Annotated in this window: 59 protein-coding genes and 2 pseudogenes (1 of these 61 running past the window's edge); 42 read left to right on the top strand and 19 right to left on the bottom strand. The window is 65.3% G+C overall.

Annotated elements, in window-relative coordinates; all coding sequences use genetic code 11:
* The 3 genes in view from A5745_RS22285 to manA are tightly spaced (at most 8 nt apart) and all read left to right on the top strand, a layout consistent with a single transcriptional unit that may run on beyond the window.
* A protein-coding gene (locus A5745_RS22285) for a phosphomannomutase/phosphoglucomutase (RefSeq protein ID WP_076057695.1) crosses the window boundary here: on the top strand, positions 1-723 show its 3' portion. The gene continues 669 nt to the left of window position 1, outside the view; 723 of the gene's 1,392 nt are visible here — the last part of the coding sequence; its start codon lies beyond the left edge, outside the window; the stop codon is at positions 721-723.
* Positions 720-1,844: a TobH protein gene (locus A5745_RS22280; protein WP_076118965.1), complete on the top strand. Its 1,125-nt coding sequence runs from the start codon at positions 720-722 to the stop codon at positions 1,842-1,844. The genes A5745_RS22285 and A5745_RS22280 overlap by 4 nt, the downstream gene beginning before the upstream one ends.
* A gap of 8 nt (positions 1,845-1,852) precedes the next feature.
* Entirely contained in the window at positions 1,853-3,079 is a 1,227-nt protein-coding gene (gene manA, locus A5745_RS22275; protein ID WP_076118963.1) for a mannose-6-phosphate isomerase, class I, read from the top strand.
* On the opposite strand, the gene A5745_RS22270 is transcribed toward manA, so the two are convergent.
* Positions 3,080-4,498, bottom strand: a complete 1,419-nt coding sequence (locus A5745_RS22270) for an NAD(P)/FAD-dependent oxidoreductase (protein ID WP_139329750.1) — start codon at positions 4,496-4,498, stop codon at positions 3,080-3,082.
* A 91-nt stretch (positions 4,499-4,589) separates the two neighbouring features.
* On the opposite strand from A5745_RS22270, the gene A5745_RS22265 reads away from it, so the two are divergent.
* The 14 genes from A5745_RS22265 to A5745_RS22200 all read left to right on the top strand — a co-directional run bounded on the left by A5745_RS22265 (position 4,590) and on the right by A5745_RS22200 (position 21,215).
* Positions 4,590-6,086 carry an APC family permease gene (locus A5745_RS22265; RefSeq protein WP_076057699.1) on the top strand — a complete coding sequence of 499 codons (1,497 nt, stop codon included), beginning with the start codon at positions 4,590-4,592 and terminating at the stop codon, positions 6,084-6,086.
* A gap of 99 nt (positions 6,087-6,185) precedes the next feature.
* On the top strand, positions 6,186-7,466 hold the full coding sequence (locus A5745_RS22260) for an alkane 1-monooxygenase (RefSeq protein ID WP_076118959.1): 1,281 nt from the start codon (positions 6,186-6,188) through the stop codon (positions 7,464-7,466).
* Positions 7,463-7,636: a rubredoxin gene (locus tag A5745_RS22255; RefSeq protein ID WP_076057701.1), complete on the top strand. Its 174-nt coding sequence runs from the start codon at positions 7,463-7,465 to the stop codon at positions 7,634-7,636. The genes A5745_RS22260 and A5745_RS22255 overlap by 4 nt, the downstream gene beginning before the upstream one ends.
* A gap of 10 nt (positions 7,637-7,646) precedes the next feature.
* Positions 7,647-7,829 carry a rubredoxin gene (locus tag A5745_RS22250; protein ID WP_076057702.1) on the top strand — a complete coding sequence of 61 codons (183 nt, stop codon included), beginning with the start codon at positions 7,647-7,649 and terminating at the stop codon, positions 7,827-7,829.
* A gap of 26 nt (positions 7,830-7,855) precedes the next feature.
* Positions 7,856-8,452: a TetR family transcriptional regulator gene (locus A5745_RS22245; RefSeq protein WP_139329749.1), complete on the top strand. Its 597-nt coding sequence runs from the start codon at positions 7,856-7,858 to the stop codon at positions 8,450-8,452.
* A gap of 85 nt (positions 8,453-8,537) precedes the next feature.
* Positions 8,538-10,010, top strand: coding sequence for an adenosylhomocysteinase (ahcY, locus tag A5745_RS22240; protein WP_076057704.1), 1,473 nt, complete (start codon positions 8,538-8,540; stop codon positions 10,008-10,010).
* An 89-nt stretch (positions 10,011-10,099) separates the two neighbouring features.
* Complete coding sequence (locus A5745_RS22235; protein ID WP_076118957.1) at positions 10,100-10,732, top strand: dTMP kinase; 633 nt, start codon at positions 10,100-10,102, stop codon at positions 10,730-10,732.
* A 94-nt stretch (positions 10,733-10,826) separates the two neighbouring features.
* Positions 10,827-11,513 (top strand): two-component system response regulator MtrA, encoded by a 687-nt coding sequence (mtrA, locus tag A5745_RS22230; protein WP_007168097.1) that lies wholly within the window; start codon positions 10,827-10,829, stop codon positions 11,511-11,513.
* Positions 11,510-13,177, top strand: a complete 1,668-nt coding sequence (gene mtrB, locus A5745_RS22225) for an MtrAB system histidine kinase MtrB (protein ID WP_076057706.1) — start codon at positions 11,510-11,512, stop codon at positions 13,175-13,177. Before mtrA ends, mtrB begins: the two co-directional genes overlap by 4 nt.
* Positions 13,177-14,934, top strand: coding sequence for an MtrAB system accessory lipoprotein LpqB (lpqB, locus tag A5745_RS22220; protein WP_139329745.1), 1,758 nt, complete (start codon positions 13,177-13,179; stop codon positions 14,932-14,934). The genes mtrB and lpqB overlap by 1 nt, the downstream gene beginning before the upstream one ends.
* A gap of 37 nt (positions 14,935-14,971) precedes the next feature.
* Positions 14,972-15,610 (top strand): ComF family protein, encoded by a 639-nt coding sequence (locus tag A5745_RS22215; RefSeq protein ID WP_076057708.1) that lies wholly within the window; start codon positions 14,972-14,974, stop codon positions 15,608-15,610.
* A 349-nt stretch (positions 15,611-15,959) separates the two neighbouring features.
* A complete protein-coding gene (gene hpf, locus A5745_RS22210) occupies positions 15,960-16,673 on the top strand; it encodes a ribosome hibernation-promoting factor, HPF/YfiA family (RefSeq protein ID WP_371337082.1) in 714 nt (237 codons plus the stop codon).
* Between the two features lie 94 nt (positions 16,674-16,767).
* A complete protein-coding gene (gene secA / locus A5745_RS22205; RefSeq protein ID WP_076118951.1) occupies positions 16,768-19,617 on the top strand; it encodes a preprotein translocase subunit SecA in 2,850 nt (949 codons plus the stop codon).
* Between the two features lie 47 nt (positions 19,618-19,664).
* Positions 19,665-21,215, top strand: a complete 1,551-nt coding sequence (locus A5745_RS22200) for an HD domain-containing phosphohydrolase (protein WP_076057711.1) — start codon at positions 19,665-19,667, stop codon at positions 21,213-21,215.
* 24 nt (positions 21,216-21,239) lie between these two features.
* Here the strand turns inward: A5745_RS22200 and A5745_RS22195 are convergent, their stop codons facing one another.
* Positions 21,240-22,982: an ATP-binding cassette domain-containing protein gene (locus A5745_RS22195; protein ID WP_083663023.1), complete on the bottom strand. Its 1,743-nt coding sequence runs from the start codon at positions 22,980-22,982 to the stop codon at positions 21,240-21,242.
* A 243-nt stretch (positions 22,983-23,225) separates the two neighbouring features.
* Between A5745_RS22195 and mddA the strand changes: the two genes are divergently transcribed.
* Genes mddA through A5745_RS22180 form a run of 3 tightly spaced genes read left to right on the top strand, consistent with a single transcriptional unit; the run spans position 23,226 to position 25,691 of the window.
* The gene (gene mddA, locus A5745_RS22190; protein ID WP_205866275.1) at positions 23,226-23,993 is read left to right on the top strand and encodes a methanethiol S-methyltransferase; all 768 of its coding nucleotides are present in this window, start codon (positions 23,226-23,228) and stop codon (positions 23,991-23,993) included.
* A gap of 59 nt (positions 23,994-24,052) precedes the next feature.
* Positions 24,053-24,535, top strand: a complete 483-nt coding sequence (locus tag A5745_RS22185; RefSeq protein ID WP_076118947.1) for a cation:proton antiporter regulatory subunit — start codon at positions 24,053-24,055, stop codon at positions 24,533-24,535.
* A gap of 4 nt (positions 24,536-24,539) precedes the next feature.
* The gene (locus tag A5745_RS22180; RefSeq protein WP_076118945.1) at positions 24,540-25,691 is read left to right on the top strand and encodes a cation:proton antiporter; all 1,152 of its coding nucleotides are present in this window, start codon (positions 24,540-24,542) and stop codon (positions 25,689-25,691) included.
* Between the two features lie 12 nt (positions 25,692-25,703).
* On the opposite strand, the gene A5745_RS22175 is transcribed toward A5745_RS22180, so the two are convergent.
* The gene (locus A5745_RS22175; RefSeq protein WP_076118943.1) at positions 25,704-26,228 is read right to left on the bottom strand and encodes an Rv3235 family protein; all 525 of its coding nucleotides are present in this window, start codon (positions 26,226-26,228) and stop codon (positions 25,704-25,706) included.
* Between the two features lie 250 nt (positions 26,229-26,478).
* Between A5745_RS22175 and A5745_RS24895 the strand changes: the two genes are divergently transcribed.
* The 6 genes from A5745_RS24895 (at position 26,479) to A5745_RS22145 (ending at position 32,669) form a co-directional block, all read left to right on the top strand.
* Positions 26,479-27,885, top strand: a complete 1,407-nt coding sequence (locus A5745_RS24895) for a wax ester/triacylglycerol synthase family O-acyltransferase (protein ID WP_076119051.1) — start codon at positions 26,479-26,481, stop codon at positions 27,883-27,885.
* Positions 27,886-27,924: 39 nt separating this feature from the next.
* Positions 27,925-28,806 (top strand): polyphosphate kinase 2, encoded by an 882-nt coding sequence (ppk2, locus tag A5745_RS22165; protein ID WP_076118941.1) that lies wholly within the window; start codon positions 27,925-27,927, stop codon positions 28,804-28,806.
* Between the two features lie 17 nt (positions 28,807-28,823).
* A complete protein-coding gene (locus tag A5745_RS22160; RefSeq protein WP_371337081.1) occupies positions 28,824-29,345 on the top strand; it encodes a hypothetical protein in 522 nt (173 codons plus the stop codon).
* 89 nt (positions 29,346-29,434) lie between these two features.
* Positions 29,435-30,598 carry a ferredoxin reductase gene (locus A5745_RS22155; RefSeq protein ID WP_076118939.1) on the top strand — a complete coding sequence of 388 codons (1,164 nt, stop codon included), beginning with the start codon at positions 29,435-29,437 and terminating at the stop codon, positions 30,596-30,598.
* A gap of 91 nt (positions 30,599-30,689) precedes the next feature.
* Positions 30,690-31,988, top strand: coding sequence for a fatty acid desaturase (locus A5745_RS22150; protein WP_076119049.1), 1,299 nt, complete (start codon positions 30,690-30,692; stop codon positions 31,986-31,988).
* A gap of 144 nt (positions 31,989-32,132) precedes the next feature.
* Positions 32,133-32,669, top strand: coding sequence for a hypothetical protein (locus A5745_RS22145; RefSeq protein WP_076118937.1), 537 nt, complete (start codon positions 32,133-32,135; stop codon positions 32,667-32,669).
* 45 nt (positions 32,670-32,714) lie between these two features.
* On the opposite strand, the gene A5745_RS22140 is transcribed toward A5745_RS22145, so the two are convergent.
* On the bottom strand, positions 32,715-32,948 hold the full coding sequence (locus A5745_RS22140; protein WP_076118935.1) for a hypothetical protein: 234 nt from the start codon (positions 32,946-32,948) through the stop codon (positions 32,715-32,717).
* Positions 32,949-33,078: 130 nt separating this feature from the next.
* On the opposite strand from A5745_RS22140, the gene A5745_RS22135 reads away from it, so the two are divergent.
* On the top strand, positions 33,079-33,465 hold the full coding sequence (locus A5745_RS22135) for a hypothetical protein (RefSeq protein ID WP_076118933.1): 387 nt from the start codon (positions 33,079-33,081) through the stop codon (positions 33,463-33,465).
* A 9-nt stretch (positions 33,466-33,474) separates the two neighbouring features.
* Here A5745_RS22135 and A5745_RS22130 read toward each other — a convergent pair whose 3' ends face one another.
* Genes A5745_RS22130 through A5745_RS22115 form a run of 4 tightly spaced genes read right to left on the bottom strand, consistent with a single transcriptional unit; the run spans position 33,475 to position 37,205 of the window.
* Positions 33,475-33,981 (bottom strand): DUF302 domain-containing protein, encoded by a 507-nt coding sequence (locus A5745_RS22130; protein WP_076118931.1) that lies wholly within the window; start codon positions 33,979-33,981, stop codon positions 33,475-33,477.
* Positions 33,968-34,930: a nitrilase-related carbon-nitrogen hydrolase gene (locus tag A5745_RS22125; protein ID WP_076118929.1), complete on the bottom strand. Its 963-nt coding sequence runs from the start codon at positions 34,928-34,930 to the stop codon at positions 33,968-33,970. Before A5745_RS22125 ends, A5745_RS22130 begins: the two co-directional genes overlap by 14 nt.
* Positions 34,930-36,003 carry an NmrA family NAD(P)-binding protein gene (locus A5745_RS22120; protein ID WP_139329743.1) on the bottom strand — a complete coding sequence of 358 codons (1,074 nt, stop codon included), beginning with the start codon at positions 36,001-36,003 and terminating at the stop codon, positions 34,930-34,932. Before A5745_RS22120 ends, A5745_RS22125 begins: the two co-directional genes overlap by 1 nt.
* Positions 36,004-36,020: 17 nt before the next feature.
* Positions 36,021-37,205: a thiolase family protein gene (locus A5745_RS22115; protein ID WP_076118926.1), complete on the bottom strand. Its 1,185-nt coding sequence runs from the start codon at positions 37,203-37,205 to the stop codon at positions 36,021-36,023.
* 123 nt (positions 37,206-37,328) lie between these two features.
* On the opposite strand from A5745_RS22115, the gene A5745_RS22110 reads away from it, so the two are divergent.
* On the top strand, positions 37,329-37,802 hold the full coding sequence (locus tag A5745_RS22110; RefSeq protein WP_076118924.1) for a helix-turn-helix domain-containing protein: 474 nt from the start codon (positions 37,329-37,331) through the stop codon (positions 37,800-37,802).
* Here the strand turns inward: A5745_RS22110 and rsgA are convergent.
* A complete protein-coding gene (rsgA, locus tag A5745_RS22105) occupies positions 37,789-38,781 on the bottom strand; it encodes a ribosome small subunit-dependent GTPase A (RefSeq protein ID WP_076119047.1) in 993 nt (330 codons plus the stop codon). The genes A5745_RS22110 and rsgA overlap by 14 nt on opposite strands.
* Positions 38,778-40,064 (bottom strand): 3-phosphoshikimate 1-carboxyvinyltransferase, encoded by a 1,287-nt coding sequence (gene aroA / locus A5745_RS22100; protein ID WP_076118922.1) that lies wholly within the window; start codon positions 40,062-40,064, stop codon positions 38,778-38,780. Before aroA ends, rsgA begins: the two co-directional genes overlap by 4 nt.
* A 44-nt stretch (positions 40,065-40,108) precedes the next feature.
* Here aroA and A5745_RS22095 point away from each other — a divergent pair, with 44 nt between their 5' ends.
* The gene (locus A5745_RS22095) at positions 40,109-40,918 is read left to right on the top strand and encodes an SOS response-associated peptidase (RefSeq protein ID WP_076118920.1); all 810 of its coding nucleotides are present in this window, start codon (positions 40,109-40,111) and stop codon (positions 40,916-40,918) included.
* A gap of 7 nt (positions 40,919-40,925) precedes the next feature.
* Here A5745_RS22095 and A5745_RS22090 read toward each other — a convergent pair.
* Positions 40,926-41,240: pseudogene (locus A5745_RS22090) on the bottom strand (HNH endonuclease signature motif containing protein); the annotation flags it as partial.
* A gap of 69 nt (positions 41,241-41,309) precedes the next feature.
* On the opposite strand from A5745_RS22090, the gene A5745_RS22085 reads away from it, so the two are divergent.
* From A5745_RS22085 to A5745_RS22035, 11 genes are all read left to right on the top strand, one after another.
* Positions 41,310-41,495 (top strand): hypothetical protein, encoded by a 186-nt coding sequence (locus A5745_RS22085; protein WP_076118918.1) that lies wholly within the window; start codon positions 41,310-41,312, stop codon positions 41,493-41,495.
* Entirely contained in the window at positions 41,495-42,868 is a 1,374-nt protein-coding gene (locus A5745_RS22080; RefSeq protein ID WP_076118916.1) for a recombinase family protein, read from the top strand. Before A5745_RS22085 ends, A5745_RS22080 begins: the two co-directional genes overlap by 1 nt.
* Before the next feature lie 245 nt (positions 42,869-43,113).
* Complete coding sequence (locus A5745_RS24515) at positions 43,114-43,401, top strand: hypothetical protein (protein WP_139329742.1); 288 nt, start codon at positions 43,114-43,116, stop codon at positions 43,399-43,401.
* Between the two features lie 136 nt (positions 43,402-43,537).
* Complete coding sequence (locus A5745_RS22075; protein ID WP_139329741.1) at positions 43,538-44,077, top strand: hypothetical protein; 540 nt, start codon at positions 43,538-43,540, stop codon at positions 44,075-44,077.
* Positions 44,067-44,684, top strand: coding sequence for a hypothetical protein (locus A5745_RS22070; protein ID WP_139329740.1), 618 nt, complete (start codon positions 44,067-44,069; stop codon positions 44,682-44,684). Before A5745_RS22075 ends, A5745_RS22070 begins: the two co-directional genes overlap by 11 nt.
* Before the next feature lie 70 nt (positions 44,685-44,754).
* Complete coding sequence (locus A5745_RS22065; protein WP_076118909.1) at positions 44,755-45,732, top strand: AAA family ATPase; 978 nt, start codon at positions 44,755-44,757, stop codon at positions 45,730-45,732.
* A gap of 1,204 nt (positions 45,733-46,936) precedes the next feature.
* Entirely contained in the window at positions 46,937-47,422 is a 486-nt protein-coding gene (locus A5745_RS24510; protein ID WP_139329739.1) for a hypothetical protein, read from the top strand.
* A 23-nt stretch (positions 47,423-47,445) separates the two neighbouring features.
* Positions 47,446-47,892, top strand: coding sequence for a hypothetical protein (locus A5745_RS22055; RefSeq protein WP_139329738.1), 447 nt, complete (start codon positions 47,446-47,448; stop codon positions 47,890-47,892).
* A gap of 48 nt (positions 47,893-47,940) precedes the next feature.
* Complete coding sequence (locus A5745_RS22050; RefSeq protein WP_076118903.1) at positions 47,941-48,207, top strand: hypothetical protein; 267 nt, start codon at positions 47,941-47,943, stop codon at positions 48,205-48,207.
* Between the two features lie 347 nt (positions 48,208-48,554).
* Positions 48,555-48,977 carry a hypothetical protein gene (locus A5745_RS22040; RefSeq protein WP_076118899.1) on the top strand — a complete coding sequence of 141 codons (423 nt, stop codon included), beginning with the start codon at positions 48,555-48,557 and terminating at the stop codon, positions 48,975-48,977.
* Positions 48,959-49,834, top strand: coding sequence for an HK97 family phage prohead protease (locus A5745_RS22035; protein ID WP_083663021.1), 876 nt, complete (start codon positions 48,959-48,961; stop codon positions 49,832-49,834). The genes A5745_RS22040 and A5745_RS22035 overlap by 19 nt, the downstream gene beginning before the upstream one ends.
* 51 nt (positions 49,835-49,885) lie before the next feature.
* Here the strand turns inward: A5745_RS22035 and A5745_RS22030 are convergent, their stop codons facing one another.
* The 4 genes from A5745_RS22030 to A5745_RS22015 form a co-directional block, all read right to left on the bottom strand.
* Positions 49,886-50,089, bottom strand: a complete 204-nt coding sequence (locus tag A5745_RS22030) for a hypothetical protein (protein WP_076119045.1) — start codon at positions 50,087-50,089, stop codon at positions 49,886-49,888.
* A gap of 128 nt (positions 50,090-50,217) precedes the next feature.
* On the bottom strand, positions 50,218-50,502 hold the full coding sequence (locus tag A5745_RS22025) for a hypothetical protein (RefSeq protein WP_076118895.1): 285 nt from the start codon (positions 50,500-50,502) through the stop codon (positions 50,218-50,220).
* A complete protein-coding gene (locus A5745_RS22020) occupies positions 50,502-51,320 on the bottom strand; it encodes a hypothetical protein (protein WP_139329737.1) in 819 nt (272 codons plus the stop codon). Before A5745_RS22020 ends, A5745_RS22025 begins: the two co-directional genes overlap by 1 nt.
* 115 nt (positions 51,321-51,435) lie before the next feature.
* Positions 51,436-51,723 carry a hypothetical protein gene (locus tag A5745_RS22015; protein ID WP_076118892.1) on the bottom strand — a complete coding sequence of 96 codons (288 nt, stop codon included), beginning with the start codon at positions 51,721-51,723 and terminating at the stop codon, positions 51,436-51,438.
* A 207-nt stretch (positions 51,724-51,930) separates the two neighbouring features.
* Here A5745_RS22015 and A5745_RS22010 point away from each other — a divergent pair, with 207 nt between their 5' ends.
* Positions 51,931-53,502: a serine/threonine-protein kinase gene (locus tag A5745_RS22010; RefSeq protein WP_256385506.1), complete on the top strand. Its 1,572-nt coding sequence runs from the start codon at positions 51,931-51,933 to the stop codon at positions 53,500-53,502.
* 172 nt (positions 53,503-53,674) lie between these two features.
* Positions 53,675-54,580 (top strand): ETEC_3214 domain-containing protein, encoded by a 906-nt coding sequence (locus tag A5745_RS24505; RefSeq protein ID WP_139329736.1) that lies wholly within the window; start codon positions 53,675-53,677, stop codon positions 54,578-54,580.
* 2 nt (positions 54,581-54,582) lie between these two features.
* Here the strand turns inward: A5745_RS24505 and A5745_RS22005 are convergent, their stop codons facing one another.
* The 4 genes and pseudogenes from A5745_RS22005 to A5745_RS21990 all read right to left on the bottom strand — a co-directional run.
* Positions 54,583-55,470 carry a hypothetical protein gene (locus A5745_RS22005; protein ID WP_076118888.1) on the bottom strand — a complete coding sequence of 296 codons (888 nt, stop codon included), beginning with the start codon at positions 55,468-55,470 and terminating at the stop codon, positions 54,583-54,585.
* Positions 55,471-55,623: 153 nt separating this feature from the next.
* Positions 55,624-56,478, bottom strand: a complete 855-nt coding sequence (locus A5745_RS22000) for a hypothetical protein (protein WP_139329735.1) — start codon at positions 56,476-56,478, stop codon at positions 55,624-55,626.
* Positions 56,479-56,622: 144 nt separating this feature from the next.
* Positions 56,623-56,964, bottom strand: a complete 342-nt coding sequence (locus A5745_RS25395) for a DUF732 domain-containing protein (RefSeq protein ID WP_371337080.1) — start codon at positions 56,962-56,964, stop codon at positions 56,623-56,625.
* 92 nt (positions 56,965-57,056) lie between these two features.
* A pseudogene (locus tag A5745_RS21990) lies at positions 57,057-57,377 on the bottom strand (DUF222 domain-containing protein); the annotation flags it as partial.

Genomic DNA, 57,377 nt, shown 5'->3' with positions numbered 1-57,377 from the left:
CCGGCCAACCTGGTGGACCTGCAGCGCTACGTGCGCGACACCGGCGCCGATATAGGGCTGGCCTTCGACGGCGACGCCGATCGCTGCTTCGTGGTCGACGAACGCGGGATGCCGGTTTCGCCGTCGACGGTGACCAGCCTGGTGGCCGCCCGCGAGCTCGGTCGCGAGATCGGCGCCACCGTGATCCATAACGTGATCACCTCCCGCGCGGTGTCCGAATTGGTCACCGAGCGCGGCGGCACACCGCTGCGCTCACGCGTCGGGCATTCCTACATCAAGGGGTTGATGGCCGAGACCGGCGCGATTTTCGGCGGCGAGCACTCGGCGCACTACTACTTCCGCGACTTCTGGGGCGCCGACTCCGGGATGCTGGCCGCGCTGTACGTGCTGGCCGCCCTCGGCGAGCAGCATCGGCCGCTGTCGGAGTTGACCGCCGACTACCAGCGCTACGAATCCTCCGGTGAGATCAACTTCAAAGTCGACGACGCGTCGCGGTGCGTGGACGCCGTGCTGAAGTCGTTCGGCAGCCGGATTCACTCCATCGACCACCTGGACGGGGTGACCGTGGATTTGGGCGACGGCAGCTGGTTCAACCTGCGCAGCTCCAACACCGAGCCGCTGCTGCGACTCAACGTCGAAGGCCGCAGCACCGAGGACGTCGACGCGGTGGTCCAGCAGATCAGCGCCGAGATCGCCGCCGAAACCCACGAGGCCGCGCGGTGAACGCCACCCGGGCGATCGATCTCGAGGACACCGACGGCCTGCTCGGCGCCGACCGGGGCGGCCTGTTGCGGGCCGCGTCGTCCGCCGGAGCGCAGGTGCGCGCCATCGCCGCCGCGGCCGCGGAGGGCGCACTGGATTCGCTGCGCATCGACGACCGGCCGCGCAGCATCATCTGGGTCTCGGGCCGCGGGACCGCCGAGACCGCCGGGACGCTGCTGGCCGCGACACAGGGCGGCGCCGCGTCGGCGCCGATCGCGCTCGCCGGCGACGCGCCGCCGTGGATCGGTCCGCTCGACGTGCTGATCGTCGCGGGCGACGACCCCGGTGATCCCGCGCTGGTCGGGGCCGCCGCTACGGGCGTGCGCCGCGGCGCGCGGGTCGTCGTGGCGGCGCCGTACGAGGGCCCGCTGCGCGACTCCACCGCCGGGCGCGCCGCGGCGCTGCCGCCGCGCCTGTCGGTTCCCGACGAGTTCGGATTGCCCCGGTACCTGGCCGCCGGCCTGGCCGTGCTGAAATGCGTGGACGCCGCACCCGACATCGATCTGGAGTTGCTCGCCGACGAGCTGGACGCCGAGGCGCTGCGCAACAGCGCCGCCCGCGAGCTATTCACCAACCCGGCCAAGATGATTGCCGCGCGCATCTCCGATGCCCAAGTGGCGCTGGCCGGGGACTGCGCAGCGACGCTGGCGCTGGCCCGGCACGGCAGTTCGGTGCTGCTGCGGATCGCCCACCACGTGGCCGCCGCGACCGGGCTTGCGGATGCGGTGGTGGCACTGCGCGCGAGCTCGGAGTCGGGGTCCGGGTTCGGCCAACCGCCGTCTGGAGTCGATGCTCTGTTTCACGACGAGCAAATCGACGGACCGCTGCCCGAGCGGCTGCGGGTGCTCGCGCTCACCTTGGCTCGCGAGCGGACGGTGGTGGCCGCCCGCGTCGCCGGGCTCAACGAGGTCTACCTGATCGCGGCCGAGGACGTGCCCGAAGCGCCCGGGGGTGTGGGCGGGTCCGCCGGTCTGGTCGGGGCATCCGCTCCGGGCGGTGCCGCGCGCATCGAGCAGCAACTGGCAGTATTAGCCGTTCGGCTGGAGATGGCCGCCGTTTACTTGAGACTGGCGCGGGGATAGATAAACAAGTGGAACTGCTTCGCGGGGCGTTACGGACGTACGCATGGGGATCGCGCACCGCCATCGCCGAATTCACCCGGCGCTCGGTGCCGGCCGCGCACCCGGAAGCCGAACTCTGGTTCGGCGCCCACCCCGGCGACCCGGCGTGGCTGGAAACTGAGCAGGGCGAAATCTCGTTGATGGAAGCGCTGGTCGCCGATCCCGAGGGGCAGCTCGGTCCCTCCTCGCGCGCCCGCTTCGGTGATGTGCTGCCGTTCTTGGTCAAGGTGCTGGCCGCCGACGAGCCGCTGTCCCTGCAGGCCCACCCGAGCGCCGAGCAGGCGGTCGAGGGTTATCTGCGTGAGGAACGGCTGGGAATTCCGGTGTCCTCGCCGGTCCGCAACTATCGCGACACCTCCCACAAGCCGGAATTGCTGGTGGCGCTGGAGTCGTTCGAGGCGCTGGCCGGATTCCGCCAGGCGTCGCGCACCGTCGAGCTGCTGCGGGCGCTGGCGGTCTCCGACCTCGACCCATACATCGATCTGCTCAACGACCAGTCCGACGCCGACGGGCTGCGCGCGTTGTTCACCACCTGGATCACCGCGCCGCAGCCCGACCTCGACGTGCTGGTGCCCGCGGTGCTCGACGGCGCCATCCAGTACGTCAGCTCCGGCGCAACGGAATTCGCCGCGGAGGCCAAGACGGTGCTGGAACTCGGCGAGCGCTATCCGGGCGACGCCGGTGTGCTGGCGGCGCTGTTGCTCAACCGCATCACCCTGGACCCGGGCGAGGCGATCTTCGTGCCGGCCGGCAACCTGCACACCTATCTGCGCGGGTTCGGGGTAGAGGTTATGGCCAACTCCGACAACGTGTTACGCGGTGGCCTCACCCCCAAGCACGTCGATGTGCCCGAATTGCTGCGAGTGCTCGACTTCGCCCCCACCGCCGAGGAACGACTGCGGCCGCGGATCCGCCGCGAAGGACTCGGACTGATCTACGAAACACCGACCGACGAGTTCGCGGTCGCGCTGTTGGTGCTCGACGGCGACAACCTCGGCCACGAAGTCGACGCCTCGTGCAGCCACGAGGGTCCGCAGATCCTGCTGTGCAGCGAGGGTTCCACGACGGTGCACGCAAAGTCCGGATCGCTGACGCTGGAACGCGGAATGGCGGCGTGGGTGGCGGCCGACGACGGCCCCATCCGGCTGGTGGCGCGAGAGCCCGCCAAGCTGTTCAGGGCCACCGTGGGGCTGTGACTAGCCCTGACGGTGGCGACCCGCTTCGCCCGGCTCTGCCGCGCTCGCGATCGCCACGGCCCGGCGCCGGTCGTGGGCGGCCCGCCGGCGCTCGCGCAGCCACAGCCGCATATTGTGCGCGACGGTGCGGCCGACGATCCGGGGCGGCGGGATCATATAGAGGCTGTCGAGAAGCGAGAACCGGCGCAAAAACCATTCCGCGAGAACGGGTTCGGTTTCGGCGGCCCCCAGGAATTGGTCGAACAGCGCGCCCGAGGGACGCCACCACCACGGGGCGGGCTCCTTGGTTTCGGCGTGATGGAAGGTGACGTCGCCGATGGCGTTCATGATCCACACCGGGTAGGTGGTCTTGGCGGTGGCCCGGTTGAGTTCCGCGGCCAGTTCGCTCTCCGGGAATTGCAGGGCCCGCCGCAGATGACCCGCCTGCAGTGACGCCATCGTCATCCCCTGCCCGAAGGTGGGGTTGAAGCTTGCGACGGCGTCGCCGAACGGGATGATCCCGCCGGGAAAGCGGTCCAGCTTGTCGTAGCGGCGCCATCGGCTGGCCGGAAAGGCGTGGAATGCCGGCTCGCCGAGGGGCTCGGCCCGCGCCAGTGCGTCGGTGAAATGGTCCGGCAGTAGCTTGTCCGCGAGCGCCAGCATCTCGGGGAACGTCCGCGGCGGCTTGGCGTCGGCCACGCCGAAGGTGGTGAGCACCCAGGTCCCGCCCTCGTAGCACAGCATCCCCAGCCCCAGCGGCTCCTCATGGGAAGCGCCGGCGACGACCACCTTTTCGGCGATCAGTCCGTCGGGGATGCGGAAGTGCTGGGTGGCGTAGTTGATGCCGATGTCGATGATTTCTTCGGTGGGGCGCGCAAATCCCCACTGCGACAACCACACCGGCAGCCGGGTGCCTCGGCCGGCCGCGTCGACGACGAGGTCGGCGCGCACGAACTCCGGCTCACCGGCCTGGCGGTCGGCGGGGTCCAGCAGCACGCCGGTCACCCGCTGGCGGGCGGGCTCGAACCGCGGCTCGGCCACCGAGCGCCGGACGATCGTGACGTTATCGAGGTCTTCGACCCGCTTGCGCAACTGCCACTCCAGGTGCGGCCGGCTGGGCACGTACGCGGTGAACTCGTCGCGCAGGGTGTGCCCCGTCCCGAGGACGTGCCCCGCCGCGCCGAGGTAAATGCAGTCCGGGCGGTTCTCCAGCATCGGCACGCCTGCGGCGACCATGTCCTTCAGCAGGCCCGGGAACAGGTCCTCGAACTCGATGGCGCCGCGGGCCATCAGCATGTGCAGGTGCCGGTCCTGGGGCACCGTCGCGCGGTTCGCCGGTGTGCTCGGCAACTCGTCGCGCTCGTAGACGGTGACCGCTTCGTAGCAATCCGAGAGCACCCGCGCGGCGCACAGCCCGGCGATGCTCGCCCCGATGACCACCGCGTGGTTCCTCGTGGTTGCTGCGCTGTGGGGCATCCCCGCAGACTACCCACTAGGGTGCGGACCAATGGGTGACGGAAGGGGCGGGCGAATGGCCAATCGATGGCGCACGAAGTCGGTCGAACAGTCGATCGCCGACACCGACGAGCCGGGCACCCGGCTACGCAAGGAACTGACCTGGTTAGATCTCGCGGTGTTCGGGGTCGCCGTGGTGATCGGCGCGGGCATCTTCACAGTCACCGCGTCGACGGCCGGCGACATTACCGGGCCAGCGATCTGGATCTCGTTTGTGATCGCCGCGGTCGCGTGCGCGCTGGCGGCGTTGTGCTACGCCGAATTCGCTTCGACGCTTCCGGTGGCGGGCAGCGCGTACACCTTCTCCTACGCCACCTTCGGTGAGTTCGTCGCCTGGATCATCGGCTGGAACCTGGTGCTGGAGTTGGCGGTCGGCGCGGCCGTCGTCTCCAAGGGTTGGTCGAGCTACCTGGGCACGGTGTTCGGATTCGCCGGTGGCACAGTGCATTTCGGATCGGTCAGCGTCGACTGGGGCGCACTGGTGATCGTCGGGCTGGTGTCGACGCTGATCGCGTTGGGCACCAAGTTGTCGTCGAGGTTCTCCCAGGTGATCACCGCCATCAAGGTCTCGGTGGTCATCCTGGTCGTGGTGGTCGGCGCCTTCTACATCAAACCGGCCAACTACTCGCCGTTCATTCCGAAGCCGGAAGTCGGGGGCGAGGCGTCGGGCGTCAACCAGTCGGTGTTGTCGCTGCTGACCGGGGCGCACAGCAGCCACTACGGCTGGTTTGGCGTCCTGGCGGGGGCGTCGATCGTGTTCTTCGCGTTCATCGGCTTCGACATCGTCGCGACCATGGCCGAGGAGACCAAGGAACCACAGCGCAACGTCCCGAAGGGGATCCTCGCGTCGCTGGCGATCGTGACGGTTCTGTACGTCGCGGTCTCGGTGGTGCTGTCCGGAATGGTCTCCTATACCCAGCTCAGGACCGCCCCGGGCGGCAAGTCCGCGAACCTGGCCACCGCGTTCACCGCGAACGGGTTGACGTGGACTAGCAAAATCATCTCGGTGGGGGCGTTGGCCGGCCTGACCACCGTCGTGATGGTGCTGATGCTCGGGCAGTGCCGGGTGCTGTTCGCGATGGCGCGCGACGGGCTGCTGCCGCGTCCGCTGGCCAAGACCGGCTCGCGCGGAACGCCGGTCCGGATCACCGTGCTGGTCGCCGTAGTGGTCGCGGCGACGGCGGCGGTGTTCCCGATCAACAAGCTCGAGGAGATGGTCAACGTCGGGACGCTGTTCGCGTTCGTCCTGGTGTCCGCCGGTGTCATCGTGTTGCGCCGGACCCGCCCGGACCTGCAGCGCGGATTCAAGGCCCCGGGCGTGCCGTGGCTTCCGATCGCGTCGATATGTGCGTGCGCGTGGCTGATGGTCAACCTCACCGCACTCACCTGGGTCCGGTTCGCCGTGTGGCTGGTGGTCGGGATCGCGATTTACGTCGGCTACGGCCGCTGGCATTCGGTGCAGGGCCGCCGGGACGTGGAGCAGACCCAAACGACTGGCGCCTTTACAAAATAGTCCTCTGTGTCTAGACAGAAGACGCAGAACGTCGTATTGTCAAACCTCAACGTGGCATGACGGGCATGACGTGGCATGACTCACAAGGAGGTTTGGCATATGACCACACTCAGGCCGGCGAGCGGGCCCGAAACACCGGCGGCTGACACGCCCGTTTGGCGGGACAAGAAGCGTCACCTGTGGCTGATGGGATTGATCGCCCCGACGGCGTTGTTCGTGATGCTGCCGATCATCTGGGGGTTGAATCAGCTCGGCTGGCACGCCGCCGCGCAGGCGCCGCTGTGGATCGGGCCCATCCTGCTCTACGTCTTGCTGCCCCTCCTCGATCTGCATTTCGGGCCCGACGGTCAGAATCCCCCCGACGAGGTGATGGAACGGCTGGAGAACGACAGGTACTACCGCTACTGCACCTACATCTACATCCCGTTCCAATACCTCAGCGTGGTGTTGGGCGCCTACCTATTCACCGCGTCGAACCTGCACTGGCTGGGTTTCCCGGACTCCCAAGGCGGGCTGGGCTGGCTCGGCAAGATCGGTCTCGCACTGTCCGTCGGTGTGCTCGGCGGCGTCGGCATCAACACCGCGCATGAGATGGGGCACAAGAAGGACGCGCTGGAGCGGTGGCTGTCCAAGATCACCCTGGCGCAGACCTGCTACGGCCACTTCTACATCGAGCACAACCGCGGCCACCACGTGCGCGTCTCCACGCCGGAGGACCCGGCGTCGGCCCGCTTCGGCGAGACGTTCTGGGAGTTCTTGCCGCGCAGCGTCTTTGGCAGCCTGCGCTCCGCCGTCCGTCTCGAGGCGCAGCGGATACGCCGGCAGGGCTCGAGCCCCTGGAATCCCAAGACGTACCCGTCCAACGACGTGCTCAACGCCTGGGCGATGTCGGTCGTGTTGTGGGGGGTGCTGATCGCGGTGTTCGGGCCGGGGCTGATCCCGTTCGTCGTCATCCAGGCGGTCTTCGGGTTCAGCCTGCTCGAGAACGTCAACTACCTCGAGCACTACGGGCTGCTGCGGCAACGCAACGACACCGCTTCTGGGAAAGGCCGCTATGAGCGCTGCGCGCCGGTGCACAGCTGGAACTCCGACCACGTGGTCACCAACCTGTTCCTGTATCACCTGCAGCGGCACAGCGATCACCACGCCAACCCGACGCGGCGATACCAGACGCTGCGCAGCATGGCGGGCTCGCCGAACCTGCCCAGCGGCTATGCGTCGATGATTGGGCTGACCTACTTCCCGCCGCTCTGGCGCAGGGTGATGGATCATCGGGTGCTCGAGCACTACGACGGTGACATCACCCGGGTCAACCTGCAGCCGCGGCTGCGCGCGAAGCTGCTGGCGCGTTACGGCGCCCCCGAAGGGGCCGCGGCATGATCGCCTACCGCTGCCCCGGTTGCGACTACACCTACGACGAAGCGAAGGGCGCTCCGCGGGAAGGGTTTCCCGCGGGTACGCCCTTCAGTGAGATCCCCGACGACTGGTGCTGCCCCGACTGCGCAGTGCGCGAAAAGGTCGACTTCGAAAAGATATCGACAATCGGATAGGAGTGAATCAGTGAGCGACTACAAGCTCTTCATCTGCGTCCAATGCGGATTCGAGTACGACGAGGCCAAGGGCTGGCCGGAAGACGGCATCGCGCCCGGCACCCGATGGGACGACATCCCCGAGGACTGGAGCTGCCCCGATTGCGGTGCCGCGAAGTCCGACTTCGAAATGGTGGAGGTTGCCCGGTCTTGAGCACTATCGTCGCGCCTGTGAAGCGGATGCCGTACGCCGAGGCGTCCCGCGCCCTGTTGCGCGACTCGGTGCTGGACGCGATGCGGGAGCTGCTGGAGAGCCGAGACTGGTCCGCCATCACGCTTTCCGACGTGGCCCGCGCCGCCGGCATCAGCCGGCAGACCATCTACAACGAGTTCGGCTCGCGGCAGGGCTTGGCGCAGGGGTACGCCCTGCGCCTGGCCGATCGCCTGGTCGACACCATCCATGAGGCCCTCGACGCGAACGTCGGCGAAATCTATCAGTCGTTCTTGCAGGCTTTCCGGAGGTTTTTCACCGAGGCGGCCGCGGACCCGCTGGTGACCTCACTGCGCATAGGTGTCGCCAAGCCCGACTTGTTGCAGCTGATCACCACCGACAGCGCGCCGATCATGACCCGGGCCTCGGCCCGATTGGCGTCCGCACTTACCCAGACTTGGGTGGCCACCAGTGAAGAGGACGCCGGTGTGCTGGCGCGCGCCATCGTGCGGCTGGCATTGAGCTACGTGTCCATGCCGCCCGAAGCCGACCACGATGTGGCGGCCGACCTGGCGCGGCTGATGACACCCTTCGCGGAGCGTCACGGGGTCGTCAACCTGCCGTGAGTGCTCGGCGGCTACAGTGGCGCAAGAACATACCTAAGCTAAGTACCGCTAGATCCGGTGCGCCCCAAGAAGGATGAAACACGCTATGACGACGACCGAAAACGCGCTCACTCCCGACGTCCGCAACGGCATCGAGTTCAAGGTCGCCGACCTGTCGCTGGCGGAGTACGGCCGGCGCGACATCGAGCTCTCCGAGCAGGAGATGCCCGGTCTGATGTCGCTGCGCCGCGAGTACGCCGAAGTGCAACCGCTGAAGGGCGCGCGGATCTCGGGCTCGCTGCACATGACGGTGCAGACCGCCGTGCTCATCGAGACCCTCGTCTCGCTGGGCGCCGAAGTCCGCTGGGCGTCGTGCAACATCTTCTCCACCCAGGACCACGCCGCCGCGGCGATCGTCGTCGGCCCGCACGGCACCCCCGAGGAGCCCAAGGGCGTGCCGGTGTTCGCGTGGAAGGGCGAGACGCTCGAGGAGTACTGGTGGGCCGCCGAGCAGATGCTGACCTGGCCCGACGAGCCGGCCAACATGATCCTGGACGACGGCGGCGACGCGACCATGCTGGTGCTGCGCGGCGCGCAGTACGAGAAGGCCGGCGTCGTGCCCCCGGCCGAGGACGACGACCCCACCGAGTGGAAGGTCTTCCTGGACTTGCTGCGCCGCCGCTTCGAGACCGACAAGGACAAGTGGACCAAGATCGCGGAGTCGGTCAAGGGCGTCACCGAGGAGACCACCACCGGCGTGCTGCGGCTCTACCAGTTCGCGGCGGCCGGCGACCTGGCGTTCCCGGCGATCAACGTCAACGACTCGGTCACCAAGTCCAAGTTCGACAACAAGTACGGCTGCCGCCACTCGCTGATCGACGGCATCAACCGCGGCACCGATGTGTTGATCGGCGGCAAGAAGGTGCTCATCTGCGGCTACGGCGACGTCGGTAAGGGCTGCGCCGAGTCCGTCAAGGGTCAGGGCGCGCGCGTCGTCGTCACCGAGGTCGACCCGATCAACGCGCTGCAGGCCCTGATGGAGGGCTTCGACGTCAAGCGGGTCGAGGACGCGATCGGCGAGGCGGACATCGTCATCACCGCGACCGGCAACAAGGACATCATCACGCTGGCCCACATGAAGGCGATGAAAGACCACGCGGTGCTGGGCAACATCGGGCACTTCGACAACGAGATTCAGGTCTCCGCGCTGGAAAAGTCCGGCGCCACCAAGGTGAACATCCGTCCGCAGGTGGATCTGTGGACGTTCCCCGACAGCGGCAAGTCGATCATCCTGCTGTCCGAGGGGCGGCTGCTGAACCTCGGCAACGCCACCGGCCACCCGTCGTTCGTGATGAGCAACAGCTTCTCCAACCAGGTGATCGCGCAGATCGAGCTGTGGACCAAGAACGACGAGTACGACAACGAGGTGTACCGGCTGCCCAAGCACCTCGACGAGAAGGTGGCCCGCATCCACGTCGAGGCGCTGGGCGGTGAGCTGACCAAGCTGACCAAGGAGCAGGCCGAGTACATCGGCGTCGATGTCGACGGGCCGTACAAGGCCGACCACTACCGCTACTGAGTTCGGGTGCGCCGAACGCCCGTCCAGCCGGGCGCTCGACGACGTGTGCCCGGACAGCCGGGCGCTCGACGAGGGAATAGGCTCGCGGCGTGCTGATCGCGATCGAAGGGGTCGACGGCGCCGGCAAGCGGACGTTGTCCGAGGGCTTGCGTAAAGCGTTCGAAGCCGCCGGGAAGTCGGTCGCCACGCTGGCGTTCCCGCGGTACGGGCAGTCGGTGACCGCCGACGTCGCCGCGGAGGCGCTGCACGGCGAGCACGGCGATCTCGCGTCGTCGGCGTACGCGATGGCGATGCTGTTCGCGCTCGACCGCGCAGCGGCGGTCGGCGACATCGAGGCGCTGGGCCGCGCGCACGACGTGGTGATCCTGGACCGTTACGTCGCTTCCAACGCGGCCTACACCGCCGCCCGGCTGCGCCAGGACGCGGCGGGAGAAGCGGCGGCCTGGGTGCGGCGGCTGGAATACCAGCGACTGGGGTTGCCCGCGCCGGACTGGCAGGTGCTGCTGGCGGTGTCCGCCGAACTCGCCGCGCAGCGAGCCCGCCATCGCGCCGAATCGGAGCCGGGCCGGGCGCGCGACAGCTACGAACGCGACGACGACCTTCAGCAGCGCACCGGCGCGGTGTACACCGGTTTGGCCGCCGCGGACTGGGGCGGGCGGTGGCTCGTCGTCGACGCGGACGTCGATCCGGGCAGGCTGGCGAACGCGTTGATCGCCCCGTAGAGACGGCCAGTTAGCACAAATTTGTCACGATTTGGCCCTATCGAATAAGAAACGCCCGTGTGGCGCCCGAGTTTTGTCCCGATTCGGTGACACCATGGACTCCATGAGGCAAAGGATCTTGGTCGTCGATGACGACGCTTCGCTGGCGGAGATGCTGACCATCGTGCTGCGTGGGGAGGGCTTCGACACCGCGGTCATCGGTGACGGCACCCAGGCCCTGACCGCGGTGCGCGAGCTGCGCCCGGATTTGGTGCTGCTGGACCTGATGTTGCCCGGCATGAACGGCATCGACGTGTGCCGGGTCTTGCGCGCCGACTCCGGCGTGCCGATCGTCATGCTGACGGCCAAGACCGACACCGTCGACGTGGTGCTGGGCCTGGAGTCGGGCGCCGACGACTACATCATGAAGCCGTTCAAGCCCAAGGAGCTGGTCGCCCGGGTGCGTGCGCGGCTGCGGCGCAACGACGACGAGCCCGCCGAGATGCTGTCCATCGCCGACGTCGAGATCGACGTGCCCGCACACAAGGTCACTCGCAACGGCGAGCAGATCTCCCTGACTCCGCTGGAGTTCGACCTGCTGGTCGCGCTGGCACGCAAACCACGCCAGGTGTTTACTCGTGATGTGCTGCTCGAACAGGTGTGGGGATACCGGCACCCAGCGGATACCCGCTTGGTAAACGTGCATGTCCAGCGTCTACGGGCCAAGGTCGAAAAAGACCCTGAGAACCCGACTGTGGTGTTGACCGTTCGAGGAGTGGGATACAAGGCCGGACCTCCGTGATCCGGCGCTCGCCGCGACGCACTCGGAGTCGTTGGGGGCGCACTGGCCCCATGGCACGCGGCTTAGGTGCGTTGAGCCGAGCCGTAGGCATTGCCTGGCGCCGTTCGCTGCAGCTGCGAGTCGTGGCGCTCACCCTTGGACTGTCGTTGGCGGTGATCCTGGCGCTCGGCTTCGTGCTGACCAGTCAGGTCACCAACCGGGTGCTCGACGTCAAAGTCAAGGCCGCCCTCGAGCAGATCGAGCGGGCGCGCAGCACCGTCGGCGGGATCGTCAACGGCGAGGAAACGCGCTCGCTGGATAGCAGCCTTCAGCTGGCCCGCAACACGTTGACGTCGAAGACCGACCCGGCGTCGGGCGCCGGCCTCGCGGGTGCGTTCGACGCGGCGCTGCTCGTTCCCGGTGACGGTCCGCGCGCCGCCAGCTCGGCGGGACCCGTCGACCAGGTACCCAACTCACTGCGGGGCTTCGTCAAGGCCGGGCAGGCCGCCTATCAATACGCCACGGTGCACACCGACGGCTTCTCCGGGCCGGCGCTGATCATCGGCACGCCGGCGTCGGCACAGGTTGCCAACCTGGAGCTGTACCTGATCTTCCCGCTGAAGAACGAGCAGGCCACCATTCAGCTGGTGCGCGGCACGATGATCACCGGCGGAGCCGTGCTGCTGGTGTTGCTCGCCGGGATTGCACTGCTGGTATCCCGTCAGGTGGTGGTGCCGGTGCGGTCGGCGTCGCGGATCGCCGAACGATTCGCCGAAGGCCATCTGTCCGAACGGATGCCGGTGCGCGGCGAGGACGACATGGCCCGGCTGGCGGTGTCGTTCAACGACATGGCGGAGAGCCTGTCGCGGCAGATCACCCAGCTCGAGGAGTTCGGCAACCTGCAGCGGCGTTTCACCTCCGACGTCAGCCACGAGCTGCGCACCCCGCTGACCACCGTGCGGATGGCCGCCGACCTGATCTACGACCACAGCGCCGACCTCGACCCGACGCTGGCGCGGTCCACCGAATTGATGGTCAACGAGCTGGACCGCTTCGAGACGCTGCTCAACGACCTGCTGGAGATCTCCCGCCACGACGCGGGCGTGGCCGAGCTGTCCGTCGAGGCGGTCGACCTGCGCACCACGGTGCGAAGCGCCCTGGGCAACGTGGGGCACCTGGCCGAAGAGGCCGGCATCGAGCTGCTCGTCGAGATGCCCGACGAGGAAGTGATCGCCGAGGTCGACGCGCGCCGGGTGGAGCGGATCCTGCGCAACCTGATCGCCAACGCCATCGACCACGCCGAGCACAAGCCCGTCCACATCCGGATGGGCGCCGACGAGGACACCGTCGCCGTCACGGTCCGCGACCACGGCGTGGGGTTGCGGCCCGGCGAGGAGAAGCTGGTGTTCAGCAGGTTCTGGCGCTCCGACCCGTCGCGGGTGCGGCGCTCCGGCGGCACCGGGCTGGGCCTGGCGATCAGCATCGAGGACGCGCGCCTGCACCAGGGCCGGCTCGAGGCGTGGGGCGAGCCCGGTCAGGGCGCCTGCTTCCGGCTGACGCTGCCCCTGGTTCGCGGCCACAAGGTCACCACCAGCCCGCTGCCCATGAAACCCATTCCGCAACCGCCGGCTGCCGAACGCAAGGAGCGACAGCGCACACGCGAGCATGCCGAGAGGAGCGGGTGATGCGCCGGTTCCTGGGTCTGCTGGTGCTGGCGGTGTTGCTCGCCGGCTGCGCCGGGGTCCCCAGCTCGTCGGCCCCTCAGGCTATCGGCACCGTCGAGCGGCCCGCGCCGTCGAACCTGCCCAAGCCGACCCCGGGCATGGACCCCGACGTGCTGCTGCGCGAATTCCTCAAGGCCACAGCCGATCCCGCCAACCGGCATCTGGCCGCGCGGCAGTTCCTCACGCAGTCGGCATCCAACGCGTGGGACGACGCGGGTAGCTCGCTGCTGATCGACCATGTGGTGTTCGTGGAAACCCGTGGGGCTGAACGGGTTTCGGCAAACATGCGGGCCGACATCTTGGGCTCGCTGTCCGACATGGGGGTGTTCGAAACCGCGGAAGGGACGCTGCCGGATCCGGGCCCGATCGAGTTGGTCAAGACGTCGGGCGGCTGGCGGATCGATCGCCTGCCCAACGGAGTCTTCTTGGACTGGCAGCAATTTCAGGCGACCTACAAACGCAACACGCTGTACTTCGCCGATCCGACGGGCAAGACCGTGGTGCCCGATCCGCGCTACGTCGCGGTATCCGATCACGATCAGCTGGCCACCGAACTCGTATCCAAGCTGCTGGCGGGCCCGCGGCCGGAGATGGCCCATACGGTCCGCAACCTGCTCGCGCCGCCGCTGCGGCTGCGCGGTCCGGTGACCCGCGCCGACGGCGGCAAGAACGGGATCGGCCGCGGCTACGGCGGAGCGCGCATCGATCTGGAAAAGCTATCGACGACCGATCCGCACAGCCGGCAATTGCTTGCCGCACAGATCATTTGGACCCTGGCGCGCGCGGATATCAGGGGGCCGTATGTGATCAACGCCGACGGCGCGCCGCTGGACGACAGGTTCGCCGAGGGGTGGACCACCTCCGACGTCGCGGCCACCGATCCCGGCGTGGCCGACGGCGCGGGAGCGGGTTTGCACGCGCTGGTCAACGGTTCCCTGGTCGGGTTGGACGGCCAGCACACCACGACGGTGCCCGGGGCCTTCGGTCGCATGGGCGACCAGTCGTCCGCCGCGCTGTCGCGCAGCGGACGCGAGGTGGCATCGGTGGTGACCCTGCGGCGCGGCGCCCCCGACGTGGCGGAGTCGCTGTGGATCGGCGAGCTGGGCGGTGAGGCGGTGCAATCCGCCGACGGACACAGCATTTCGCGGCCCAGCTGGGGGCTGGACGACGCGGTCTGGGTGGTGGTCGACACCAACAACGTGCTGCGGTCGTTCCAGGAGCCGGCGTCGGGGCAGCCCGCCCGCATCCCGGTGGATTCGGCGGCGGTCGCCAGCCGCTTCCCGGGGCCGATCACCGAGCTGCAGCTGTCCCGCGACGGCACGCGCGCCGCGATGGTGATCGCGGGCCAGGTGATCATCGCCAGCGTCGAGCAGACCCAGGCCGGGCAGTTCGCCCTGACATACCCGCGGCGGCTGGGTTTCGGGCTCGGCACGTCGGTGGTGTCGCTGTCCTGGCGAACCGGCGATGACATCGTGGTGACCCGCACGGACGCGACGCATCCGGTGTCCTACGTGAACATCGACGGCGTGAACTCCGACGCGCCCTCGCGTGGTTTGCAGATCCCGCTGACCGCGATCGCGGCCAATCCGTCGACGGTGTACGTCGCGGCCCCGCAAGGGGTGTTGCAATATTCGGCGTCCTCCGCCGAAGGCGAGCAGAGCTGGTCAGAGGTAGCCGGGTTGGCGGCACCCGGAGCGGCACCGGTGCTGCCGGGATAAGCGGTCGCTTGTCACCCCCGCCCGCCACACTGGCGGGGTGCTCGACCTCCTCCTGCCGCTGGAATGCGGCGGCTGCGGCGCGCCTGCGACCCGCTGGTGTGACGCGTGCGCCATCGAGCTGGCCGTCAAACCCGACGAACCGCACCTCATCAACCCGCGCATCGACCCGCGGGCGCCGGTGTTCGCGCTCGGCCGCTACGCCGGCGCCCGGCGCCAGGCGATCCTCGCGCTGAAGGAGCACGGGCGCGGCGACCTCGTCGCGCCGCTGGCCCGGGTGATGGCCATCGGGCTGCACCGGCTGCTGACGTGGGGAATGCTCGAGACGCCGTTGACGATCGTGCCCGCACCGACTCGGCGTTCCGCGGCGCGCCGGCGTGGCGGTGACCCGGTCGCCCGGCTGGCCGCCGCAGCGGTCGCCGCGCACCCGGACGTCCTCGTCGTGCCGGCCCTGCGGATGGCGGCGCTGGCCCGCGACTCGGTGGGCCTGCGTCCCGCCGCCCGCGAGCGCAACATCGCGGGCCGCGTCCTGCTGCGCGGGCGGCCCGGACTACAGCGCACCGAAGTCCTGATCGTCGACGACATCGTCACCACCGGCGCGACGGCACGCGAATCGGTGCGCGTCCTGCGGTCCGCCGGGGTCCGGGTGGCCGCGGTGCTGGCGATCGCGGCCGCCTGACGCCGCGCCCCTCCCTGTGTCTCTCCCTGTGCGGCAGCCAAGAGGTTGTGAAGAACTCGCAACAGGTGAGCGAAATGGTGGCATCGCAAGGCGAACACGAGCTAACGTCGAGGACAACCTTCAGGAACTTACGAGGACCTACTGGTCTGACTCACCGGTCGCGATTCTCAGGTTGATACGCCACTTGCGGAGGGGGTGAGTATTCGACACCTTGCACCGGCGGGCTGCCTGCGGCGGCGATCTCTCTCAAGCCGTTCCCACCCCGTCGTTGCGTCTTCAAGAAAGCCGACACGCAGGGCGCGTGCGACGTGAAAAGAGAAACGAGTTGTCACGTATGTCAAGGCTCACCGTGGATTCCGGTCAGATTCTGGACCAACCGCCGGCAGAAACCGACGCGCAGGAACCGACAACGTCCGCCGAGGTCGTATTCAAGGGCCGCAACGTCGAGATTCCCGATCACTTCCGCGTCTATGTCTCGCAGAAACTCGCCCGCTTGGAACGGTTCGACAAGACCGTCTATCTGTTCGACGTCGAGCTCAAGCACGAACGCAACCGTCGCCAACGTAAATCCTGTCAGCGCGTGGAGGTCACCGCGCGGGGCCGCGGGCCGGTAGTCCGCGGCGAGGCCTGCGCCGACAGCTTCTATGCCGCGCTCGAGGCCGCGGTTGTCAGGCTGGAGAGCCGGCTGCGCCGCGGCAAGGATCGCCGCAAGGTGCACTACGGCGAAAAGACGCCCGTTTCCCTGGCCGAGGCCACCGCGGTGGCCCCGCCGCCGGAGAAGGCCCTCAACAACAAGCTCAATGGCAAGGCGTTCAACAACAGCCAGCCGGCGCCGCCGCACCAACACGAGCACAACGACCCCGCCGAGCCCCATGGCCACGAGCCGGGCCGTGTCGTGCGCACGAAAGAGCATCAAGCCAAGCCGATGTCGGTCGACGATGCGCTCTACGAGATGGAACTCGTCGGCCACAACTTCTTTTTGTTCTACGACAAGGAGACCGAACGGCCGTCCGTCGTCTACCGGCGACACGCCTACGATTACGGGCTGATCAGGCTCTCCTGAGGGTCGGCGGACATCACGGGGTTGTCACCTACCATGGGAGTCGCCTTATAGAAGACTCCTACCAACAGGGGAACATCCCAAAGGGGACAACACCGTGCTGTCGAAATTGCTGCGCCTTGGTGAAGGTCGCATGGTCAAGCGCCTCAAAAGGGTGGCCGACTATGTCAGCACCTTGTCTGACGACGTCGAAAAGCTCACCGACGCCGAGCTGAGGGCCAAGACCGACGAGTTCCGTAAGCGCCTGGACGACGGGGAAAGCCTCGACGACCTGCTGCCCGAGGCGTTCGCGGTGGCCCGCGAGGCCGCCTGGCGGGTGCTCGACCAGCGGCCGTTCGACGTGCAGGTGATGGGCGCGGCCGCCCTGCACCTGGGCAACGTCGCCGAGATGAAGACCGGTGAGGGCAAGACCCTGACCTGCGTGTTGCCCGCCTACCTCAACGCGCTGGCCGGCAACGGCGTGCACATCGTCACGGTCAACGACTACCTGGCCAAACGCGACAGCGAGTGGATGGGCCGCGTGCACCGCTTCCTGGGCCTGCAGGTCGGGGTCATCCTGGCCAACATGAGCCCGGACGAACGCCGGGTCGCCTACAACGCCGACATCACCTACGGCACCAACAACGAGTTCGGCTTCGACTACCTGCGCGACAACATGGCCCACTCGCTCGACGACCTGGTGCAGCGCGGGCACAGCTACGCCATCGTGGACGAGGTCGACTCCATCCTGATCGACGAGGCCCGCACCCCGCTGATCATCTCCGGGCCCGCCGACGGCGCCTCGAACTGGTACACCGAGTTCGCCCGGCTGGCGCCGCTGATGCAGAAGGACGTCCACTACGAGGTGGACCTGCGCAAGCGCACCGTCGGCGTGCACGAGAAGGGCGTCGAGTTCGTCGAGGACCAGCTCGGCATCGACAACCTCTACGAGGCCGCCAACTCGCCGCTGGTCAGCTATCTCAACAACGCGCTGAAGGCCAAGGAGCTGTTCAACCGCGACAAGGACTACATCGTCCGCGACGGCGAGGTGCTCATCGTCGACGAGTTCACCGGCCGCGTGCTGATCGGACGCCGCTACAACGAGGGCATGCACCAGGCCATCGAGGCCAAGGAGCACGTCGAGATCAAGGCCGAGAACCAGACGCTGGCCACCATCACGCTGCAGAACTACTTCCGGCTCTACGACAAGCTCGCCGGCATGACCGGTACCGCCCAGACCGAGGCGGCCGAGTTGCACGAGATCTACAAGCTCGGCGTGGTGTCCATCCCGACCAACAAGCCGATGATCCGCACCGACTGCTCCGACCTCATCTACAAGACCGAGGAAGCCAAGTACATCGCGGTGGTCGACGACGTCGCCGAGCGCTACGACAAGGGCCAGCCCGTCCTGATCGGTACCACCAGCGTGGAACGCTCCGAGTACTTGTCGCGTCAGTTCAAGAAGCGGCGCATTCCGCATAACGTGCTCAACGCCAAGTACCACGAGCAGGAGGCGGGCATCATCGCGGTGGCCGGCCGCCGCGGCGGCATCACCGTGGCCACCAACATGGCCGGGCGCGGTACCGACATCGTGCTGGGCGGCAACGTCGACTTCCTGACCGACCAGCGGTTGCGCGCCCAGGGCCTGGATCCGGTGGAGACGCCCGACGAGTACGAAGCGGCCTGGCACGAGGAGCTGGCCGTCGTCAAGGAGGAGGCCGCCAAAGAGGCCACCGAGGTGATCGAGGCCGGCGGCCTGTACGTGCTGGGCACCGAGCGCCACGAGTCGCGCCGGATCGACAACCAGCTGCGCGGCCGCTCCGGCCGCCAGGGTGACCCCGGCGAGTCGCGCTTCTACCTCTCGCTCGGCGACGAGCTGATGCGCCGCTTCAACGGTGCGGCGCTGGAGTCGCTGCTGACCCGGCTGAACCTGCCCGACGACGTGCCGATCGAAGCGAAGATGGTCACCCGCGCGATCAAGAGCGCCCAGACTCAGGTCGAGCAGCAGAACTTCGAGGTCAGAAAGAACGTCCTCAAGTACGACGAGGTGATGAACCAGCAGCGCAAGGTCGTCTACGCCGAGCGCCGTCGCATCCTCGAGGGCGAGGATCTGCAGCAGCAGGCCACCGACATGCTGACCGACGTCATCACCGCCTACGTCGACGGTGCGACCGCCGAGGGGTATGCCGAGGATTGGGACCTCGACGCGTTGTGGACGGCGCTGAAGACGCTGTACCCGGTCGGAATCAGCCACGAGGCGCTGACCCACCGCGACGAGGACTCCGACCGCGACGACCTCACCCGCGAGGAGCTGCTCGAGGCGCTGCTCAAGGACGCCGAACGCGCTTATGCCGCAAGGGAAGCCGAACTCGAGGAAATCGCCGGCGAGGGCGCGATGCGCCAGCTGGAACGCAACGTGTTGCTCAACGTCATCGACCGCAAGTGGCGCGAGCACCTCTACGAGATGGATTACCTCAAGGAGGGCATCGGGTTGCGCGCGATGGCGCAGCGCGACCCGCTGGTGGAGTACCAGCGCGAGGGCTACGACATGTTCATGGCCATGCTCGACGGCATGAAGGAGGAGTCGGTCGGCTTCCTGTTCAACGTCACCGTCGAGGCCGCGCCCGCCCCACAGGTCGCGCCCGTGGAGGCTCCCGACGGGCTCGCGGAATTCGCGACGGCCGCGGCAGCCGCTGGGCAGCGGGACGGCTCGGGTGGTGCGCCCGCCGCGGTGCGCGAGCAGGCTCCGACGGCGTTGCGCGCCAAGGGCATTGACGACGAAGCGCCGGCCCTGACGTATACCGGCCCGTCGGAGGACGGTTCGGCGCAGGTGCAGCGCAACGGCGGTGGGGCCGCCGACAAGACGCCGGCCGGAGTGCCCGCCGGCGCCAGCCGGCGCGAGCGGCGCGCGGCCGCGCGGCAACAGGGTCGGGGCGCCAAGCCGCCGAAGTCCGTGAAGAGGCGCTAGACGCGGCGACGCCGCAACGGTGACCGGTCGAGAAAGGGGCAAGTTTCATGCCCTTCGGCGGAGCTGTGTCGCGGACGGAGGTTCTGGCGGCGCTATCGCTGGCGATCGACCTTGGGCTCGGGCAACCGATGGATCACATGCTGCGGTCGGCCGCGCTGGGCACCAGGCTCGGCGAGCGGCTTGGGCTCAGCGAGCGTGAGCGCGGGACTGTTTTCTACACGGGTCTAGTCATGTGGATCGGCTGTCATGCCGACTCGCACGAATACACGCGGTGGTTCGGCGACGACATCGCGGTGCGACACGACAGCCACTTCATCGACTGGTCCGGTCCCACGTACCGGCGATTTCTGATGAGCAACCTGGGTCGCGGGTCGACGCTGCCCAAACGAGCCCAATTGGCGGCCAAACTTTTCGTCGATGCGCGCGGAAATCTTGGCGCGTTGGTGCGGTCCCATTGCCTGTCGGCCGCATTGCTCGCCGAGGAGATCGGCTTGGGCACGGACGTCTGCGAAGCCCTGCCCTACGCGTACGAACGGTGGGACGGCAGCGGTCTTCCCGCTCGCGCCGCCGGGCGCCAGATACCCGTGGCGATGCGGGTGGCGCAGGTTGCCGACATCGCCGAAGTGCACCATCGCGCTTACGGCGCGAAGGCCGCGATGGCCGAGGTTCGCCGCCGCAGCGGCAAACAGTTCGACCCGGACATCGTCGCGGTGTTCACTGCGGCCGCCGACGAACTACTGCGCGAGAACGAAGATGTGTGGTCGACCGCTGCCGACTTGGCGCCGGACCCGGGGGAGGCGCTGAGTGAGGTCGTGCTGGACCGGCTCCTGCGCGCGATGGGTGACTTCGCGGACCTGAAATGCCCCTTCACACTTGGTCATTCGCGTGCAGTGGCCGAGCTGGCAGAGAATGCCGCGAAATGTGCCGGGCTGCCGCAGGACCACATCGACGTTCTGCGCCGCGCAGGCTACGTTCACGATCTGGGCCGGATCGGTGTGTCCAACCGGGTGTGGGAAAAGCCGGGTGAGCTAACCCATGCCGAACGCGAGCGTGTGCATTTGCATCCGTATCTGACTGGCAGAATCTTGGCCCGGGTCGGCGGGCTGAAGGCTGTCCGGGAGGTCGCGGTGAACCACCACGAACGACTGGACGGGTCTGGTTATCCGAATGGTCTCCGGGGTGATGATCTCTCTGTCCGCGATCGGGTACTTGCTGCCGCCGAAAGCTATTGCGCCTCAATGGAGCCGCGACCGTATCGCGATGCACTGGACGAGGCCGACGCGGCCAGGCAACTGCGAAGTGAAGCGGCCCGCGGCCGGCTGGACGGCGAAGCGGTTGAAGCCGTTTTGGAGGCGGCGGGCCACCGGCCCTCGCGCAGAGCCCCCAGGCTATCGGGATTGACCCGGCGCGAGGCCGAGGTATTGCTCCATGTCGCACAGGGGCGATCCAACCGGGAGATCGCCTCGGCCCTTTGGATTTCCGAGAAGACTGTACGCAATCACGTTGAGCACATCTATGCCAAGATCGGGGTCTCGAACCGGATCGGGGCTAGCTTGTACGCGACACGGCACGGCCTTACCAGCAGCGCGCCCCACTAGGACACGGTTTCCCGGGGAGCGCCGTCACCGCCGGGATTCGCCGGGCCGGGATCGCCGGTCGAGCACCCATGCGGTTGCCAGCGTGAGGGCTACAGCGAACGAGGCGAGCGCGATCAGACTGGCGGCGGTGCCTCCGTGGAAGGTGTCGCGGTAGGCGGACATGGCCGGCAGCGTGGCGGTATAGCGGTCGAGGTTCAGGGCGCGCCCCAATGCGTCGAAGGCGTGGCGGTTGGATAGGACGAGGCTCATAAGGCGTCCCGGGGCGGCCATCTGGTCGACGGGAACGATGGCACCCCCGAACAGAACCTGGGGAAAACACAGCATCGGCAGGGCGAGCGCCGCCTGCGCCGCGTTGGAGACTGCGGCCGAGGCGAGCAGGCCCAGCGCCAGTGCCGAGGTCGCCTCGATCATGATGGTCGCGAATAGCGAGGCGTACACGTCCCATCCGACCGCGGGGAGCCGACCGAGCGCGCGCAGCACAACCAGCAACACCGCGCTCACGCCCGCCAGAACCGGAAGCAGCGCAGTCACCTTCGATGCCACATAGGCGCCCACGCTGAGCCCGGCAAGGCGCTCGCGCCGAAACACGGCCATCTCTCCGACGATTTGGAGCAGGCCGTACGTCAGCCCGAAGAAGAAGCCATCGAACGCAATCCAGAACACGATCTGGGCCGGCCCGACGTCGGCCGCGTTTCCCGGGTCGAACGCGCCGCGCTTGAACAGCGTGGCCATCATCGCCGTCACAAGCACCGGTGAGCCGAGCAGGATCGCAAGGGTCAGCCGGTTGCGACAGAGCACATCGAAATTGCGGCGGGTGAGCAGCCACCATTGCCGCGCCATGCCCGTGCGCTTGACGACGTCGGACCGGGTGGCGGGGACCGGTTGTCGAGCGAAGCCAGGCGGGGTTTTCGACCTCAGTCGGCTTTCGGCGAATCGCTCGGCCCAGATCTGCGGCGTGTGCTCGCCGGCTAGGCGCTCGTACACCTCCGCGAGGTTTTCCACGCCGAAGTAGCGCCGCGCCGCGGCCGGGCTGCCGGTGAAGGCCAAGTGGCCGTCGCGAGCCAGGAAGACCACCCGATCACACCGGTCGATACCGGCGGGCTCATGTGTTGTGAGAACGATGGTGACCCCGCGTTGGCTGAGCCGGCGCAGCAGGCGCATCACGTCGGCCGCGGTTGCGGGATCGAGCCCGGAGGTGGGTTCGTCGAGGAAGAAAAGACGCGGCCGGGTCAGGAGCTCCACGGCGATGCTGGCCCGCTTGCGTTGACCGCCGGACAGCGCACGCACCGGCACCTCGGCGCGGTCAGCCAAGTCGAGGTCCTGCAGGGTTTCCTCCACGATCTCGTTCGCGCGGGCCGCACATGTGCCCGCGGGCAGCCGTAGCAGCGCCGCGTAGCGCAGCGTGCGCCGCAGGGGCATCTCGAGGTGGATGATGTCGTCCTGGGGGACGTAGCCGACTCGGGAGTCGTCGCTGACGCGGGCACGGCGAGCGATGCCGTCGTGCCGAAGTTCCCCCGTGGAGGGTTGCTGCAGGCCCGCGAGGATCTCTAGCAAAGTGGTCTTTCCGGCCCCGCTGCCGCCGGCGATGGCGACCAATTCGCCAGGTCCCACCGAGAGCGACAGGCGGTGGAGAATCTGCCGCCTACCGATGCGCCGGCTGACCTCGATTGCGTCGACCCGGCCGCCGCCCGGTGCCTTGGCTGCGTGATCTGATCGCTCAGTACCGAGGCGCTCGATAGTCGCCGCCTCACATGCCAAACCGGCCATGATCCGACCTCCGTGCCTTTCCGAAGTAGCTTTGTCATGGCCGATCATCAGCCCACCGCTTCCGCGGTCGCATGAGGCATTTGCCTCAAATCGCAAAGTCAGCGACGCCAGATGTATGCGCTGCAGCACGCGCCGGTGGACCCGGCGCGCGGCTAGAGATCCGGCCGAAATCGTGCCTACCCCGGCGGAAAATGAGGCATCCGCCCCATGTTCAAAACCACCGTCGAGGCGCACAATCAGCTAATGAAGCGATTGTTGATAGTCGGCTACGGCGCCGTGGCTTACCTGCTATTTCTTGGGGCATTCCTGTACCTCGTTGCTTTCGTGGGCAACTTCTGGGTCCCGCGAACCGTGGACCACGGGATCTCCGCGCCCATCGGCCAGGCGGTCCTGATCAACCTGCTGCTGGTCGCCGCGTTCGGCGTCCAGCACAGCGTCATGGCGCGGCCGGGGTTCAAGGCATGGTGGACACGAGTCGTGCCGTCGACGATTGAGCGCAGCACCTACGTGGTGCTGTCCAGCGCCGTGCTGGTGCTGCTGTACTGGCAATGGCGCACGATGCCGACCGTCATCTGGGACGTGTGGCAGCCGGTCGGGCGCACGGCGCTGTGGGCGTTGTTCTGGCTCGGATGGGCGATCGCGCTGGCCGCGACCTTCATGGTCAGCCACTTCGACCTGTTCGGCCTGCGCCAGGTGTATCTGGCTTGGCAGGGAAAACCCTACACGCACATAGGTTTTCACGCTCGATGGCTGTACAAGTTGGTGCGTCACCCGCTCATGCTGGGCTTCTTCATCGCCTTCTGGGCGACGCCCACGATGACGGCGGGGCACCTGCTCTTCTCGATCGCGATGACGGGGTACATCCTGATCGCCACGCAGCTGGAGGAGCACGACCTGATCGGCGCGCTGGGCGACGAATACCGTGACTACCGTCGTCGGGTGCCGATGGTGCTGCCGTGGCCTCGCCCGCACACGACTCCGCACCCCACTGAGGCGGCGCCCCAGGGTTAAACCTGAGTTTGGCCGGTACCGCTTCTCTTCGGGCGGTGTTTCGCCGAGGATTGACTCCCATGGATGTCAAGGAGGTCCTGCTGCCCGGCGTCGGTCTCCGATACGAATTCGTGAGCCATACCGGTGACCGGATCGGCATCGTCGCGCGGCGCGGTGGTGACTTCGACGTCGTCCTATACGGCCCCGATGATCCGGACCAGGCCCGCCCGGTGTTCCGCCTCACCGACGAAGAGGCCGACGCCGTGGCGCAGATTCTCGGCGCACCGCGCATCGCCGAGCGGTTCACCGAACTCACCCGCGAAGTGCCTGGACTCGAAGCGGGCCAAGTCCACATCCGGCCGGGCGGTACGTTCGTGGACCGGCCACTGGGGGAGACCCGTGCCCGCACCCGGACCGGCGCGTCGATCGTGGCGATCGTGCGCGACGACGACGTGCTCGCCTCGCCGGGCCCGGCCGAGACGCTGCGGGCGGGCGACGTCCTGATCGTGATCGGCACCGAGGAAGGCATCGCCGGGGTCGAACAGATCGTCGACAAGGGTTGAGCCAGTGCAGGTTTCGGGGGCGCTGCTATTTCAGCTCGGCGCCCTCCTGGCCGCGCTCGCGGTGTTGGGCACCGTCGCACGCCGGTTCGCGTTGTCCCCCATACCGCTTTATTTGGTGGCGGGTCTCTCGCTGGGTAAGGGCGGCATCTGGCCCGTGGCCGCCGCCGGGGGGTTCATCACGACCGCCGCGCCCATCGGCATCGTCCTGCTGTTGCTGACCCTGGGCCTGGAATTCTCGGCAACCGAATTCGCCAGCAGCCTGCGCCACCATTTGCCGTCGGCCGCCGTCGACGTGGTGCTCAACGCCGCGCCCGGCGCGGTGGCCGGCTGGCTGTTGGGCCTAAACGGTGTCGCGATCCTGGCGTTGGCCGGAGTCACCTACATCTCCTCGTCGGGTGTCATCGCCCGGGTGCTGGAAGACCTGCGCCGACTCGGCAACCGCGAGACGCCAGCCGTGCTGTCGGTATTGGTGCTCGAGGATTTCGCGATGGCCGCCTACCTGCCGCTGTTCGCGGTATTGGCGTCCGGGGGCACCTGGCTCGAGGCGCTCGCCGGCATGATCGCCGCGGTCGTCGCCCTGATTTTGGCCTTCGTCGCGTCGTATCACTGGGGACATCACGTCGGCCGTCTGGTGGCACACGCCGATTCCGAGCAACTGCTGCTGCGGGTGCTGGGGGTCACGCTGATGGTCGCCGCCCTGGCCGAGTCGCTGCATGCATCGGCGGCCGTGGGCGCGTTCCTGGTGGGCCTCACGCTGACCGGGGAGACCGCGGACCGGGCGCGCCAGGTGCTGGGTCCCCTGCGCGATTTGTTCGCCGCGATCTTCTTCCTGGCGATCGGTCTGTCGGTGGACCCGCACGAGTTGCTTCCGATGCTTCCGGTGGCCGTTGCCCTGGCCGCCGTCACCGCCGGGACGAAGGTGGCCACCGGCGTCTTCGCGGCCCGCCGCGACGGTGTGGCGCGCCGTGGGCAGTTGCGGGCCGGCACGGCGCTCATCGCCCGCGGCGAGTTCTCCCTGGTCATCATCGGGTTGGTCGGCACGTCGGTGCCCGGCGTGGCCGCGTTGGCGACGTCGTATGTCTTCGTCATGGCGATCGCGGGTCCGGTGTTGGCTCGCTTCGCCGGCGGCCCGGCGCCGGAGCGTGCAGCGCAGTAGCGCCCGCAGGAGTCAACCGATGTGCAGGGCGACGAGCAGCCATCGCGCACCCGCGATCTGTTCGACGCGGCAGGCGATGGCGTGCATGCGGTCACCGCGGCTGTAGCAGCCGAAGACCTCGGCCGCGGTCGCGGGGTGTCCGACCGGTTGAAGCCGCATCCGGCGCAGCACCGCGGCGCCCTTTCGGGCGGCCGGGGCGCGGCGGACCGATTCCACCGAGTCGACCAGGCTCGGTGCCAGCAGGGGCCGCAGCTGGGCCGGCGGCCGGCGCCGGTCGATGACTTCCAGCACTCGGCGCAGCGCGGCGTCGGCGAAGATCGCCGCCTGACGCATCGACGGGGAGAGCACCTGCGCCGCCTCGGGTTGGCCGCGGGGCCGCCCGCCGTGGGCCCGGCCCGGTGCGCGCCCGGCCCGGCGCGGCGTCGCCTGCCGGGAGTCATCGACCGGCGACGGGCGGCACAGGGTCACATTTCGCGGCCCGAGTCGTTCGGGCTCGTATTCGACGACGGGCGTGACGGCGAAGGGACTGGTGGTCAACGGGCACTCTCCAACTCAAGAACGGGTCGTCCGATGCGGACGCGGGGAGCCTGCTGGAGAGTGGCAGACGGTTGTTGCTAGGCCTGTTTTAAGGCGCTAGTCGCCATCGCGCAATTCGGTCTCCCACATACCCGTGCACTGCCGCGCCCGGCTCGGGCGATTACGGTGGTCGGGGACACGGCACACCAGCGAGGCGCACGAAGGCGCACCAGCGAATTGAGGGCGAATTGACAAGGAGCACATGGCCGCAGTGGTGACCCGGTTGTCCCCGTCGGACACGTCCTTTTACCGGCTGGAAAATTCCGCTACCCCGATGTACGTCGGATCGCTGTCCATCCTTCGCCGTCCCCGCGCCGGATTGAGTTACGAGGCGTTGCTGGCCACCGTCGAGCAGCGGCTCGCCCAGATACCGCGCTATCGGCAGAAGGTTCGCGAAGTGATCGGCACGGCCCGGCCGGTCTGGATCGACGACCGCGACTTCGACATCACTTACCACGTCAGGCAGTCGGCGCTGCCGTCGCCGGGCAGCGACGAGCAGCTGCACCAGCTGATCGCGCGGCTGGCCGCCCGCCCGCTGGACAAGTCGCGGCCGCTCTGGGAGATGTACCTCGTCGAAGGCCTGAACAAAAACCGTGTGGCGCTGTACACCAAGTCCCACCAGGCGCTGATCAACGGCATGACCGCGCTGGAGATCGGCCACGTCATCGCCGACCGGACGCGCCGTCCGCCGCCGTTCCCCGAAGACATTTGGATACCTGAACGCGATCCCGGCAACACCCGGCTCGTGCTCGGCGCGGTGAGCGACTGGGTCATGGGGCCGGGAGCCCAGCTGCGCGCGGTCGGATCCGCGGTGGCCGGAGTGGCAACCAACTACGGCGAATTGCTCGACGCCGGCCGCCGCGTAGTCGATTTCGCGCGCACGGTCGCGCGCGGCACCGCGCCCAGCAGCCCGCTCAACGCGCGGGTCTCGCGCAACCGGCGGTTCACGGTCGCCCAGGGCAATCTCGAGGATTACCGGACCATCCGGGCGCGGTACGACTGCGACGTCAACGATGTGGTGCTGGCGGTGATCGCCGGCGCACTGGGGAACTGGTTGATGTCGCGTGGTGAGGCGGTGTCGCCGACCGCGACGATCCGGGCGATGGCGCCGCTGTCGGTGTACTCCGACGGTCAACACGACTCCACCGGCCCAGGCCAGACGATCAGCCAGGTCACTCCGTTCCTGGTCGACCTGCCGGTGGGAGAACGCAACGCCGTGGTGCGGCTGTCGCAGATCGCGCACGCCACCGAATCAAACCCGACGGCCGCCAGTCTCGTCGACGCCAGGACCATCGTCACGCTGTCGGGGTTTGCGCCACCGACGCTGCACGCCATGGGCATCCGCGTCGCCGCCGGTCTTTCCGCGCGCCAGTACAACCTGTTGATCACCAATGCGCCTGGGGCTCAGTCGCAGATGTATATCGCCGGCACCAAGTTGCTGGAGACCTATTCCGTGCCGCCGCTGCTGCACAACCAGGCGCTGGCCATCAGTGTGACGTCCTACAACGGGATGCTGTACTTCGGAATCAATGCCGACCGCGATGCGATGAGCGATGTCGACCTGCTGCCCGGGCTGCTGAATCAATCACTCGAAGAGCTTCTGGAAGCTTCTCGGTAGTGGCGTCAAAATCGCTGTGTGGATATAGCATTCGTTGATGTGAGCACCGCAACGAATGACGGCGCTAAGGCGAAGGCGGCGGCGAAGGCGAAGGCGAAGAAGAAGAAAGCGGGTTCGTCCGAACCCCGGATCTCCGATGCCGTCTATGAGGCCGAATTATTCCGGCTGCAAACGGAATTCGTGAAATTGCAGGAGTGGGTGCGGCATTCCGGCGCGCGCGTCGTGGTCATCTTCGAAGGGCGGGACGCCGCGGGCAAGGGCGGCGCCATCAAGCGAATCACCGAATACCTCAGCCCGCGCGTCGCCCAGATCGCGGCGCTGCCGGCGCCCTCCGATCGCGAACGCGGCCAGTGGTACTACCAGCGCTATATCGCCCATCTGCCCGCCAAGGGCGAGATCGTGCTCTTCGATCGATCGTGGTACAACCGCGCCGGCGTCGAGAAGGTGATGGGATTTTGCACGCCGGGCGAGTATGCCCTGTTTTTGCGGCAGACGCCGATCTTCGAGCAGATGCTGATCGACGACGGGATTCTGCTGCGCAAGTATTGGTTCTCGGTGTCCGAAGACGAGCAGCTGCGCCGGTTCAAGGCTCGGCGCAATGACCCTGTGCGCCAATGGAAGCTGAGTCCGATGGACTTGGAATCGGTGTACCGCTGGGAGGATTATTCGCGCGCCAAGGACGAGATGATGGTGCACACCGATACTCCGGTGAGCCCGTGGTATGTCGTGGAATCCGACGTCAAGAAGCACGCACGGCTCAACATGATGCACCACCTGTTGTCCACGATCGAGTACACCGACGTGGAGACGCCCAAAGTCGAGCTGCCGGAACGCCCGGTGCTCAGCGGCAACTACGAACGCCCGCCACGTGAGCTGTCGAGGTACGTCGACGACTATGCGGCCACGCTGATCGAGGGCTAGCCGTGGGCGATGCCGCGATCCAGGTCTACATCCCGGCCACCCTGCCGATGTTGCAGCAGCTCGTCGCCGACGGCTCGTTGTGGCCGGTCAACGGCACCGCGTTCGCGGTGACCCCCACATTGCGCGAGGCCTACGCCGAAGGTGACGACGAGGAACTCGCCGACGTGGCGCTGCGCGAGGCCGCGCTTGCGTCGCTGCGCCTGCTGGCGGCCCAGGACGCCGGAGGGGCCGACCCGGCCCCGCGGCCGCGGCGCGCGGTGCTGTCCGCCGAGGTGGGCTTGGGCGAATCCGGGGCCACGTTCCGTCCCGATCTGGACGACGCCGTCGTCAGACTGGGCGCGCCCGTCGCACTCGACCAGGTGATCGCCGCGTATGTCGACAACGCCGCCGCCGAGGACGACGTCACCAGGGCCATCGAGGCCATCGATGCCGCCGACCTGGGCGACGAGGACGCCGACCTGATCGTCGGCGATGCTCAGGACCACGATCTGGCCTGGTACGCCAATCAGGAGTTGCCCTTCTTGCTCGACCTGCTCTGAGGGGAACTGTGTGACGCATTCCGGGGTCGCGAGCCTGGATACGGTACCGTAGGTTACGGTACCGTAGCTTGTGTGACGGGGTGCTACCAATGAGTAAGCAACATGCATCGATCGCCGCCAATGTCGTGGAGACCAAACGTCCCAGTGTCGTCGGGGCCGAGCGCCATCCCGGCTGGCACGCGCTTCGCAAGCTAGCCGCGCGCATCACGACGCCGCTGCTGCCCGACGACTACCTGCACTTGGCGAATCCGCTGTGGTCGGCGCGGGAACTGCGGGGCCGGATCCTCGATGTCCGCCGCGAGACCGAAGACTCCGCGACGCTGGTCATCAAGCCCGGCTGGGGCTTCAGCTTCGACTACCAACCGGGCCAGTACATGGGCATCGGCCTGCTGGTGGACGGGCGCTGGCGCTGGCGGTCGTATTCGTTGACGTCGAGCCCGGCCGATACTTCCCGGTCCGCTGTCAGATCGGGACCGGCACGCACGGTGACCATCACCGTCAAGGCGATGCCCGAGGGCTTCCTGTCCAGCCACCTGGTGGCCGGCGTGGAACCGGGCACCATCGTCCGACTGGCGGCGCCACAGGGCAATTTCGTGCTGCCCGACCCCGCTCCGGCGTCGATCCTGTTCCTCACCGCCGGGTCGGGGATCACGCCGGTCATGTCGATGCTGCGCACGCTGGCGCGCCGCGACCAAATCACCGACATCGCACACCTGCATTCGGTGCCCATGGAGTCCGACATGATGTTCGGTGCGGAGTTGAACGCACTGGCGGCCGACCAGCCGGGGTATCGCTTGCGGGTGCGCGAGACCCGCACCCAGGGCCGGCTCGACCTCGGTTCGCTCGACCGCGAGGTGCCGGACTGGCGGCAACGCCACACCTGGGCCTGCGGGCCGGAGGGCCTGCTGACCCAGGCCGAGCGGGTCTGGTCGGCGGCGGGCATCGACGACCGGTTGCACCTGGAGCGATTCGCGGTGTCCAAGGCCGCGCCCGCGGGAGCCGGCGGAACGGTGACATTCGCCCGAAGCGGCCGCGCTGTCGCCGCCGATGCCGCGACATCGCTGATGGACGCAGGGGAGGGCGCCGGTGTGCAGATGCCCTTCGGTTGCCGCATGGGCATCTGCCAGTCGTGTGTGGTTAGCCTGGTGGAAGGTCACGTCCGCGACCTGCGCACCGGCAAGGAACACGACCCCGGGACCCGAGTTCAGACGTGCATTTCCGCCGCATCGGGCGATTGCGTGATCGACATCTAAAGGCTACTCACAGGTAACTTACGGAATCGTAGGTTACGATAGCGTAGGTACGGACAACTGACCGCACAACGAGCGCATGGAGGTGGAGACAATCGCGATCACAGACGTCGACGTATTCGCACATCTCACGGACGCCGATATCGAAAGCCTGGCCGTTGAGCTGGACGCTATCCGCCAGGACATTGAAGACTCGCGCGGCGAGCGGGACTCCCGCTACATCCGTCGCACCATCGCAGCGCAACGCGCGCTGGAGGTAGCCGGCCGGCTGCTGCTGGCCGCCAGTTCACGGCGCTCGGCGTGGTGGGCGGGCACCATCACTTTGGGTGTGGCCAAGATCGTCGAGAACATGGAGATCGGCCACAACGTCATGCACGGCCAGTGGGACTGGATGAACGACCCGGAGATTCACTCCTCGACGTGGGAGTGGGACATGAGCGGGTCCTCCAAGCACTGGCGTTACACGCACAACTTCGTGCACCACAAGTACACCAACATCCTCGGGATGGACGACGACGTCGGCTACGGCATGTTGCGCGTCACCCGCGACCAGCGCTGGAAGAAATTCAACATCCTCAACCTGGTGTGGAACACGTTGCTGGCGTTGCTGTTTGAGTGGGGCGTCGGCTTGCAGCACGTGGAGATCGGCAAGATCGTCAAGAAGCGCATGGACAACGAGGAGGCCCGGCAGCGGATCGACGAGTTCATGGCCAAGGCCGGTCGGCAGGTGTTCAAGGACTACGTCGCGTTCCCGGCGCTGACCTCGCTGTCGCCCGGCGCGAGTTTCCGTTCGACGGTGACGGCCAACGCGGTTGCCAACATCATCCGCAACGTGTGGGCCAACGCCGTCATCTTCTGCGGCCACTTTCCCGATGGGGCAGAGAAATTCACCAAGACCGACATGATCGGTGAAACCAAGGGGCAGTGGTACCTGCGCCAGATGCTGGGCAGCGCCAACTTCGAAGCCGGGCCGGTGCTGCGGTTCATGAGCGGCAACCTCTGCCACCAGATCGAGCATCACCTTTATCCCGACCTGCCGAGCAACCGGCTGCACGAGATCTCGGTGCGCGTGCGCGCCGTCTGCGACAAGTACGACTTGCCTTACACCACAGGCTCTTTCCTGGTGCAGTACGGCAAGACGTGGCGGACGCTGGCTAAGCTGTCGCTGCCGAACAAGTACCTGGTGGACAACGCCGACGACGCGCCGGAGACCCGCAGCGAGCGCATGTTCGCGGAACTGGAGCCCGGTTTCGTCGGCACCGATCCGGCGACCGGCCGGCGGCGCGGGCTGAAGTCGGCGATCGCCGCCGTGCGGAGCTGGCGGCGCGAGAAGCGGGCCGCGAAGGCCACCCGCCGGATGGGTGCCGGCAACTCCGACGACTTGGCGGCCTAGTCTCTACGGGCATTTGCGCCGAGCGTGCACTCATGGCGAAATTTTGGCCGATTTCTCGCCCTGAGAACACGTTCGGCGCGACGGCGGCACCACGCCACGCACGTCCTGGGTTTACGCTCGGGAAGGTACGAGGGAAGGTGCGCGATGCTCGCAGCGTTCGGATTCGAAAGTCTGGGTGTGGTCGTCGGTGACATGTTCTTCGTCGATCCGACTCCGCTTGAAGGTCAGGAAACACCGGAGCGGGGAGTCAGGCTGGAACTCCGCCTCATCGACCGGGCCGAGCCGCAGGGGTCGATCTACGCCGGCGTCCCGATCGCCTTCAACCGTCCGGTGTGGCGGGTGGACCTTTTCGGCTCAACCGAGAGCCCGCCGGGCACGTTGGATCGGGCCCATCACCATCCCCGTTTCAACGGATGGGAGCCGAGCCGCCGGCATTTCGTTCCCGAGCTGTCAGCCGACCCGTTGACCTGGCTGGCCGATCAGCTGGCCGACCCGGACGCCGTGCTGGCCCGTGCTGGCGTCGGCGCCGACGAGGTTACCGACGCCGATCGGCAGGGACTCGCCGCAGCGGCCCCGGAGATTGTCGCAGCAGTGAAACGGATGCTCGACGGTGTGCGGGACGGAACGTTGGCACCCGCCGCCGCCGAGCCGGTTGCCGCCGCCCGCACCGGCTGGCTCTGAGTTCCGCTGCAGCGCTGGTAATTCGGGATCTGGGCAATTCGGGATCTAGCTCGACTTCTTGCCGCCCTTGCGCCCGGCGGCCTTCTTCTGCGACGTGTTACCGCCGCTGCCGCTTCCGCTGCTACGGCTGCTTTGGCTGCTGCCCGAGCTCTTGCCGCCCCTGCTGGAGGCGCCGGGCGAGTTCGATATCGCGGCCGCCCGGGACTTGCTCATCCCCTTCTTGCGCAGGCCCTCATACTGTTTGTCGTTCTTGACGCTGGATCCATGATCTTTCGCCACTTTTGGACTCCTTTACATCCTGCGGCTACGTCGTGCAGGCGGAGTACCCGTTTTCCACCGCGGAGAACAACTTCGTGGGAAGTCTTGAGGCTATGGCAGGCTCAGTGTTGATTTCCGAGGGAGGCGCGGCATGACGTATATGGGCAAGCCCTACTACCCGGTCTGGCTGGACAACCTCGCCGATGACGTCATCTTGGAAGCCGCGGCTATGGATGGCACCGCACATGGCGCTGAGGACGTTCGCTCAATCGTGGTCACCGCTCGCGAGGTATATGACAACCAGGAGTTCAGGTTCGCCGGTCTCGCTGGCGACTACGGCTTCGTTGAGGACTACACGACTGAGATCAACGGCGTACACACCAACGTTGTTGTGTGGGTCACCTTTAACGCCGCGGGGCAGACCCAGCAGGTCGTAGTGAATCACCGGCCGCGCAGTGCGCTACTGTCCTTCTCGCGGTTGATGCTTGAAAAGTTCACCGGCACGCGGCTCGCTAGGCACTGGGAAGGCACGCCATAGGGATCGGCGTCAGGCCGCCACCTTGGCGGCAAGCGCGGCCAATTTGGCGTCGAGATCCTTTGCGGCGCTGAGTAACTCGGGGTTGGGCCCCGCGCCCGCGTCCAAGGCCATCAGTGACGACGGCTTGACGTAGGTCAGACTGCTGTGGCCGTCCCCCTCGTCGACGAGCAACACCTCGACCGGGGCAAACAACCCCGCGGTCACGTCGTGGCGCAGCATCGTGATCGCGATCAGCGGGTTGCCGAGGATGACACGTAACACCTTGCGTTCGATGCCGGCCTTTTTGATCCACGCGCCATGGTCGAGCAGCCCGAACAACATGAATCCGCTTGGCCCGACATGGGGTTCGACCAGCCGTTGATAGGACTGCCAGTCGTCCGCAGCCGTCGCGAAATCATTGATCGAAACTGGCTTTTCGCCGATATCGGCCAGTAGCGCTGTGACCAGTTCGTCGTAGCTCTTGGCGCTCTCGTAGCGCGCGCGCACGCCCTGGAAGGAAATTTCAGAGGGGGTCATTCTCGGCCTCCTGCGGTGGTTCCACGCGCTCGTGCACGTGGGCCGTCGGGGTGCGGTCGACCATCAGACTGAGTAGTTCGGGCCGGCTGTAGTGGCCGCTGGCGTCCATCAGGATCTTGCGGGTGTTGATCAACGAGAAGTCGAGGTCGGCCACTACCTCGCCCTCGCCGGAGCGCAGCGGCTCGCCCAGGTACTCACCCTGGGGGCTGATGATCGCCGTGAAGAAGCCACCCGAAATCGGGCCGACCGGCGCGCCCGTGTCGGCCACGATCTGCGCTCGCTGATCGTCATCGATCCATGCGGTCGCGTTGACGACGAAGGCGCCCGACTCGAGCGCGTGGTTGCGCACGCTGATCTCGGCCTGCTGCGCGAACAGGTCACCGCCGAACGATCCGGGAAACATGCCAGAGTGGATCTGCTCGCCGTCCGCGATCAGGGCATACCGCGCCAGTGGGTTGTAGTGCTCCCAACAGGCCAACTGCCCGATTCGACCGACCGCGCTGTCGACCGCGCGCAGCCCGCTGCCGTCGCCCTGTCCCCAGATCATCCGCTCGTGGTAGGTCGGCGTGGTCTTGCGCCGGCGCTGAATCAGGGTGCCGTCGGCGTCGAACAGCAACTGGGTGTTGTACAGCGAACCGCCGTCACGCTCGTTGACCCCGATGGACACCACCATGTGGGCGCCCCGCGCCGCCGCACCGATCGCGGCGACCGCCGGCGACGGTATCGTCACCGCCTGATTCATCAATTTCAGTTGTTCCGAACGCATTTCGAACGGACGCTGGACGAAGGAGAAGTACGGATAATACGGGACCACCGTCTCGGGGAAGGTCGCGAACTGCACGTCCTGGCGGGCGAGCTGTTCGATCTTGGCAACCACCCGGTCCACGGTGCCCTCCCGGCTGTACAGCACTGGGCTGAGTTGGACTGCGGCGGCACGTATTACGGTCATTACAGCTTTCCTGTCCGCCTGTCTTCGCCGATCTTGAGAATCGGAGTCCGGTTTTCCGGTTGAACCCTATCCCACAGGCCGCCCTTGCTCAGCTCTCGTCCCCGCTGGTCTTCTCGCCTCAACCACTCCTCGGCACTTCTGATCCGATTCGGGTGGATCTCGTCGAGCAAGGCGTAGTCCCGCGTAATGACTTCGTGCTTCCACAGATTCCAGAAGCCCGTGAAGTTGTCGCGAATGTTCATGGTGCTCTTGTCATTTGGGTCGGCGTTGTACCCGGCAGGGGCCTGTGCGGCGGCGCTCATCGGACCGGTGCGCCAGTACTCGTCCAGGTCGGTGTCGATGTATCGTGCCGGATGCCCGGTGACCTTCTCGAACGCGGCGGCGAGGTCGGCATAGCGGACCTGGTCGATGGCGACCTCGAGATCCATGCCGTTCGCCCGCTCTTGATGGTCGAAAAGCCAGCGGACGTAATACCCGCAGTCCTCGAGTGACACGTGCGGCACGGCGCCCTCACCGAGCGGGACTCGCCACGTCACGACGCCGTCCTCCACGGTGGGTGTCATGGGTGTCCCGGGCGAGATCACCATTTCGATGTACGGGCCGGTCGTGAAGACCGCCGCGCCCATCCGGTAGCGATTCGCCTGGTTCTGGAACAGGATCCACTCGCCCACGCGGCCCTTGCCGTCGTAGTGGCCGGTGCGGAATCTCGAGTCATAGCCCGACTTCTTGAGCCCGTAGTCGAGGTTGCCGTACACGAAGAACTTGACGCCCTCCTCGATGGCGATCTCGTAAGCGCGGATCGCCCAGTAGATCTCGGTCTTCTCGCCGGTGTTGAACCCGTCGATGTTGACGAATGCCCCGTCGGCACCGCGGAATCCTTCCCGCAGGACGGCTTCGTCGGCGAATGTGCCTTCCAGGATGGAGACATTGCCGAGTTCGAGAAGTTCCTTGGCACGCCGGGATGCGGGATCACGGCTGAGGACCCGAACGGAGTACTTCTTGTCGGCGACCAGGGCGCGAACGATGGGGATGCCCTGGGCCCCGGTGCCGCCTATGACAAAGATCTTGGACATGTTGGTGGCCTCCGCTCTCACAGCCGCTCGATGATGGTGGCGTTGGCCATGCCGCCGCCCTCGCACATCGTCTGCAGGCCGTACCGACCGCCGCGCTGCTCCAGCGCGTTGACCAGCGTGGTCATGATGCGGGCACCGCTGGCGCCCAGCGGGTGGCCGATCGCGATGGCGCCCCCGTTGACGTTGGTCTTCGCCGGATCCGCGCCGGTGTCGGCCGCCCACGCCAGCACGACGGGTGCAAAGGCCTCGTTGACCTCGAACAGGTCGATGTCGGCCAGCGTTAGCCCGGCGCGATGCAGCACCTTCTCGGTGGCCGGGATGACGCCCGTCAGCATGTACAGCGGATCCGAGCCCACCACGGTGGTGGTGTGGATCCGGGCCAGCGGGCGCAGGCCGAGCTTGCGGGCCACCTCGCTGGTGGTGATCAGAACCGCGGCGCTGCCGTCGGAGAGCGGCGACGAGTTTCCGGGCGTGATCTCCCAATTGATTTGCGGGAAGCGGTCTTTCATCGCCTCGCTGTAGAACGCGGGCTGCAGCGTGGCCAGCGTCTCGACGGTGGTGGCGGGCCGGATGATCTCGTCGTACTCCAGCCCGGCGATCGGGATCAGCTCGTTGTCGAAGAGTCCGTCCTTGGTGGCACGGGCGGCCTTCTCATGGCTGGCCGCGGAGAATTCGTCGAGCTGGGTGCGCGAGAAGCCCCACTTGGCGGCGATGAGTTCGGCGCTGATGCCCTGTGGCACCAGGCCGTCGGGGTAGCGCGCCGCCATGTCGTTGCCGAACGGATTGCTGCCCGGCAGTACCGAGCTGCCCATCACGACCCGGCTCATCGACTCCACGCCGCCGGCGATCACGATGTCGTAGGCGCCGGCGAGCACGCCCTGGGCGGCGAAGCTGATGGCCTGCTGGCTGCTGCCGCACTGCCGGTCGACCGTGGTACCGGGGACCGACTCCGGGAAACCGGCTCCCAGCAAGGCATTACGGGCGATGTTGACGGCCTGGTCGCCGACCTGGGTGACCGCACCCGCGATGACGTCGTCAATCTGCACCGGGTCCACGCCGGTGCGTGCCACCAGTTGGCGCAGGCTGTGCGCCAGCAGGTCCGCGGGCAGTACGTCGTGCAACGCGCCGCTGGCCTTGCCCTTCCCGATTGGGGTTCGGACGGCGCCGACGATGACGGCGTCGCGGCCTTGATAGCCGGTCATGGCTCCTCCTTGAGTACAGAATCTTGAGTCCAGAATCTCGAGTCCAGAAGCTAGGTATTGCTAGCTGTACCTAGGTAAACATCTGGGTATAGTAAAAGCAACCCAGATCGAGAGGTGATTTGCGTGACATTTCTGCAGGGGGTGCTGGCCGACCGCGACAAATGGTCGCCGGTGGGAGAGTGCTCCATCGAGAAGACGATGGCGGTGCTCGGCACCAAGTCGGCGATGCTCATCATGCGCGAGGCGTACTACGGCACCACCCGGTTCGACGACTTCGCGCGCCGGGTCGGCATCACCAAGGCGGCCACCTCGGCGCGGCTGGCCGAACTGGTCGACCTCGGGCTACTGGCGCGGCGGCCCTACCGCGAACCAGGGCAACGCGGCCGCGACGAGTACGTCCTCACCGAGGCCGGCATCGACTTCATGCCGGTGGTATGGGCGATGTTCGAGTGGGGGAGACACCACCTGCCCGGACGGAACCGCCTGCGGCTGGTTCACCAGGGCTGCGGTGCCGAGGCGAGCGTGGAAATCCGTTGCGCCGAAGGGCATCCGGTGCCGCCCGAGGAGCTCGGCATGCGATTGGTCAAGTCTGGTTGAGCACCGCAAGCAGCCGTCGGGCCGCCGCGACGCGGCGAACGGCGGGCCCGGACAGGCTGTCCAGCGCGCATTCGGGATCGGCCGGCGGCCCCAGGTGACCACAGCTGCGGGGGCAGTCGGCAATCGCCTCCGCCAGATCCGAGAACGCCAGCAGCACGTCGTCCGGCTGAATATGCGCCAGCCCGAACGAGCGGATCCCCGGCGTGTCGATCACCCAGCCGGAGCCCTGCAGCGGCTCGCCCAATGGAAGAGCCACGGACTGCGTCGAGGTGTGTCGCCCCCTGCCGATATCGGTGACCTCGCCGACGGCCCGATCCGCCTCGGGCACAAGGCGATTCACCAGCGTCGACTTGCCGACCCCGGAATGCCCGAGCAGCACCGTGATCTTGCCGGCGAGCAGGTCCGCGACCGCGAGCAGGGGATCGTCGCGGCCCGCGGCGACCACCGTCAGGTCCAGGTCCACGAACTGCCGCTCGAACGGCTCGGGTGGGGCCAGGTCGGTCTTGGTCAGGCAGAGAATCGGTGCCAGCCCGCCGGCGTAGGCGGCGATCAGCGTCCGGTCGACCAGACCGGTGCGTGGCGGCGGGTCCGCCATCGCCACCACGATCAGCAGTTGGTCGGCGTTGGCGACCACGACTCGCTCGGTGGGATCGGTGTCATCGGCGGTGCGCCGCAACACCGTTCGCCGCTCGCCGCGGCGCACGATGCGGGCCAAGGTGTCCGGCCGGCCGGACAGGTCGCCGACCAAATCGACATCGTCGCCGACGACGATCGGCGTGCGACCCAGCTCGCGGGCCCGCATGGCGGTCACCCGGCGTTCGGGGCTGCCGCCCAGCACACATCCCCAGCGGCCGCGATCGACACTGACCACCATCGCGGCCTCTGCATCGGCATGCTGCGGACGAGTCTTGGTCCGGGGTCGCGATCCCCGGCCGGACCGGACTTTGACGTCGGACTCGTCGTAGTCGCCGGGCCTCAACCGCTGGAACCCTCGAGCATGCGCGCCCACAGCCGCGGGAACTCCGGCAATGTCTTTGTCGTGGCGCCGATGTCGTCCACCTGAACTCCGGCGACCCGCAACCCGATGATCGCGCCGGCCATCGCCATGCGGTGATCGGCGTAGGCGCGCCAGGTGCCGGCCCGCAGCGGCGTCGCGGTGATCACCAGGCCGTCGGGGGTTTCGGCGCAGTTGCCCCCCAGGCGGTTGATCTCGGCGCTCAGCGCGGCGAGCCGATCCGTCTCGTGCCCGCGCAAATGGGCGATGCCGGAGAGGCGTGACACCGAGCCCGGGTTCGCCAGCGCCGCCAGCGCGGCCACCGATGGTGTCAGCTCGCCCACGGCGCGCAGGTCGACGTCCAACCCGTCGTAACCCGACGAGCCTCGCACCTCCAGGTATGAATCAGTGTGGGTGACAACGGCATTCAGCTTCGCGAAGACGTCCAGGATGTTGTCGGCGGGTTGCACGCCGTTTGCGGGCCAGCCGGTGATGCGCACCGTTCCGCCGCTGACCACGGCGGCGGCCAGGAACGCGACGGCGTTCGTCAGGTCGGGTTCGACGTCCCAGTGTCGGGCCGCGACTACGCCCGCGCGCACCCGCCAGCGGTTCGTGACCGAGTCGTCGACGTCGACGCCGGCCTGCCGCAGCATCTGCACGGTCATCGCGATGTGCGGCGCCGAGGGCAGTGCGGACCCGGTGTGCTGGATTGTCAGGCCGTCGGTGAACGACGCGGCGCACAACAGCAGGCCCGACACGAACTGCGACGACGCCGAGGCGTCGATCGCGATGGTGCCGCCGGCGACCGATCCGGTGCCCTGCACCCGGAAAGGCAGGCCGGTCCCGTCGATCCGGACGCCGAGACCTCTCAGCGCGTCCAGCAGGGGTGTGATCGGCCGGACCCGGGCTTGCTCGTCGCCGTCGAAATCCACCGGCGAGTCGGCCAGCGCCGCCAACGGCGGAACGAACCGCAGGACCGTGCCCGCCAGGCCGCAGTCCACCCGGGCGCCCGGGCCCGGGGCGATGCGGCCGCCGACGGTCAGTTCGGAACCGTCCCCCTCGACGGACAAACCCAGGGTCCGCAGCGCCCCGATCATCAGGTCGGTATCCCGGCTGCGCAGGGCGCCCCCGATGGTCGACGAGCCTTGGTCCTGTGCGGCCGCGAGCCCTGCCAGCAGCAGCGCCCGGTTGGTCTGTGACTTCGAGCCGGGAACGGTCACGGTCGCGCGCACCGGCGCCGTCGCCTCGGGGGCCGTCCAGGTCGTCACTGGTACATCATCGCTTGTGACCGCGTTCTGCCACCATGGGTGGTATGTGCGGACGGTTTGCGGTCACGACGGATCCGGCCAAGCTGGCCGAGAAGATCAAGGCGATCGACGAGGCCACGGGCGCGGCGTCCGATGCTAAGACGCCCGATGCTAAGACGTCCGATGCTAAGACGTCCGATGTTGGCAGGCCCAACTACAACGTGGCGCCCACCTCAACGATCGCCACGGTCGTCACCCGCCACAGCGAGCCCGACGACGAACCGACCCGGCGCGTCCGGCTCATGCGGTGGGGGTTGATCCCGCCATGGGTCAAAGCCGGCCCCGACGGCGCACCAGAGAACAAGGGCCCACTGTTGATCAACGCCCGGGCCGACAAGGTCACCACCTCGCCCGCGTTTCGCGGTTCGGCCAAGGGCAAGCGCTGCCTGGTGCCGATGGACGGCTATTACGAGTGGCGCGTGAACGCCGATGGTGCGGGCGGAAAGAAGTCGCACAAGACGCCGTTCTACATGTACCGCGGCGACGGGGAGCCGCTGTTCGCTGCGGGCCTGTGGTCGGTGTGGAAACCCGCGAAAGACGCAGCGCCGCTGCTGAGTTGCACGATCATCACCACCGACGCCGTGGGCGAGCTCGCGGAGATCCACGACCGGATGCCGTTGATGCTTGCTCCAGCGGACTGGGACGCCTGGCTGGATCCCGATGCCGCCCTTGACCCCGAATTCCTCACCCCCCCGCCGGATGCCGGCGACATCGAGCTGCGTCAGGTGTCCACGCTGGTCAACAACGTTCGGAACAACGGTCCGGAGCTGCTCGCGCCGGCCGATCCGGAAACTGGGCAGCCGATCCTGCTATAGCGGCGCGCTATGCCGCGTCGTCGTCGTCGGCGGCGTGGTCGTCGTCGGCGTCGTCGTTGTGCAGGAGTTTTTCGGGGTGCCAGTAGGTGTTGGTTCGGGGTTGGCCCCGTTCGAGGTGTGGGGGCGGGATCCATTCGGTGTCCTCGTTGGCGCGTCTTCGCGTAGTCCAGCCGCCGGGTTGCAGCAACCGGTGGTGCGGCCCGCAGCCGAAGGTGAGGTTGTTGGCGTCGGTGCAGCCGCAGGTGGCGTAGCCGACCACGTGGTGGACTTCGCTGTAGTAGCCGGGCACGGTGCAGCCGGGTGCGGTGCAGCCACGATCCTTGGTAAGACCGTTGGGGTAATGCACTGCTAGACTGACAGCGCTCAGGTACCGGTGAACGAAGGAACGCAAGTGAAGATCAAGGAGTACGGCCTACGGTTGCCGGACGGTCATATCTCGATTTACCGGACCCGTGAGAGCGCTATCGGCGCGAGGGGCAGGTTCAACAAGATTCCGGCTACTGCGCACAGTGTGCTCCTGGTGCGTGAAGTGGAGATCGGGGACTGGCACAAGGTGGCGCTCGACGAGGAAGATTAGTGAAAGCCGCCATCTACACCCGCATCTCCGCAGATCAGACCGGAGAACGTCTCGGTGTGCAGCGCCAGCTTGAAGATTGTCTCGCCAAAGCCGACGAGCTGGGCTGGCCGGTGGTCGAGCGCTACGACGACAACGACCTGAGCGCCTACAACGGCAAGCGACGGCCGCGTTTCGAGGCCATGCTGACCGACATGGCGGCGGGCAAGTTCGACGCACTGATCTGCTGGCACGTCGACCGGTTGTATCGCAGCATGAAGGATCTAGAGCGGCTAATCGAGATTGCCGAAGCGCACCGGGTGGCCATCAGGACCGTGCAGGGCGGTGACCTTGACCTGTCCACCAGCGCCGGCCGCATGGTGGCCCGCATCCTGGGCAGCGTGGCCCGCCAGGAATCCGAGCACACGTCCGAGCGCCGCAAGCGAGCCAACGCCCAAAAGGCGGCAAATGGCAAGTGGCAGACCGCGAATCGGCCATTCGGCTACACCCAACAAGGCGATGTGCTAGAGCCGGAAGCGACCATGATCCGCACAGCGGTGGTCGATGTGCTGGCAGGTAAGTCAATCAAACAGGTTGCGCGCGAATGGAATGCAACAGGCGTGACCGGGACTCGTGGCAACAAGTTCACGGCGCCCAACGTGCGACGGTTACTGGTGAACCCCCGCTACGCCGGTCTGGTCGTTCACAATGGGAAGGTGGTCGGCCCCGGCAACTGGACACCGTTGGTTGACCCCGACACCCATCGGGGACTTGTGGCGTTTCTGAGCGACCCATCACGGATCATCTGCGCTAGCTTCGAGAAGCGCTATATGGGCAGCGGCGTCTATCGCTGCGGTGTGTGCGGCGGTCCGCTGCGTCACGCCGAGTCCGGTGGACGCAACAAAGGAATGCGCCGCTATGAGTGTCGAGAATCCAACTCGCACCTGGTGGTCAGCGGTACCAAGCTGGACGAGTACGTGGAAGCGTTTGTACTGCACGTGTTGTCGAACACAGACATTCACAAGCGTCTAGGCGAGACACAAGATATCGACGTGGACGCGTTGCACGCCACGCGGGCAGCATTGCAGGCCAGGCTGGACGAGCTGGCGGCAATGTTCGCCGAGGGTGCCATAGACGGCAGCCAATTACGCAAAGGCACCAGCGCTTTGCGGACAGAGCTTGCCGGGGTCAACACCGTACTATCCGACCTCGCGCGCACCAGCCCGGCCGCGAACCTACTGGAAGCAGCGCAGACGGTCGAACAAGCCTGGGCCGACGCGACACCCGACATTCGCGGCAAAATCATTGACGAGCTGATGACGGTCGTCGTGAACAAGGCAACCCGCAAAGGCGGCGGGTTTGACCGCGACCGGGTGAGCGTAGAGTTGCGAGCCTGACCGTCAGACGTTCGGACGGCTATGCACGACGCACGGTCGGATTATCTGACCGGCAACTATTGCGCTTGACCTGCAACGATGTTCTCGGTTTGCCGCGTACAGCGTCACCGGTATCCTGATATGTAGTCGCCCTGCTGGGACACGACCAAGCGTCGAACTTTCGACAGCAACCCAGCGCTGGCATCCCGGGAAATTGGGTCCCCGTTGGTCATCGAATATCCGCATGACCAAAAGGGACCCCGAAAATGCCCAAGCAGTATCAACGCCAGGCCAACCCGGCGATAGTCTCGGCTAAGAATCGCGCCGCCGCGCACATAGGGTGGGCGAAAACCCGAAACCCGACCAAGAGAACACAACCCGGTCGGGATGCGTTCTATCAAAAGTTCGTCGACCAGGTTCGCGTCGAATACCCGACGTTGCCGCCTAACGAAATCGACAGGCGTGCAAAGCATTTGTACCTCGCATATTTCTCCAACATGCGAGCCAAGTCAATGGAAGCCAAAGCAGCCAAGCGGGTTGGCGGTCCAGCGTGAGTGACTTCGACACCTACGTCGAAAAGATCGTCTCCCAGTGGCCCAGGCCCACCGACGAGCAGCTCGACCGCATCGCCGCGCTACTGCGCGCGGGATCACGTAACCTTAATCGGGATAGAGCATCTGAGAGTGCGGCATGACCGACTACGCAGCGGTGCAACGGTTGGCAACTTCACGCCACGCGCACCACGAAGCAGGTCACGCAGTCGCAGCAGTCGCCCGAGGGCAGAAACTCTTGCAGGTTTTCCTCGGGGACTTCGATAACGACCCATCCGGTGCAACAGTCCATGAGAGTGATTTACTGACGCAGCCGTTCATCACCTTTGCGGGACCGTGGGCCGAAGCGATGTGGATGGTCGAAAACGACGACCATGTTGACGACATCTCTGAAGCACTTGAATACGCATGGTCTGAAAACACTGAAGGTGACGCTGACAAATACCATGCCATCGTCAACATGTTGGAGATCGCTGCCGCGTGTTTCGGCCTAGGTCGCATCGGTCCCACATGGGAAATCGACTGGCACGATGAGCTGACGGAGCTATGGCCAGTCATCAAAGACGTTGCCGCGCTGCTGATCAAACGCGCTGAGGTTACCCACGAGATAGTGGAGAACTTGCTACAAGGAACCAACAGGAACCCGACCCGAAAGGACAAGATTCACTTTGAATACTAGCACCAACACCCTCCCCGAGCGGCCAATCCGCTTACCGTGGGCCGATGACGCCGAGTTCGAAGCCGAGTACGAACGCTGGGCACTCCACCCGGCACAGCCGCATATGCGCAATGCACACCTGTTGCCGCCGCGCGACAAGTACGCAACCCTCGACTGGTACTTCGCCGTGCTGAAACTGTTCGACCGGGCGCCGGATACGCTGCCGATGTTCCGGTTCAATCCCACACTGGCGCAGCGCCGCCGCAACCTCGACACCCTGCTGACATGGGAAGCGACCGAACGTCATTCACACGGCGCCGACATAGACAAGCGGCTGGCCGGTTGGCTCGACAACGCATACCGCAACATCATCAACGACGTTGCGAGCGCTCGGAGCGGACGCAACAGCCGCCTGTTTTGGGCGGCGCGTCGTATGGCCGAGCTTGGATTCGACAAGGCCGATTGCAAGCAAGCACTGTTAGACGCGGCAGCGCCGTGGGACGACTGCGAGGCCTGGCGACGACGGACCCGCAGCACGTTTGAATCCGGATGGCGCAAAGGCGAATCCAACCAGATTGACCTCTCGGAAGTTGAGGCCGACCTCGTGAACCGCGATGGGTGGCGTTAAAAGAGACCCTTACACAGGCGAACGGCCAAAGGCCGAAACAAACGACGAGGCAGGCGAATCCGGCCTAGACATGCTGCTCGACCGCAAGATCAATGGCGCCGCGCTTGACGCCGAGATATTCGACCCGCTGCACTATCAGATTGACCGGCTGGTGCCCGAGGGCTTGGGAATGCTGGTTGCGCCACCAAAGAAAGGGAAATCATTTCTAGTCTTGGACTTTGGGCTTGCCGTCGCGGACGGCACCAAAGCGCTGTGTTCCATACCAGTCACCAAACGTCCGGTTCTGTACCTGGCGTTAGAGGATGGCAAGCGCCGGTTACAGAGTCGCAGCCGAATGCTGTTGGAAGATGATTCGATACCGGACGGCATCGATTTCGTGACGCACGCCAAACCGGCCGAGGCGATGATGATTATAGAAGCGTTCATGTCCGAGCATCACGACGAAAAGCCGTTTGTGATAGTCGATACGTTGGCGAAAGTGAAACGGCGAAAAGCGCCCGGCGAAGAAGCATACATGGTTGACTACGAGACAGGTGAGCGGCTGCACAAGCTAACCCAAATCGCGTCGGGCTCAACGCTTCTCGTGGTGCATCACAGTCGCAAGGCCGAGACAACTGACTTCATCGACGCCGCGTCAGGCACCTACGGGCTCGTCGGGTCCGTTGATTTCATTTTGGTGCTAAAACGGGAGCGCCTGTCCGATAACGCCATTTTGAGCGTCACTGGGCGTGACGTGATCGAGGGCGAATATGCGCTGAGAGCAGATCGCGGCTTCATGTGGAGACTCGACGGCGACGACTTGAAAGCGGCTGCCGACGCAGTGGAACAACGCCGCGCTGAGGACAAGATGAGCGACCGCAAATACGAAGTCTACGAATACGTCTGCAATCAAGCCGATCCGGTGTCGCCAGCCGACGTGGCGCAAGCCCTCGCGCTCGACGGCGACACAGCAGGCAAGTACCTGCGACGGCTCGTTGCTGATGGCGTAGTGGTCAAAGCGCACCGAGGCAAGTACATGCGTAACCCGAGAGTGGTGCCGTTGAAGTGAGAGGTTGCCCTATATACATACCTTGTCCGAAGTGTCCGAATCTATAACTGTGTCCCTTACGTCCTATCCGTCCGAACTGTCCGAATGTTACGAAGGACGTTGCGTGACCAGGGCTTATTGGCAAATGGGACAACAGGTCACTTAGTGCATTTCGGGCACTTCGGACACGCTTACTAGAGAACACACCCCTTAGTTGCCCACCCAAATGGGTTGCCAATCGACCAAGGGGCTTGGCGCGAGCAGTAGCACCTCACCTAGTCGCAATTGACTAAGTAAGGACGCAGAGACATGGACATTGACGGGGTAGCCGACCTCTTCGACACTATCGAATTAGCACCCCAACTTTCGCGACTGCGCCTGCCGTGGGCGTCACGGCGTGTTCGACGCTGCGTCAAGGCCGACAAAGAATGGCAGGGACGAACAGCTCCAAGCTCAAGCTGAGTGCGTCAGGATTTGTCGTCGTTGTGGCGCGCGCGAGGAGTGCGCCAAATGGGCGGCGACGCTCGATCCTGGCCAACGACGGCAAATGGGGTGGTCGCCGGGGTAGTGCCTTTACATCCGCTTCAAAGCCAGCCACCAAGCCAACCGTAAATGTGGCTGATTCGAATCCTGCGGCACGTTCGCATGGTGATCGGTGTAGCCATACCCATATACGGCATAGGCAGCCTCACAGGTCGGTGTTTCGCTGCTGCTGCTCGGCGCGCCAGACATGCACCGAAGTCGGCGTGAGTCGCTTCGGTAGTGACCTAGGGTAGCTCGCGAGTGGAGCACCCGCCTGCCCCGAAAGCCGTTGCCGTGCGAGCGCATACCCGAACTCCCGTTGTGGCACACGGTGTGTTCGGCTCGTCAGCTACGAGTCAGCGACGGGTAGGCAAGCTATCGGGTGCAGTTCGCGGAGAAGTATCCGACCGATGCCTAACTGTCCAATGCATTGGACAGTTACACATCCTGGTCTGACCTACACCGATGTGCCACACCACACAGTGATATCGGGCGCCGCTGATACGTCTCTGAGCAGGCCCCTTTTTTAGGGGATCGAGTCGCGGCTCTCAGGCAGCGCGCTAGACCTGTCGCGGCGATGCGATGTCGAACTCCAAACTGCTCCAAAACGGCCCCACGTCATCGATTCCTAGCAAACCCCAAGCCATTGCCGTAGCGCGTTCTCAATTCGCCACTTAGTGAACGGTTTCGTACACTTGTCGGCATGGCCGACAAACTTCGTCACGGGACACTCACCGCCTACACCCACGGCGGTTGCCGGTGTGCTCGTTGCACGGGGGCGATGCGGGATAACAAGCGTAAGTCTCGTGCCACGCAGGCCAGGCGCACCGCTGAGCGCCGCGCACAACGTGGTCTGCCGGAAACCCGTAAGGCGGAACCGGCTGAGTCGAATGTCGTGGCGATGCCGAAGATTCCGCAGCCGGTCGAGGCCGGTATGGGTTTCAACGAACGGTCGGTACGCGCCGAGTGCGAGGCCGCGCGCAATGCCGACACTCGGCAGTCGGTCGTCAGTCAGGCACTGTCGTTGGCGAAAATCCTCGACAATCCCGACCTGATGTCGATGTGGCCGACGACATCACGGCAGCTTCAGGGTCTGATGAAGGAGCTGCAAGGCCCGCGCAAGAAATCGGGCGGTCGTGGCAATCATCTGGCGACTATCGGCGCCATGAGTAGGAGGGCAGCACAGTGAGGGAAAAATACGTTGCCGCGCACATGGATACGCTGATCGAGGCGTCGGAGCTGCTGTGCCGCCACATCATCGACAACCCCGACATCCCTGACGACGTGCGCGACCACGCCAATGCGATCCAGTTTCAGTTGTCCGAGATGTTGTGCTACCCGAGCCGCGCCGAGCGTCAGCAGCCGGTTCGCCTGATTCCGTACGGGTTTCGGATTCCGCAGTACTTTTCCGAACTTGTGGACGAGTTTGTACTCGACCTCTACGGCGAGGAACCGACCGATATCCGCAGCATCAGGGTGATGCTGGCGCGCCAGTCAGCGAAGGTCGTGGACGACATGTTGTACAGCGTCGATTTTCGGCTTCAAAACCTTGAGGTGCTGAACGAGTTGCTGGCACACATGAAGGCAGACGCAGACGATGATGACGAAATAGACGATTACACAATCGAATTGGGCTACAACCATGCCGCGCAGAAATAGAAACGCAGGCATGCAGTTCCGCAAACCCACGGAAGGAATAGAGAACCTATGGCTATCACCACCGGAGCATTCGCACCCGAACCCAACCCGCGAGCCGACGCCGACGCTGCCGCCGTCTACGGCGACCACGACGCGACCAGGATGCGCCGCGAAGCCGGAATCGCCGCAGTAGCAGCCGAGCACACCACCGGATCGGCGGGCGAATCCGCTATCGCTGACGGCTCGTTCAATCTCGGACAGCCGACGAAGACACCTGGAAAGACAAGCGCCACACCCGTACCCGACACGATGTTCAAGTACCCCAACGCGAAATAGCTTGCAGCGCAATGAATGAAAGGAACCACCATGGGAGGCAAACTCGCTGACGTTACGTCACGAATCACGAACGGCGGCACCTGGAATGGATACCATAACGTGAAACGCGGTGACCACCTCCGCTTTCCGAAAGACCAGGTGGATTTGCTGGTTGCGCAGGGCCTTGTCGACCGAGGGCACATCGCGGAACCGGGACCGGCTTACGAGGAGAATCCCGACCAGTTGGCTAGGCTGCGGAAAGCGTATGCGGCACAACACCATAACCCCGAGTTTGATCCGCGCCCTGGTTCAGAACCGATCTATACGCCGCGCCAAAGGGTTCAAAATGATGGATGGGGCGTGTGATTATGGCGAATCAGACGAAACCCAAGCGCGCGGTCAGTGCACTGCTTGAAGCGGCAAACGTGGTGCAGCGCAGCCTCGCGAACGACGAGTATCTGCCTACGGATATCCGCGACGATGCAACCCGCCTGGTGAATTACCTGCGGTGGCTTGCCGACTACCACCGCCGCGAGCGCGCAGCCGCGCAAAAGCACTCGTGCGCGGACAGTTGGACACGCATGTATCGGATGATGCTGGCACTGGCCGAACGTGACGAAAACGCCTACAGCATCGTCGTTTCCGAGCTAGGTGACTGTCAAACATGCTGGAATACCCTTCTGCGCCTTGCGATCAGCCATCACACAAGCGAAAACATGCTCCGCGTCGGGGGCGCCGACAAACTGGCTGACGCGCTGGCGGACGAGCTGAAATGGCTGGTGATGCGATGAGTCAACCGGATATCGAGTTACGTTCAACGCCGAGGCCGGTCGAGGTCCGCAGCGGTGGGCGTCGAATTGGAGGCTACGCCGCTGTGTATTCCAGGCCGTCGAGGCAGATGGGGGCGATGGTCGAAGTTATTGAGCCTCGGGCGTTTGCGAAGTCGGCTGGGGATGGGTTCGCCAATGTGGTGGCGACCCTGGAACATTCACCCCGAGATTTGCTCGGGACGGTGAGCGCTGGGACGCTTGCCATTTCACTGGATAACGTCGGCATGGATTACACCGTGGACTGCCCAGACACGCAGGCGGGCAACGACACACTCGCTCACGTCGCGTTGGGCAACATCCGACACAGCAGCTTTGAATTCCGATGCTGGGCTGATGATTTCACGCACACCTCCAGTGGCCCGCCTGTGCGACACCTGACCTCGGTCCAGGTTATCTCGGTGAGCCCGGTCAGCAATCCCGCGTATTTAGACTCAACAGTCGGATTACGATCGTTTGCAGCACATTACGGTGCGGACCCTGACGATGTGATTCGCGATGCCCTGGCCGGTGTGGAGTTGCGCCGGTACTACGAGCGCACCGACCTTTCAGTGCCTGCGTCGGTCACGGTCCCGCCAGGTGAGCTGCGCAGCGATGGCGAGATCGATCTGCGTCGACGGCGGAATGAGCAACAGCGCATTAAGCCGATGGTCGACGCGGGCGTCCCCGCTTATGCCTACGATGGCGAGTTGGACCTTCGGCGTCGACGGCTAGAGCTGGCGCGGCGCACGAAATGGGATGCACCTGTCGAGCCTCGCAGCCAGGATTTTGCACGAGACCGCTACGGCCCCGCGATCGATTGGCATCCGACTCAGCAATGAACATCCTCACCACCCACCCTACGGCGCGCAGGGAAGCGCTCTAAGGGGCCGTTAGGTTTTCTTTTGCTCGTTCGTGTCGCGCTTGCCGAGCCAGGCCCGCCAGGCGATGCCGCCCATTAGTAAGGCGAGGCCCCCGGTGCTGATTGCGCCGAGCATCGTGCCGTGAGGGTTGCACACATTTACTATGAACAACGCCGCGAATAGCACTGACAGCACTGTGTAGAACGCGCGGCCCAACTTGGGGTTTTTCTTCACGCGCGGCCTCTCTGTCATATGGCGTGTCTGGGATGTTGACTAACATAGCGCCGCTGCAGTCGCGCGGCTACCAGACATTCCTCGCCCGGAAGACCCTCAAGGAGACTCAAATCCGGCTATCGCGTTACCTACTTGTCTTTTGGCCGCTGTGTGGGTCCGACGGTGCGCGGCCGCTGCCTGAACCATTGATAGCCAAAACCCCCAGTAGTCACGACTGCCATGAGCGCGAGCGTTATCCCGTTGAGCCAACGGTCTTGTGGTGTGATGACGAAATCGATCCCGAGCCAGATGGCGCCCACGACCGGCAGCGCAAATAGGAGCGCGCGAAGTCTGCCACGGCGACGGAAGTAGGCAACGAGGCCCGCGCCGAGGAGTCCGCCCACGAGGACGACAATCAGCGCGTAAGTATGCACTATTCGCACCCCGCAAGGCCGTTGAATCCCGAGATGGTGGTGGCTATACCCGCCAGAACCCCACCTATAGCCATAGCCCATTCCGGTGGCCCAAGTGGCGAGCCAGCGATGCCGCCGAGGATCGAACCCGTGGTCAATAGCGGTCCACCAATACCCTCGCCCACATGTTGTGTCACGTCCCAGCCGCTGCAGTGATGTTTCGACGGGTCATGTGGCGGCGGGCCATCACCCCAAGCTATCGGCGGTGCTATCGGCATTTCTGTTCGTGGTGGCAGTTTGATCGCCGGAGGCTGCGGCGGGATTGGCTGGCCCGGCTGTGGTGGCGGAAGGGTCGGGTCGTCTTTGAATCCGTGTCCGGCCATCTGAATCTTGCCCTGGTGCCCGTCGTAGGTGACCGGTGTTTCGGTGAAGTTGGTAGCGCCTACGTCGCCCGCCGCGCCGGTGATATTGCCGCCGACTTCGCTGTCCACACCGACCAATTGGGCTGCGCGTGCGCGGATGTCGGCGGACAGGGCTTGGGCCTGGGACTGCCGGGCTGCCAGCTCCGCCGCATTACGGCTGGCCCGAGTGTCAGTGACCGAAAGGTCTTCCCCGACAACAAATCCGGCGTTGTGGGCATCCTCAACCGAATACAACACCCGCCTCTGGGCGGCGCTGATGTCGCCAGCACCGCGCCGCGCAATCGTTGCTGCCTCACGCAGCTGGTCAGCGCGACCAATGACTGTCGCCTTATCAGCCGTGACCCGCTCGACCAGAGCGTCACGGCCTTGCCCCTCCCAATCCAGGCCCTGGGACTGCTGCCAGACCTGAAGCGACACGTTTTCCCACCGATCCGCGGTGCCTTCCCAATGGGTCGCGGCGTCGGTGAGGTGCTGAACATCCCACGCTTGGATCGAGGACAACGTTGGCAAACCCGTAGCTACCATTTGCGCCTCACAACGAGTCGATGATCGCGTCGATGAGGTCCGCCGAGTCCACATCTGAGCTGGCGTAACCCAGAGCCGCCGCAGCGGTTTTAAGCGCAGTCAACTGGGTGCGCGTAGCGAACGCCCCACCCGCCGCCGCCGCGCTCGCATGAACCGCGTTGACCGCCGCCGCGCTGGCCTGACACGACAACCCCAAACCAGAGGGCACAGCAGCGGGAATTAGCTCAGCACCCAGTCCATGCCACCCGCTAGCCGTTGCCAGCAAGTCGCTGGTCGGCACCCGCAAAGTATCCATGACCGGAGCCTAACCCGCAGGTAGGCGATCGCAAGTCACCCTTCCGGCCACCCCATTATGTTCATCCCGCAGCGCATCCATCTCCCCCTTTGATGACGCGGAACGGCTGAGAGGCAGAGTAGGCGTTTGGGTTACTCACATCGGGATTGTGAAAATTCCCTCGCGAATCGACTGTGAGGGTTGGTGGGAATCGCTAGCATCCTGACCGTGGCAGGGGAGGACGCTGTCGAGGGGACGCCGTTCGGTCGCTACCGCTTGGTGCGGGTGTTGGGCCGCGGCGGCATGGGTGAAGTGTGGAGGGCCTACGACACCGACACCGACCGGATCGTCGCTCTTAAACTTTTGCCTGCGCACTTGTCTGAGGACGACGACTTTCAGCGGCGATTTCGCCGGGAAGCCCACGCGGCAGCGCGGTTGAACGACCCGCACGTCATTCCGATCCATCACTACGGCGAGATTGATGGCCGCCTGTATGTGGATATGCGGCTGATCGAAGGTCGCGATCTGGGCACCGTGATCGCTGACGGGCCGCTGGAACCAGCCCGCGCGGTACGCATCATCGACCACGTCGCCAAGGCGCTACACGCCGCCCACAAGGTTGGTCTGCTGCACCGCGACATCAAACCTTCCAATATCATGCTCGATGACGACGACTTCGCCTACCTGATCGATTTCGGGATCGCCCGGGCCGCGGACGAAACGCGAATGACCAAGTCCGGCCACATGATCGGCACCTTCCAATACATCGCACCCGAGCGGCTCGACAGCCAAATCGAAGAGGATGCCCGTGCTGACATCTACTCGTTGGCCTGTGTGCTGTATGAAGCCCTGACCGGCGAGCCGCCTTTTGCCGGTACAACGACGGCACAGCTGATGTACGCACACGTCAACACCCCGCCGCCCCGACCGTCGACCGCACAACCCAACGTCCCCAAGCAGGTCGACCAGGTGATCGCCACCGGTATGGCAAAAGACCCCGACCACCGTTATGCGACCACAGTGGAGTTCGCCAACGCCGCCCACGACGCCATCACCGCCCCGATTCGCCAGCCTGCCCCCCCGCTCAGCCGGCCTGGTACCGACGCCGTGCCAGAGGCCAGCCAGCCGACTCGGCCCGCGAGCCAGCATGTCGCGCCGCCGGGTGCCGTGGTGCGGGATGCCGCCGCGCCGCTGCGCTACGCCGCCGCCGCCGCCGCCGACCGAGCCTCCGCCACCGGCCCCCGTAAGGCGGCCGCGAAACGGGTTGCGCCACAAGAACAAGAAGAAACAGCAAGCCGACCGCGGTGGTCGCGACGGCGGCGGATGGTTGTCATTGTCGCGCTAGTCGTGTTGCTGGTGCTTGCGGGCCTGGCCATCGCGCGGACCGTTATCCGGAGCAACTACTACGTCGCCGAATACAACGGCACGGTGTCGATCGTGCGGGGAATTCAAGGGTCACTGCTGGGCATGTCGCTGCACGAGCCCTATCTGGTGGGCTGCCTCAACGGGCGCAACGAGCTATCACTAATCAGCTATAGACAATCCGGAGGCCACCTCGACTGCCGCCTGATGCGACTTCAGGACCTGCGCCCTGCCGAGCGCGCACAGATTCAAGCCGGACTTCCAGGCGGCACCCTCGATGACGCTATCGGGCAGTTGCGCGAACTGTCGGCCAATTCACTATTGCCCGCCTGCCCACCGCCTCGCGCCGCCGCGCCGTCCACGACCAGCTCCCAGACGGTGACTCCACTCCCGCCACCGCGGCCTGAGCCGGGAATCGACTGCCGGGCGGTCGCATGACGACCCAGCGCACCCGCTCTGGCGCGGCCACCACAGCGGGGTCGTGGGGGTCATAGCCTTCGTTGCGGATCACGGCACGTTCAATCTCGTCCATACCGGCTTGGACGCCCCACGTGGCTTGTTGGTTCCGAGTTGGTCCAATCTGACAGTCTTATCTGCGATTATTCGGTTTGTGACACCGACGATGGACTTCCTCTATCGGAGCCTTGGCGCAGGCGCGGCAACGGCCGCGTTGCTAAGCGCAAGTTGGGGAATCGTCAAACTCATCGCAACGCTCTATCGGCGAACGGTTGGTCGTAGACGTGCGCAAGCCAAGTTGCTGGACCAGCTCGCTTGCAGCAGCTCAGTTGATTACATCGAATCGCTCTTAGGCGTGGCGCAGTTCATCACGACTGAGGATGGACGCGAACAGCGGACCTATCACTTGCCGGGCGCCTGGGTCATGGTCGAACTTGCCGACAATGTCGTCATCGCATTTTCAATTACCATAACGAGCCGTCGAATGTACTACAACATTAAACGTTTGACGTTCGGATTTCTCGACCTGAATCTCGGCAAGTCTAAGTTTAGTGGACCAGATATCGGCTATAGGGGCGAACGCCTATGGATTGGCGCATACCGGATTGGCTACTTGCGTGCTTACTACTATGCCAGACAAGGTGGTTACCAGCACTATTGGTTGTCGTACAACATGGCTGGCGCGGGCAGCCTGACTACGGCGAGGAACACGCCATCTCTTGTAGAGACTGGCGTCTTTGTCAGTGCGGCTACTCACCAGCCTAGTCAATTCGATGTCAAGAATCCTATCGACGCTTCGGGCATCACAGTCAATACGCTAACTGTTCTGCATCCTGAAGGGCCGGGAGAAGATTTTCACAAGCGCCACATTCTCGGTCCAGATGAAGCTAGGGTAAGGCTCGCCAGAACCCTTCGGCCACCGTTGTACCCGACGTTACTAATTCGCATGCGTTACAAGCGGTATCGTCTGCTGCGGCAAGCGCGAAGATGTTGGCCGACGACAGCCCGAGAGCTTGGCCCTACGGGGCGCCCAGACGGCACGCGAGCACCCCGGCGGTGATGTCATTGTTCGGCGAGTCGCCGAAGAACCTCGTTAAAGTCGGGGTTGCCGTGCGCGCCCGGTTGACCGGCGGAGGCGGTGCGATTCTTGAGCGCTTTGCGCTTATCGCGGCGCTCGGTGTCCTTTCGGATATCGCGACGAAGTGTGTGTCGATGGCGGGACCATATCGGTAAATATGTCGACAATTCTTCACGGCAACGCTGAAGTACGTTCCACGAATCAATATTCTGATTGGCCCATTGAGTTACCCTCGGGATACCGATTATCTGGGCAGCTTCGGCCATTTGTTCCGGCGTCACAGATTCTTTCACTCGCAACGTCGGCTTCTGTTGCGGCTTCCGATTCCGCAACTTCGGCAACCGCCACTTGCCCGCTTGCACAGGCTGATTCGTGAACACGGCATCAAGCTTCGCGTGTTTCTGCGCCTCGGATACGCCCTTAAGCATCGACTTTCCGATTTCCTGTTGCATGAAATTGATCAGTAGTTCAGATGTCATATAGTCGCCAGTCAGCGAGAGCTTTGTGTTGATCTGCTGCATTTTCTCGGTCATTTGTCGCTGCACCGCGAGACGCTCTTCGCGGGTCTTCACGTGCATAATGGCAAATGCCGAAGTAAGGTTCAGCGCTTCGGAATAGAGGTCTTTTAGTTCCTGGTAGTGAAATTGGTTGTCGCGCGCCCTGCGATTGAGCGATCCAGTACCGAACGCGATCACGGCAGCGATGATGACAAAGGCACCGCCGAGGACCGTGCCTTGAGATTGGGATAGGTTCTGCCACAGGTGAATCCATGCGTGCCACACAAAGAACCAGGTGCGCAGCAGCGCGTCGCCGAGTCGCTGCGTGTATATGGCCACCGTCGTCCAGGGCCAGGCACCGTCGGCCAACAGCATGTGACGAATCGTTGCACCGGCTTCGGGCGCAGTAGTCGCGCCACGCCGGTTGAGCTGCCAGCTCGGCGCGCACCCGGTCTAGAGCTGCGACCGCAGCGGGGTCGTCAGGGTCACTCGTCCCGGTGCGCGTCTGCGCAGTAGCCGTAGAAGCGGCTAGCGGTTGCCATAGCGCATCGTGTAAACGATGTATTTGTGTTCGGTCGGGCCGGACCACATGAAGTTGATTCGTTTGCCGATTCCATCAAGGTTCCATTCCATGTAATCCGGCCGCTCAAGCGAACCGCGAAACGGATTTTTGATGCCATCCACTTCTGTGTAGTCGCGGCGAATCGGAAATAACGACAAACCGAAGCCCACTCCGTTCAGTTCAACAATTCCCCCGCCCAGAGTCTGGTCGCCTCGCTTCAAGATCGGTCTCGCACCCCAAAAGTTTGTTGTCGAGTGTTCGGACTTCGTAAACGGATCGAAGGGAATATCGGTGTTGTCGGGATCTCCTGCGACGCATAAACCCATTCCGAATGGCCAACTGACGCGTCCAAGCAAGAAGTCAACAGCCTGTGGCGGAATCGGACTGATCAGTCGGCCTTGGTTGGCTGAAAATGCTTTGCCCGCAGCATGATTCATCAGTAACTTCAGCGCCCAACGCTCAAATTCGTCGCCGGAAATCGTAATTTCTTCTTGCTCGCCCCAGTCACCGGCTCCGCCCCGAAACGAAAGTGCGATGCGTCGCAGGAATGTCGCAAACGCCAGGGCGGCATCGTCAGTAACGCTCAGCGTGCTGTTGTGGTTTGTGCACAGTGCGTTCACGACGAACTTGCCTGGTTTGACACCTTTCCGGACGCCGAAGCCGTGATTGTGCATGACGGTTACGTTCGGGTCATCCCATGTGTACAGCCTAATCAATGAATGCGAAAAATAGTGTTCTCCCGAGATCGTTTTAGAGCACCCGCCACGAAGGTTCGCGTAGCACTTTGGGTGGCGGTAGTTGGAATCGTCGGTTTCCGACATAGGTTTTAGCCCTCGTAGTGGTCGCGTTATTTCATTCTCGCAAGAATGTCGAGCGCACGGCAGCGAGTTCGGAGTCAATTTCGGGCATCGCCCTCACGTAGTTCGGCGCACCGGCACCGGACATCCAGATGTGTGTGGAAAGCGTCAGTGACCGGCTCCGGGGCAAAGATCCTGCAGCGCGTAATACACGACAGTTCCCGCTTCGGCATTACTTGCCTGGTAGCCACCGTGCGCTAGATGGCCAACTAGCCAATCACGTGCAGCGTCAGAAGTTGCACCACCGCTGACCTTGGCACAAACGTCGTTCCCGATAGCAACCAGACCCGAGTCCGGTATCGAAGGATGCGCCATACCAGGCGAGTGAAGATCAGCCAGGTATTGGTTGGCGTCAGCATGGGCTGTAGGTGCCAGCAGCCCCAACTCGCCCAACACACCGGCCAGAATTGTGAACGATGTGCCGATTACTTTCCTCGCGTCATCGTGCATAACCATCACGCTAGCTGGCGAGGAGGCGGTGTGAACGCTGATTTCCACCATCCACCGGCCTTCTCCGATAGCAGTACATCATCTCAACATGCTTCGGCGTACAAGACGATTCGTTGCGCGGGAGACGCCAGGCGTTTGGTGTGATACAGCGCCAGGGTCTTGCCCTTGTCGAAGATGGCCAGGTAGTGCCGCGCGTGGCGGGCCAGGCGGATCACATCGCTCATCGGCAGGATGCTGCCCCCACCGGTAAGGCCGCGTCCGGCGGCGGCTTCCAGCTCGGCCAGGGTGGTGGTGACGATGATGGACGCCGGTAGTCCGTTGTGCTGACCGAGCTTGCCCGACGCCAGTAGTGCCCGCAGCGCTGCGTTGAGCCCGTCATGGTTGCGCTGTGCGGCGCTGCGGGTGTCTTTGTC

The organism is Mycobacterium sp. IS-2888 (assembly GCF_001954215.1).
GTDB lineage: Bacteria > Actinomycetota > Actinomycetes > Mycobacteriales > Mycobacteriaceae > Mycobacterium.
This window is presented reverse-complemented; position numbering and strand designations above follow the sequence as displayed.

Coding starts and splice junctions, on each gene's coding strand:
- A5745_RS25395 (WP_371337080.1), bottom strand. CDS start 56,964: ATGCACGATGACGCGAGGAAAGTAATCGGCACATCGTTCACAATTCTG.
- A5745_RS22055 (WP_139329738.1), top strand. CDS start 47,446: ATGGATACGCTGATCGAGGCGTCGGAGCTGCTGTGCCGCCACATCATC.
- A5745_RS22125 (WP_076118929.1), bottom strand. CDS start 34,930: ATGACCGTAATACGTGCCGCCGCAGTCCAACTCAGCCCAGTGCTGTAC.
- A5745_RS22040 (WP_076118899.1), top strand. CDS start 48,555: ATGGCGAATCAGACGAAACCCAAGCGCGCGGTCAGTGCACTGCTTGAA.
- A5745_RS22015 (WP_076118892.1), bottom strand. CDS start 51,723: ATGGATACTTTGCGGGTGCCGACCAGCGACTTGCTGGCAACGGCTAGC.
- A5745_RS22145 (WP_076118937.1), top strand. CDS start 32,133: ATGCTCGCAGCGTTCGGATTCGAAAGTCTGGGTGTGGTCGTCGGTGAC.
- A5745_RS22120 (WP_139329743.1), bottom strand. CDS start 36,003: ATGTCCAAGATCTTTGTCATAGGCGGCACCGGGGCCCAGGGCATCCCC.
- A5745_RS22000 (WP_139329735.1), bottom strand. CDS start 56,478: ATGTCGGAAACCGACGATTCCAACTACCGCCACCCAAAGTGCTACGCG.
- A5745_RS22115 (WP_076118926.1), bottom strand. CDS start 37,205: ATGACCGGCTATCAAGGCCGCGACGCCGTCATCGTCGGCGCCGTCCGA.
- A5745_RS22260 (WP_076118959.1), top strand. CDS start 6,186: ATGACCACACTCAGGCCGGCGAGCGGGCCCGAAACACCGGCGGCTGAC.
- A5745_RS22035 (WP_083663021.1), top strand. CDS start 48,959: ATGGCTGGTGATGCGATGAGTCAACCGGATATCGAGTTACGTTCAACG.
- A5745_RS22005 (WP_076118888.1), bottom strand. CDS start 55,470: ATGCTGTTGGCCGACGGTGCCTGGCCCTGGACGACGGTGGCCATATAC.
- A5745_RS22135 (WP_076118933.1), top strand. CDS start 33,079: ATGACGTATATGGGCAAGCCCTACTACCCGGTCTGGCTGGACAACCTC.
- A5745_RS24515 (WP_139329742.1), top strand. CDS start 43,114: ATGCCCAAGCAGTATCAACGCCAGGCCAACCCGGCGATAGTCTCGGCT.
- A5745_RS22255 (WP_076057701.1), top strand. CDS start 7,463: ATGATCGCCTACCGCTGCCCCGGTTGCGACTACACCTACGACGAAGCG.
- A5745_RS24510 (WP_139329739.1), top strand. CDS start 46,937: ATGGCCGACAAACTTCGTCACGGGACACTCACCGCCTACACCCACGGC.
- A5745_RS22195 (WP_083663023.1), bottom strand. CDS start 22,982: ATGGCCGGTTTGGCATGTGAGGCGGCGACTATCGAGCGCCTCGGTACT.
- A5745_RS22095 (WP_076118920.1), top strand. CDS start 40,109: ATGTGCGGACGGTTTGCGGTCACGACGGATCCGGCCAAGCTGGCCGAG.
- A5745_RS22065 (WP_076118909.1), top strand. CDS start 44,755: ATGCTGCTCGACCGCAAGATCAATGGCGCCGCGCTTGACGCCGAGATA.
- ahcY (WP_076057704.1), top strand. CDS start 8,538: ATGACGACGACCGAAAACGCGCTCACTCCCGACGTCCGCAACGGCATC.
- A5745_RS22050 (WP_076118903.1), top strand. CDS start 47,941: ATGGCTATCACCACCGGAGCATTCGCACCCGAACCCAACCCGCGAGCC.
- A5745_RS22155 (WP_076118939.1), top strand. CDS start 29,435: ATGAGTAAGCAACATGCATCGATCGCCGCCAATGTCGTGGAGACCAAA.
- lpqB (WP_139329745.1), top strand. CDS start 13,177: ATGCGCCGGTTCCTGGGTCTGCTGGTGCTGGCGGTGTTGCTCGCCGGC.
- A5745_RS22265 (WP_076057699.1), top strand. CDS start 4,590: ATGGCCAATCGATGGCGCACGAAGTCGGTCGAACAGTCGATCGCCGAC.
- A5745_RS22185 (WP_076118947.1), top strand. CDS start 24,053: ATGGATGTCAAGGAGGTCCTGCTGCCCGGCGTCGGTCTCCGATACGAA.
- mtrA (WP_007168097.1), top strand. CDS start 10,827: ATGGACTCCATGAGGCAAAGGATCTTGGTCGTCGATGACGACGCTTCG.
- A5745_RS22200 (WP_076057711.1), top strand. CDS start 19,665: ATGCCCTTCGGCGGAGCTGTGTCGCGGACGGAGGTTCTGGCGGCGCTA.
- A5745_RS22245 (WP_139329749.1), top strand. CDS start 7,856: ATGCCGTACGCCGAGGCGTCCCGCGCCCTGTTGCGCGACTCGGTGCTG.
- mddA (WP_205866275.1), top strand. CDS start 23,226: ATGAAGCGATTGTTGATAGTCGGCTACGGCGCCGTGGCTTACCTGCTA.
- A5745_RS22130 (WP_076118931.1), bottom strand. CDS start 33,981: ATGACCCCCTCTGAAATTTCCTTCCAGGGCGTGCGCGCGCGCTACGAG.
- A5745_RS22075 (WP_139329741.1), top strand. CDS start 43,538: ATGACCGACTACGCAGCGGTGCAACGGTTGGCAACTTCACGCCACGCG.